This window comes from Micromonospora sp. CNB394, from assembly GCF_000374985.1.
In the GTDB taxonomy this organism is placed as follows: Bacteria; Actinomycetota; Actinomycetes; order Mycobacteriales; family Micromonosporaceae; genus Micromonospora; species Micromonospora marina.
Genome location: NZ_KB895845.1, coordinates 1 through 57,671, shown reverse-complemented (window position 1 = coordinate 57,671; position 57,671 = coordinate 1). Strand labels below are relative to the sequence as shown.

Here is a 57,671-nt window from a genome sequence, read left to right as displayed (position 1 = left end):
GCCGGCACGCACCGGCCCACACCACCGCGCTGGGCCGCGCGGTGCTGGCCCGACTCACCGTCCCCACCCCCTCCCGTCCCACGAACGCCCCGGGGAACAGCCACCACCTCGACGACCTCGTCCGTACCGCGAAGCGCGGTTACGCCGTCGACTGGCACCCGGACGGAGCGCCGGCCTGCTCCTGCGTCGCGGTGGCGGCCCCACCGAAACTCGGCCCGTACGACGCCATCGGCGTGTGCGTGGCGGGTAGCCGGCTGACCGAGGGACAGGCGAACCGGATCGCGGTAGCCATCAACTCGGCGATCACCGCAGCACTGACCGGCAGAGCGCCGACCGGTAACCGATTCGAAATCTCCCGTTGACGTTCCAGTCACAACCTTCTATGGTCACGCGGCACTAGTGCCGCATAGTTCACATATGCGAACTACCACCAGAAGGATCAAGTAATGCGACGAATCGGAATCCTCGCCCTACCCGTCCTACTCGCCGGTGTCAGCGCCGGCCTGCTCGCCACCCCGGCCCAAGCCGCCACGGCACTGCCGGTCACGGCGGTGACCGCCAGCTCGAACGACGGAAACGTGCCGGCGAACACCATCGACAACAACCTCGGCACCCGGTGGTCCGCCCAGGGTGACGGGTCCTGGATCCGTTTCGACCTCGGGTCGAGCGTCCAGGTGGGTTCGGTGGCGATCGCCTGGTACCAGGGCAACCAGCGCGCGAGCAGCTTCGCCGTGCAGACGTCGACCAACGCCAGCACGTGGACCACTGCCGTCAGCCAGCGCCAGAGCAGCGGCAGCACCCTTCAGCTCGAGACGTACGACTTCACCGACCGATCCGCGCGCTACGTACGGGTGCTCGGCTACGGCAACACCGTCAACACGTGGAACAGCATCACCGAAGTCAAGGTCTACGGAGCCGACGGCGGTAGCAGCCCGACCTGCGCCGTGCCGGCCGACGTGCTCAACCTGACCAACTGGAAGGTCACGCTGCCGACCGGCTCGTCCGGCAGCCCGACCGAGATCAAGCAGCCGGCCCTGGACAGCTACCAGGTGTCCCCCTACTTCGTGACCACGGACTCGTGCAAGGCGGTCCAGTTCCGCGCCCCGGTCAACGGCGTCACCACCAGCGGGTCGAGCTACCCCCGTTCCGAGCTGCGGGAGATGGCCAACAACGGCACGAGCAACGCGAGCTGGTCGTCGACCTCCGGCACCCACACGCTGATCGTGGACGAGATGTTCACCGCGCTGCCCTCCACCAAGCCGCACGTGGTCGGGGCCCAGATCCACGACGCCGACGATGACGTCACCGTGTTCCGGCTCGAGGGCACCAGCCTCTACATCACCAACGACAACGACACGCACTACAAGCTGGTGACCAGCAACTACCAGCTCGGCACCCGCTTCGAGGCCAAGTTCGTGGTCAGTGGCGGCCAGATCAAGGCGTACTACAACGGCGTCCTGCAGACCACCATCACGAAGAGCTTCTCCGGCGGCTACTTCAAGGCCGGCGGCTACACCCAGGCCAACTGCTCGAACTCGTCGCCCTGCTCCAGCTCCAACTACGGCGAGGTCAAGATCTACGGCCTCACCGTCACCCACTCCTGAGGCATTCTCCGCCCGGGGGTCCGACCCCCGGGCGGAGTCTCCGCTTCCCCCGCTTGGAGAGCCACATGAGCAGTACAAGAGTCAGCATGCGCGGCACCGTCCTGATCGCGACGCTCACCGGTAGCGCCCTCGTGGCGCTGCCCGCTCTCGCCGCCACCAGCCACCGTGTTTCATCGGCCGACATCCCCCGGTCCGGCCTGCAGGCGGCGGTTGCCGGTCCGTTGCCCATCTGCGCAGCCAGCGCCAGCAGCCACGACGGCAACGTGCCGGCGAACACCATCGACGGCGACCTCGGCACCCGGTGGTCCGCCGAGGGCACCGGCTCCTGGATCCGCTACGACCTGTGCTCGACAGTCACCGTCGGCGCCGTGAACATCGCCTGGTACCGGGGCGACCAGCGCCAGACGACTTTCTCGGTCCAGACCTCGACCAACGGCTCGACCTGGACGACAGTGGTGTCCACCCGGAAGAGCTCGGGATCGACGCTGCAACCGGAGACCTACGACATCACAGCCGTCGCCGCCCGGTACCTGAGAATTCTGGGGTACGGCAACAGCGCCAACGGTTGGACCTCGATCACGGAGACCGTCGTTCGCGCAGCGGGCGCCAGCCCCACCACGAGCCCGACGACGACCCCCACCACGTCCCCGGCCCCGAGCCCCACCACGTCTCCGGCCCCGAGCCCCACCACGCCGCCTCCCGGCGGCACCGTCGTGAACGTCTCCTCGACCGCGCAGCTCACCACCGCGATGGCGAACGCCGCCGCAGGACACACGATCGTGCTCGCCGACGGCAACTACTCGATCGGCAAACTCAACGCGGGGAACGGCACCGCTGCCGCACCCATCACGATCACGGCAGCCAATCAGGGCCGGGCCGTCATCACGGGCGGCCAGCTCGAGGTGCTCAACTCGTCGTACGTGACGTTCTCCGGGCTGAAGTGGACGAACGCCAACACGCTCAAGGTCACCAGCTCACACCACATCCGGCTGACCCGCAGCCACTTCCGACTGACCGAGTCGAGTTCGCTGAAGTGGATCATCATCCAGGGGGCCGGCAGCCATCACAACCGGATCGACCACAACCTGTTCGAGGAGAAGCACCAGCTCGGCAACTTCATCACCATCGACGGATCGTCCAGCCAGCAGTCCCAGTACGACCTCATCGACCACAACCACTTCCGCAACATCGGGCCGCGGGCCACGAACGAGATGGAGGCGATCCGGGTCGGCTGGAGCGCGATCTCCCAGTCGAACGGGTTCACCACCATCGAGCACAACCTGTTCGAGAACTGCGACGGCGACCCGGAGATCGTCTCCGTGAAGAGCAACGACAACACGGTGCGGTACAACACCTTCCGTACGTCGCAGGGGACGCTGTCGCTGCGCCACGGCAACCGCAGCCAGGTGTACGGGAACTTCTTCCTGGGCGGCGGCAAGGCCGGCACCGGCGGGGTCCGGGTCTACGGACAGGACCACAAGATCTACAACAACTACTTCGAGGGCCTGACCGGGACCGGGTACGACGCGGCGCTCCAGCTCGACGGCGGTGACGTGGACACGTCCGGTGCGCTCTCCTCGCACTGGCGGGTGTACCGGGCGATGGCTGTCAACAACACCTTCGTCAACAACGTCTCGAACATCGAGATCGGGGCGAACTACAGCCTCGCCCCGGTGGACAGCGTGGTGGCCGACAACATCGTGGTCGGCTCCACGGGCAAGCTCATCAACGAACTCAAGACACCGAACAACATGACCTACACCGGCAACATCGCGTGGCCGACGGGTGCTGCCGTCGTCGGCGTGCCCGGCAGCGCCACCATCGCCAACCCGCTGCTGGTGGCGCAGGGCGAGGTGACCCGGATCGGCGCGGGAAGCCCGGCTGTCGACGCGGCCGTCGGCGGCTACGCCTTCGTCACCGAGGACATGGACCGGCAGCCCCGAAGCGGCAGCGCCGACGTCGGTGCCGACGAGCGGTCGACCGCTCCGGTGACGAACAAGCCGTTGCTGCCGGCCGACGTCGGCGTCGGCGCCCCCTGACCGACCTGCGGAAGACCGGCCGCCACACCCGCGGGTGTGGCGGCCGGTCACCGTCGTGGTCCGGTCAGGGCCGCGCGGCGCGGCAGGTCTGCCGCTGCTCGCCCAGCCCCTCGATCCGCGCGCTCATCATGTCCCCCTCGGTCAGGTAGGGGAATCTGCCGGACATCGCAACGCCCTCGGGTGTACCGGTGTTCACCACGTCGCCCGGCTCCAGCGCCAGGTACTGACTCAGGTACCAGACCAGGTAATACACGTCGAAAACCATGTCCGAGGTGCTGGACGCCTGCCGTTGCTCGCCGTTGACCCGGCTGCTCAGCGCGAGGTTCTGCGGGTCGTCCACCTCGTCCGCGGTGACCAGCCACGGCCCCAACGGGTTGAACGACTCACAGCTCTTGCCCTTGGCCCATTGCCCGCCGCTGTCACTCATCTGGAACTCCCGCTCCGACAGGTCGTTGGAGACGGTGTACCCGGCGATGACGTCAGCGGCGTCGGCGGGTGAATCGAGGTAGTGGGCGCTGCGACCGATGACGACCGCGAGTTCGACCTCCCAGTCCGTCCTCGTCGCCCTCCTCGGAAGCACGATGTCGTCGTACGGGCCGACCACGGTATTGGTCGCCTTGAGGAAGACGACCGGCTCGGCGGGTGGCTCCACACCGGACTCGGCGGCGTGCCGGGCGTAGTTCAGCCCGATGCACGCCACCGTTCCCGGCCGGGCGATCGGCGCACCGACCCGCATGCCGGAGACGTCGATCTCCGGTAGCCCGCCGGCGTCCAGCGCGGCCCGTGCCCGCTGGATGCCGTCACCGGCCAGGAACGCGCCATCGATGTCCCCGGTCAGCCCGGCCAGATCAAGGTGACGGCCGTCCTCGGCGAGCAGGACCGGCCGTTCACCACCTCTCGGACCGACACGCATCAGCCTCATGCGTGAAGCCCCAGCGCCTGCGCTACGCCACCTGCGGAGCCGGCGACAACCTGCTCGCTGAGCCGGGGGCCGCTCAGACTGGTACTTCGTGGGTTCATGGCAGCTCCTGAACTTGAGGGGTGCGTGTGGTACATCGATACACTAACGGAAGCGCGGAGGTTTATGTTTCGTCACCAGGCTTGTGGTACTCGAGCGGCTCAACCTCGGCGACCACAGAAGGCGTCACGGTGATTCGATACACTGCGGTCCTGTCCCCCACGCACCGATGCCGCGGCCACCGCGCGGGCCGTCGGCATCGTTCGGCTGACCGCCCTTCTCGACCTCGGCGCGGCTCGGGTGCCGCTCCCGGGGTTCGGGCGGGGCCGGGCAACGGCCTGGGCCACCGGCGACGGCACCTCGGCAATCGCAACCGGCAGTTCCTGGTGATCGCGCTCAGGGACGTCGTGCACGCCAGCCTGGCGCACGCCTACCTGGTGCCGGCCGCCGGTTGGGTTCCGGATGCCGGACGGCTGCGTACGCTGGTGGCGGAGGCGCTGGGGAAACGCCGGACGGGCGGGAACCCGCACCGTACGCGCGGGCGCCCGCGAGCTGTCCCGGGTCCGCCGGGACTCGCCCTACCCCGTCCGCTGCGGGCCGACGACGCTCCAGCAGAGGCCGGCCGGGTCGCGCAACGTGACCTGGTGCGACGGGCCGGCCGGCGGCTCGACGTGGGCGCCCGCGGCCACCGCCCGCCGCAGCACCGACTCGGGGTCCGTCCGCTCGATGGTCAGCACCTCGTCACGGTTCGCGGCCACCGACAGGTCGCCCGCCTCCCACCACTCGCTCACGATCAGGCGATGACCGCCGACGGCCAGTTCGGCGTGCACGACATGCCCGTCGAGCAGGCACTCCCGTTGGATGGCCACGGCGTCGAAGACGTCCGTGTAGAAGGCGATCGCCTCGCTCGTGTCGCTGACCGTCAGGTGCGGTGCCGTCCGCTGGTCGTGTGCCCGCATGAGACTGCTGCGTCCCTTCGCTACTCGGCGATCCGGGTCCGGCCGGTCCAGCGGAAGACCACCGGCTCGACCGTCGTGACGGCGGCGCCCCGCTCGAAGTGCTCGTACCCGCCGTAGTACAGAATCTTGATCTTCTTCTCTGCCCTGGGCACCCGACGGCTGCGCAGATCGGCCGGCAGACCGACCGGGCCACCCTCCAGGACGACATCGATGACGCCAGCGGCGTCCCGGGCGACCGGATCAGCTTGCGAAACGTCCTTCATGGCACGACCTCCGTCGCATTCCGCACACGTCACGAGCCGCCGCAGGGGCGACGGCGGCTGTGTCCACACAGGCCCAACGACACCCGTTGCCGGGTGGACGGACGCTCCGCGGTCGAACGTCCTTGTCCGGTGAGCGGCCACCCGTTCAGCTCCGAACGTAGTGCAGATCACATTTCGTGAGCACCCCTTAGCGCACCCCTAGAATCGGTCCTGGGCAGCGACGATGCCCGGACCACCCGGTCGGGAGGCGGGCTTACTCCCAGCGGAAGAACCGCGTCGCCCCCAGGGCGGCGACGGCGGCCGTGACGGCCAGGGCGATCAGCTGCGGCAGCTCGGGGTCGGCCCCCGCCCACGCCGCGCCGATGGTGTCGACAGTCGCGCCGAGCGGCGAGTAGTCGGCCACGGCCGCCAGGGCACTCGGCATCCGGTCGCGGGGCAGCCAGGCGCCGGCCAGGAAGAGCAGCGGAAAGAACAGCGCGGGGCCGATCGACTGTGCCGCCCTGGCCGACGGCGCCAGCGCCGCGATCAGCAGGCCGACGGCGAACAGGCACGCGACCCCGAGGAGGAAGGCCAGCACGAACCCGGGCAGGTTGGCCGGCGCCGGCTGGTCCAGCAGGAACCGCACGGCGATCGAGGTGACCACCGCGCCGAGCACGCCCATCACGAGGTTGACCACGACCTGGGCGACCAGCAGCAGCGCGGGCCGCACCGGGGTGGTCGCCAGACGACGCAGGATCCGGCGCTCCCGGTAGATGCCCAGTGCCATCGGCAGGGTGAAGAGCGCGAGCATGCCGATGGTGAGAGCCAGCGCGAGCGACGGCAGGAACGTCTGCTCGGCGTGCTGGCCGGTGTCGGCGGCGGTACCGGCACGCTGCGGCAGGCCGAAGACGAGCATCAGGCCGATCGGCAGGGCGAAGACGAAGAACAACGACACGGGTTCCCGGAGGAACAGCTTCGTCTCGACGGCGATCAGCTTGGACAGGGCGCTCACGACGACCTCCCGTCGGTCGGGGACTGCGCGGCGGCCCGGCCGCCGCGGCCGGTCAGGGCGACGAAGGCGTCGTCGAGGGTGGGCTGCTCGACCCGCAGGTCCGTGTAGGTCGTCCCGCGCCCGTTGAGCACTGCCAGGACCGACTGGAGCACGTCCTTCGTGCCGGTCACCGTCACCTCCGCCCCGTAGCGGCTGACCCCGGTCACGTCGGGCGCGGCGAGCAGGAGGGCGTCCTCGACCGGCTCTGCCGGGCGGAAGTGCACCCGGTGCTCGCTGCCGACCCGGGCGAGCAGGCCAGCGGGGCTGTCGATGGCCACCATCCGCCCCTGGTCGATGATCGCGATCCGGTCACAGAGTCGTTGCGCCTCTTCCATGAAGTGGGTGACCAGCACGACGGTGACGCCGCGGTCGCGAATCCGCTCGACGAGATCCCAGGTGTCCCGGCGGCCCTGCGGGTCGAGGCCCGTGGTCAGCTCGTCGAGGATCGCGACCTCCGGCCTGCCCACCAGTGCCAGGGCCACCGACAGTCGCTGCTTCTGCCCGCCGGAGAGCTTCTGGAAGTACGTGTTGCGCTGCTCGGCCAGGCCGAGGTCGGTCAGCAGCTCGTCGATGTCGGCCCGGTTGCGGTAGAAGGACCGGTACAGGTCCAGCGCCTCCCGCACCCGCACCTTGTCCGGCAACTGGCTCTCCTGGAGCTGGGCGCCGACGCGCTGGCGCACCTCGGTGCGGTCGCGCACCGGGTCCAGCCCGAACACCCGGACGCTACCGCCGTCGGGGCGGCGCAACCCCTGCACGCACTCGACAGTGGTCGTCTTGCCGGCTCCGTTCGGGCCGAGGACGCCGAAGACCTCGCCCTGCTCGACAGTGAAGGAGACGTCGTCGACCGCGACCTTCTCGCCGTACCGCTTCTGCAGATGATCGACCTCGATGACCGGCATCCGGGATGGTCCTCCTTCACGTGCGGTTTGCCGCCGGGAAGGGCGGACCCCTCGGCTGATCGCGGCGTCGGTCCGCGGGAACGGGCCGGACCCGGGCCGACCGACGCCCGACATCATCCGCGCAACCGATGCGCGGATCAACTGATCAGGTGATGAATCGGGGGTGTCGGTGCGGGGAACGGCCCTCCACAGGGGTGCCGCCCCGCGACAGGGGTGTCGCCCGGTCACGCCGGGTATCCGGGCGTCCGTCCGGCCGGGCGGCGGCTCCGGGCGGCTTCCCGCCCACGGATCCGGTGTGGCTCGTCACCGCCGGGCCGGGCACAGCGGCAGCAGCTCGTCGAGCCGGGTCAGGACGACGTCCGGCCCGGCCGTGCGCAGCGTCTCTTCCTCGGACTCGCCCCACAGCGCGGCCACCGCCGTCACCCCGGCCGCCCGCGCACTGGCCAGGTCACTGGGCGCGTCGCCGACCATCAACGCCTCCACCGGGTGGGCCCCGAGCAGGTGCAGTGCCCGCCGCACGATGTCGGGCGCGGGCTTCGGACGGGGCACCTCGTCCGAGCCCACCACGTGGTCGACGAGCGGCAACAGGTCGAGCCGGCCGAGCAGGTCCCGGGCGCGTACGCCGCTGCGGCCGGTGGCCACGGCGAGCCCGATCCCCCGCCGACGCAGGGTGCGCAGCAGTTTCGCCGCGCCGTCGACCGGGCTGACCCGGTGTGCGAGGCGGTTGCTCTGCCGCACGAACGGCTCGGCGAGCGCCGCCGGCAGGCCCATCAGCTCCAGCACCTCCGGCAGGTACCGGCCCGGGTGACGGCAGTACTCCTCGACCGGGGCCATGCCGTCGCCGACCACCTCGGCGTAGGCGAGGGCGAACGCCTCTCTGGCCACGGCGAGACTGTCGACCAGCACCCCGTCGAGGTCGAACACCACCGCGCGGACACCGTCGGGTGCCGCCGCCCTCGCGTCCACCGATGTCACCTCCCGTCCGCACGACCCGCCCCGGCCGGTAGGGGTGGCCGGTTGCGGAAACCCCCGACTACGGTCAGGACCGTTCTCCCGGCCACCGGCGCGACGCACTCGCCCACCCGGATCCGGCGGCACCCCGCCACCCTACCGGCGTCGCGGCCCCCGGCAGGGCTCGGACCGGGCCGCTGAGAGGATCGCACCATGCCGCTGCTGGGCTGGCTGACGAAGAGCACCGACGAGCACCCGGACGCGATCCGGGTCGACGGCCGGGCGGCGTCCTGGGTGGAGCTTCGCCGCCTGGCCACGGCGCTGGCCGACGAGCTGCGCGGCGTCGACCGGGTGGCGATCGAGGCCACCGCCACCCTGGAGACGGTGGTCGGCGTGGTGGGCGCGCTGACGGCCGGGGCGGCGGTCGTGCCGATCCCGCCGGACGCCGGGCCGATGGAGCGCGAGCACATCCTGCGCGACTCGGGCGCGACGGCGCTGCTGGCCCCGGCCGGCGCCAAACCCACCGTCGGTGACGACCGCCGGCCCGTCGTGCCCGTCGACCTGACCCGGCGGTCGGACACCGTCCACCCCGAGCCGGATCCGGCCCGCACCGCGTTGATCCTCTACACCAGCGGCACCACCGGCGCCCCGAAGGGCGCCGTGATCTCCCGCCGCGCGATCGCCGCCTGCCTCGACGGGCTGGCCGACGCCTGGGCATGGACACCGGACGACCTGCTGGTGCACGGCCTGCCGCTGTTCCACGTGCACGGGCTGGTGCTCGGCGTGCTCGGACCACTGCGGCTGGGCAGCCGGCTGCACCACGTGGGCCGTCCCCGCCCCGACCGGTACGCCGCCGCGAACGGCACGATGTACTTCGGGGTGCCGACCGTGTGGTCCAGAATCGCCGCCGACCCGGACGCGGCCCGGGCGCTGCGTCCGGCGCGGCTGCTGGTCTCGGGCAGCGCGGCGCTGCCGGCAGCGGTCTTCGCCGACCTCGCCACCCTCACCGGTCACCGGATCGTCGAGCGGTACGGGATGACCGAGACCCTGATCACCGTGAGCGCCCGGACGGACCGCCCACGCCGGCCCGGCACCGTCGGGCTGGCGCTGCCCGGGGTCCGGACGCGGCTGGTCGACGACGACGGCGCCCCGCTCCCGGCCGACGGGGCGACGATGGGCGAGCTTCAGGTCACCGGCCCCACGCTGTTCGACGGCTACCTCAACCACCCGGACGCCGACGCGGCGAGCCGCACCCCGGACGGTTGGTTCCGCACCGGGGACGTCGCCACCGTCGACCCGGACGGCTGGCACCGGATCGTCGGCCGGGCGTCGACCGACCTGATCAAGAGCGGTGGCTACCGGATCGGCGCCGGGGAGGTGGAGGACGCCCTGCTGACGCACCCGGGGGTCCGTGAGGCGGCCGTGGTGGGAACCCCGCACCCCGACCTCGGCCAGCAGGTCACCGCGTACGTGGTGGGCGACGGGGTGGACGGGGCCGAACTCATCGACTTCGTGGCCCGGCACCTCTCGGCGCACAAGCGACCCCGCGAGGTGCGCCTGGTCGACGCCCTGCCCCGCAACGCCCTGGGCAAGGTGCAGAAGACGCGGCTGAGCGCGACCGGTTAGGACGCCACTGCCGGGATGCTGATCGCGGTGACCACCAGCCCCCGCTCGACCAGGAACCTGCCCGCGAACGCCCGCACCTCGGCCCCGCCGAGCACCGGACCGGGCACCAGCAGCCGGGCCTCGAACGTGCCGGCCGGGTCGAACACGATGTCCGCCTCGGAGAAGTCCAGCCACCGGCCGGTGAGCGGGAACCACGCCTTGTACACCGCCTCCTTGGCGCTGAACAGCAGGCGGTCCCAGCAGACGGCGGGGCGGACCGCGCCAAGCGTGGCGGTGCGCGACCGTTCGGCCGACAGGGCGATGGCGCCCAGCACCCCGTCGGGCAGCGGGGCGTGCGGCTCGGCGTCCACCCCGAGGCTGGCGAACCCTGTCGTGCGGCCGACCACCGCCGCCCGGTAGCCATCGCAGTGCGTCATGCTGCCGACCACGCCGGCCGGCCAGAGCGGGGCACCGCGCGCGCCGGAGACGATCGGCGCCGGGGCGAGGCCCAATTCGCCGAGGGCCAGCCGGGCGCAGTGCCGCACGGTGGCGAACTCCTGGCGGCGTTTCTCCACTGACCGTGCCACCAGCGCCTCTTCCTCGGGGAACAGGGTTACGCCGGCGGGATCGGTGAAGGACTCGGCCACCGCCACGGTGGAGGGCAGGATCTGCTCGATCACGTTGGCCGATGGTAGGCGCTGCGGCACCCGGTGCCGCAGCGGCCTCGGCGATAGGTGCACCATAGGGGTCGGGTACGGGTGCCGGCCCGCCCGGGACAGGTGCCACTCTGGGCGCCGGCCCGGTCCTGCGGGCGGGCACACCTGGTCTTGGGCGGATGGACGCGGGAGCGGATGGGCGCGGGAATGGCGATGCTTACTGGCAAAGTGGTGCGGTTCGACGAGGTGCGGGGCTACGGGTTCATCGCCCCGGACGACGGCAGCGACGACGTGTTCGTGCACGCGAACATGCTCGACGGCGACAAGTGGGCACTGACGCCCGGCGTCCCGGTCGAGTACGACGCGGTGGAGACCGAGCGCGGGCCCAAGGCCGTGCTGGTGCGGGTGGTCGGTGTCGCCCCCGGTGCGGATCGCGCCCCGACGGCCGGTGCCGGGCTGTCCGCCCGGGCCGGCGTCACGGTCGGCGGCGGGCGCAGCAGGGACAGCGGGCAGGTCACGGGCAGCGCGGAGGACGACGAGGGCCTGTGCGACGTCCTCTCCGAGCGGGCCTTCTCTGTGGAGGCGACCGAGGCGCTCTTGACCTCCGTGCCGGACCTGACCGGAGCGCAGGTCGTGGCGGTACGTACGAGGATGCTGGAGCTGGCCCGGCGGCACGGCTGGGTGGAGGGCTGACCGTGGCGGTGGCGGGTCACCGCCGCCCGCCGCCCGGTCGGCTCAGCCGCCGGCGATCAGCAGGGATTTCCTGATCCGTCCGAGGGCGCTGCGCGGCAGCTCGTCGACGAAGTGCACCCGCCGGGGGCGCTGGCCCGCCGAGAGGTACCGGCCGACGTGGTCGATGAGCACCTGCGCGGTCACCCCCTCGGCGACGACGTAGGCGGTGACCTGCTCGCCGAGCGCGTGGTGTGGCGTGCCGACGACGGAGGCGTCGCGAACGCCGGGGTGGCTCAGCAACACCTCCTCGATCTGCCTGGCGGGCATCCGCCGGCCCCGGCTGTGCACCACGTCGAACCCGCACCGCCCGATGATCCGGTACGTGCCGTCGGGGGTCACGCTGACCAGGTCCCCGGTGGCGTGCCAGCGACCGGCGGCGAGGCTCCGCCCGCCGACGTACCCGCTGAACAGCGTCGGCCCGCAGACGCTCAGCTCCCCCACCGACTCGCCGTCGGCCGGCACCGGCCGGTCCTCGCGGTCCAGCACGCGCGTCTCGACGCCGGGCAGAGGGGTGCCGACAGCGCCCGGAACCGTAGGGTCGCCGCCCAGCCCGGTCAGCGCGACGAGCGTCTCGGTGGTGCCGTAGGCCTGCACCGGCCGGTGCGAGGTGAGCAGCCGGAGCCGCTCGGCCACGGCGCGGGCCAGCGGGCCGTCCGCGGAGACGAGCATCCGCGCCGCGGACAGCGGCCGGGCCCGATGGCCGTCCAGCGCCATCCTCGCCCACTGGTCGGGCGAGGCCAGGTGCATGGAGCCGACCGGCCCGGTGCCGGTGTGGTCGAGGTGGACGAAACGGCTACCGGCCCGCAGTGCGCCGAGCAGGCCGACGACCAGACCGTACGCCCGGAACAGCGGGGTGCCCTGGACGACCACGTCCTCCTCGCTCCAGTGCCACGCACGGGCCAGTAGGTCGAGGTCGGCGGCGATGGCGCGGCGCGAGATGCGTACCCCTCGCGGCGGCCCTGATACGCCACCGGTGTAGAGGATGACGGCGTCGCTGCCCGGGGCGGGCTCGGGATGCCGCGTCGAGGCGTGTTCTCGCAGGTCGACCGGGATCGTGGGCAGACCGTCGGCCCCGGACAGGGCACGGCCGAGGATCACCGTCGCCCCGGACTGCCGCAGGATGCGGCTGCGTTCGCGTTCGTCGGCGCCGGGAGGCAGCGGTACGAGCGGCGCCCCCGCGAGGACGGCGCCGAGCATTCCGACCACCGCTTCCAGCGTCGGTGTGCCGTCGACCGCGACCGCCGTCGCGCCCCTGATCCGATCGGCGACCGCGGTGACGCAGCCCAGCAGGGCCTCGCTGGAGAGGGCTTCTCCGGCCACCGTGACCGCGTCGGCCCGATCCGCACCGGATCCCCGCAGCACCGGCAGCAGTGTCATCTCCGCTATCCCCTGCGCGGGGCCGCAACGAGTCGCGGCGGCAGCTGGGACATCACGACGACCACAGAACCTTCCAGGTCTCGGGCCTGTACGGCCCTATGTCCGGCTGTCCCGACGGTAAAGACCGGGTGCCCCGAAATTAGGGCCGGGCTATCGTCGGGCACAACCCCTAGCCACCGAGTCCGGATCCCCTGCCGGAGCCTACTGGCCAGCTAGGACCGGATCCCGTCCGTCCTGATCCAGCGGTCGGCCCGAGCACTCACGCCGGCTCGGCGAACAATGCGGCAACCGCATTCGTCCTCGGCGATCGAACATCGACCGGAAGTGTCTCTATTGATGCGCGGCAGCTCGCATTGAGAATTTATCGCCTTGACGTGTTCCGCATTAGATCAGCCGCCGGGCCGAATGAAATTCGGCGACCTCCGTGACCAACAGGCACTCGGATGCATAATTCTGTTTTTAACAACATAATCGCAGAATCTCCCAAACGTCCGAATCGTGGCTCGACGACGCACATCAAGCAACGACCGCCAGCACTATCGGACAGACATCGGTCGCAGTTCCGGCATCGACGCCTCACCCCGCAACAACCGAGCGCCTCCGGCAATTGCCGAGACAGCCGTCCAGACCCCACGGCCCCACGCCGGAGGCCGGGACGACACGTCCACGCCAGCTTCGGGCACCACTCCGCCCGCGCCGGATCGGCCCGGGCGGAGTCACGAATGCCGAGTTCAACCACGATGACACTCAGTTCGGCGTCTCCGCACGACGCAACCGCGGGCGGCGTCGACCCTCGGCAAGAGCGACCGGCGACACCCGGACACCCGGTTAGCACGAAAAAGCCCACACGCCAATCAGCAGGCGGGCCGGATAAGCGGAACCATCGGCCCATGGAAGCACTCTGTCACGGTACGGGGCCAGCCGGCGACTTTCCGTCGCCACCCCCGGCCGGGCCATCGAGGCGAGAAACCCATGTTTGCTCATCCTTTACACAGCTCGGCTTGCCGCCCATTTGCCCAACTGCCATACTCCCACCACCACAGAGGTCGATAGGAAGTGTCGACCCGAAGGAGCTGGGGAATTATCGCCGACACATACGGGAACACGGCTCGCAGCGGCCAACCGGTCACGTCGGTCGATGGCGCACTGACGAAGCTCGACGCCCGTCGATACTTGCCGATAGTGGAGTGGGTCAAGAATTGCCGGTCTCCAGATTGGTCGAGCTGTCGGGCCGCGCAGGGCAAGCGGCCCTCCCCCGGAGGGGGTGGTGATGGAGCTGACCGAGCGTTCAAGCCAGCTCGCCCTGCTGGAGCGCCGACTCGCAGACCTGCTCCGCGGCGGCGCCGCGCCGACTGACCGGCCGGTGACCGTGCTGACCGGCCCGGTCGGTTCCGGCAAGACCGCGCTCGCACAGACCTTCGCCCGGCGCGCCTGCGACGCCGGAGCACGGGTCGTCGGCGCGAGCGCCTCCCGCGCGGAGCGCAGCGTACCGCTGGAGGTCGTCCGGCAGCTCGTCCGCGCGGTGCCGTTGTGCGCCGCGGACGCCCCCGACATCCGAACCCGCCTCGCCAGTCTGCTGGACGCGGGCGCCCTCGCATGGAACGACGCCGATCCGGCGGACGCGGAGAACGCCCGGCTCACCGCCGCCATCGGGCGCGCCCTGCTCGAACTGGCCTCCCGGGGGCCGCTGGTCATCGTGGTGGACGACATCCATCACGCGGACGCGCCGTCGCTGCACTGCCTCGATTACGTGGCCCGGCGGCTCACCGGCCTACCCGTACTGATCGTCCTGACGGAGGCGCCACGCACCCGGCCGTGGCGGGCGGACGTGCGCGCCGAGATGCTGCAACCCGCGAGGCTGCACCGCATCCGCCTGCCGCTGCTCACCGCCGAGGGGACGTTCCAGCTCCTCGCCCAACGGCTCGACATCCCGCTCGCCCGCAGCATCGCCGAGGCGAGCCACCGGATCAGCGGCGGGAATCCGCTCCTGGTGCACGCGCTCGCCGATGACCAGGCGGCCGCGCCACGGTCCGCCGACGCCCCGGCGGTCGGCGAGTCGTTCCGGGAGGCCGTGCTGAGCTGCCTCTACCGCTGCGACCACCTGGTGCTCAACGCCGCCCGGGTGCTCGCCGTCACCGGCGAGCCGCTGCACGGCAGCCTGCTGCCGCACCTCCTCGACGCCCGGTCACACCCCGCGCTGGGCGCTGTCGACAAGTCGACCAGCGCGGGGCTGATCGACGAACAGGGGTTGCGCCATCCGGCGGTGACCCAGGCCGTGATCGACGGGATGACCGCCGAGGAACGCGTACGGCTGCATCTGGGAGCGGCCCGCCTGCTGCACGACGACGGCGCACCCCCGGCGCGGATCGCGCCGCACCTGGTGGGCATCGGCGAGCTGGCCGAGCCCTGGATGGCGCCGACCCTGCTGGACGCCGGCGAGCAGGCGCTTCTCGACGGCGAGGTGGAGACCGCCCTGCGGTACCTGCGCCGGGCGCACCGCAGTGGTGTCGGTGAGTGCCTGCGGGCGCGGATCCGCTCCGCGCTGGCGCGCGCCGAGTGGCGGCTCGACCCGCAGGCCACGATCCCGCACCTGGTCAGCGTCGCCACCGCCATCCGGGCCGGGCACCTCGGCAGCCAACAGGCCGCCGGTCCCATCCAGTACCTCCTCTGGCACGGTGAGATCGACAAGGCTGTCGACCTGGTCAGGCACCTGAGCGAGCGGGCGGATGCCGCCGATCCGCAGTCCATGGCCGAGCTGCTCATCATCACCGGCTGGATCTCGACGCTCTATCCCGGGGTCGTGGTCAACCGGCCCGCCCCGGCCGTGGCCGCGCGGGATCCGCTCACGCTGGCCCGGGTCAAGCACGGGCTCAACGGGGCCCTCCTGCTGTCCGGCGTACTGGCCCGGGGTGATGCCGGCGTGGTCGAGGAGGCCGAGCGGACGCTGTCGACCACCGGGCCGGATGACGAACCGCACATGTTCAGGGTCATCTGCGCCCTCATCGCCATGATCTACGCCGATCAGCTCGACCTGGCCGACGACTGGTGCGACCGGCTGGGCCGCCACCTCGCCACCCCGCACCACCCCACCCCCTCGGCCACGCTCACCGCCCTGCGGGCCGCCGTCGCCGGCCGGCTCGGCGACCTTCCCCGCGCCGGCAAGCTGGCCGACGAGGCACTGGGGCAGCTCTCACCGAAGGGCTGGGGGGTGGTGATCGGGATACCTCTCGCCGTCCGGATACGGGCCTTGACCCTTATGGACCAGCTCGACACGGCGGCCGCCTGCCTCCAGGTGCCGGTGCCGCCGGCGACCTTCGAGACCCCGCTCGGGCTGCACTATCTGCACGCCCGCGGGACGCACGCCCTCGCCGCGGGAAGCCCCGAGGCCGCGCTGGCCGACTTCCAGCTCTGCGGGCAACTCATGCAACGGTGGCAGTTGGACTTCTCGGGTCTCGTGCCGTGGCGCACCGAATCGGCTCGGGCACTGCTCCGGATGGGCCGCCGCCAGCAGGCGCGCAAGCTGGTGCGCGACGAGTTGGCCCGGCTGCGGCCCCTCCACGTCCGGTACCGGGCCGCGGCCCTGCGGGTTCTGGCCGCGACCGAGGAGGGACCGGAACGGATCCCGCACCTGCGCAGCGCCGTACGGCTGCTGCGGCAGTGCGGCGACCGGATGGAGCTGGCGCACAACCTCGCCGACCTCGGTCACGCCTACGAGCAGGCCGGCGACCGGCGGCAGGCGCGCGCCGCGATCCGGTCGGCCCGGTCGCTCGCGGAGGAGTGCGGCATCCCGACATTGTGGCCCAGCGCCCTGTCCGCCAGGGGCGGTGCCACCGGCAGCCGGGCGGCGGGTGCGGCGGTCGTGGTCCAGGGCCTGACGGACACCGAATCCAGGATGGCCATCCTGGCCGCCCAGGGTCACACCAATCGTGAGATCGCCGAGAAGCTCTTCCTGACGGTCAGCGCGATCGAGCAGCGGATGACGCGCATCTACCGGAAGCTGGACGTCAACTCGCGCAGCGAACTCGCCGGACGGCTGCGGTTCGACCGCCCCGGTACGACGGTGCTGGATCCGCTGACGCGGGGCACCGACCCGCCGGGCGGCCGTCCGTCCGCCCGGCGGCCACGCTGATCCCGGTCGGGGTTCCGCACGGAAGAGCCGTCGGGGGTCACGTGACCGCCTCCGTCACCCAGAGTCCGCCACCCATCACCGTGGGCACCGCCGGGAGTCGCGGTGTGACACCATCAAGCTGTACGCCCGACACCGGCCGTTCACTGACGTGTGGCCTCCCCCCTGACCGGTGGGCTCCGACACCCCCATCCCGGATCGCGCAACCCCTAAACGCCTTTCGGGGCCGCAGGTTTGTGTGCAGAACGGTGGGGTCTCACGCCCATTGTCGCACCATCATGCCGGTGCCAGACTCGCCTCATCACGCGGACCGTACGGCTAGCAGACCGGTCCGACGAAGGAGTTCAGGTCCACCCGGCGTGGCCGCCCGGCGCGCTCCACCCCTACCCGGCGAGACGCGGGCGAAAGGGGCGGCTGTCTCCGGCAGGGGTGGCGGTGTCGGGCCGTACCGGCGTTACCAGGCCCGCGCCGCGTACAAGGAGGGCTGACGCGCAGGTGCTGGTTCAGCAAGAGGAACAGATCACCCGTCTGCGGCGCGTGTTCCACGCCTGCGAGGAGCAGCAGCGCGGACACGTCGCGCTGGTCACCGGTGCCGTGGGCAGCGGCAAGACCAGCCTGCTGGAGTCGTTCGGCGAGTGGACGGCCGGCTCCCGCGGGCAGGTGATGAGCGCGACCGGCTCACGAGCGGAGCGCGGTCTCCACCTGGGAGTGGTCGGGCAGCTCTTCCACAGTGCACGGCTCGCCCCGGAGACCGCCGCCCACGTCGAGAAGCTGCTGCGCGACGCCACCTCCACGGTGCCGCTGCCCGAAGTCGGCGGCGAGGCGTCCGCCGGAGACCGGGCCTGGGCACCCCTGCTGCACGGCCTCTTCACCACCCTGGTCGACCTGACGGCCAAGGGGCCCCTGATCCTCCTCGTCGACGACGTGCACCACGCGGACCCGGCCTCGCTGCACTGCCTGCTCTACGTGACCCGGCGGCTGCGCCACGCCCGGATCATGGTCGTGCTCGCGGAGGCGTCGACGCTACGCCCGCCGCACCCGCTGTTCCGTGCCGAACTGCTCAGCCAGCCGCACTTCTCCCGGATCGGCCTGCCACCACTGACCGTCGACGCTGTCGCCCGGCTGATCGAGGACGCCGTCGAGGACGCCGACGCCCGCAGGACGGCGGAACACTACGTACGGATGACCGGGGGCAATCCCCTGCTCACCCGGGCGCTGCTCGACGAACGGGCCGGCGGCGAGGGCAGCGACCACGACGTTCCGTCCGTCGGTGACGCGTTCGACCAGGCCGTGCTCGGGTGCCTCTACCGCCACGAGCCCGGGGTGCGCCGGGTGGCCCAGGCGCTCGCCGTGCTCGACCGGCCCGCGTCGACCGAACTGCTCGGCCACCTCCTCGACGTGATGCCCGCGACCACGGTCCCGGCGGTGCGGGTGTTGCGTACCTCGGGTCTGATGGAGTGCGACCAGCTACGCCACTCGCGCATCCTGCACCCGATCCTCGCTGACATGTCGGCCGACGAGCGGCGCGGCCTGCACCAGCGGGCCGCCGAGGTGTTGCACGACCGCGGCGCCGAGGCGAGCGTGGTCGCCGAGCACCTCGTGGCCGCCGGTGCGACGGTGGCCGGCTGGCGGGTGCCGGTGCTCCAGGACGCCGCCGGCGACGCGCTCTCGTCCGGCCGGCCCGACGTGGCGGCTGCCTGCCTGCGGCTGCTCGCCGGCGCGCCGGTGGACGAGCGGCAACGCACCGCCACCACCGAGATGCTGGTGAATGCCCGCTGGCAGCTCAACCCGTTGACGGTGAACGGGCAGCTGACGGAGCTGGTGCAGACGGCGCGGGCCGCCGGCTGGTCCACCGATGCGAGCCTCTCCGCCGTGCCGTACCTGCTCTGGCAGGGCCGTGCCGACGAGGCTGCCGAGGCCGTCAGCGGCTTCTCGGCGGACGAGGAGCAGGCTCCGGACGCCCCGCCCGGCCGCCTGCGGATCATGCAGCTTCTGGTCTCCCTCTCCCACCCGGGCCACCTGGCGAGCGTACGGCAGAACCCGGCCGCCTGGAGCCGCGCTGCCAGCGCCCCGACCACCGTCAGCCCGCTCCTGCAGGCGGTCACGGTGCTCGGCACCGCGCTGACGCCGACCGCCGACAACGACACGGTGCCGACCGCCGAGCAGATCCTGCAGCGCCACCACACGGACGACGGCGCCCTCGGCCTGCTGACCGCGCCCCTGCTGGCGCTGCTCTGGGCCGGCCGGTCGGACCGGGCCGCGGTCTGGGGCGACATGCTGCTCGACCGGCCGGTGGTTCAGCACGCGCCGGGCTGGCGTGCGGTGATCCGGGCGATCCGGGCGGAGGCGGCCCTGCGCGTCGGCGATCTGCCCGGTGCCGAGCACCACGCCCGCGCGGCCCTTGCGGACATGCCCGCCCCCGCCTGGGGAGTGGCGATCGCCGGACCGCTGTCCACCCTGATCGCATCCGCGACGGAGTCGGGCCGGTTCGCCGAGGCCGACCGGTGGCTGGCCCACCCGACCCCGCCCGGCATGCTCCGCACCCCGTTGGGCGTGCACTACCTGGCCGCACGCGGCCGGCACCACCTGGCCGTACGCCGGCCGCACGCCGCCACCACCGACCTGCGGCGCTGCGGCGAGCTGATGCGCACGTGGGGGATCGACGCGGCCGGACTGGTGCCGTGGCGGCTGGAGCTGGCCCGGGTGCAGCTCAGCGTCGGCAACAAGACGCAGGCCATGCAGCTCCTGCAGGAGCAACTGCGGGTGCCGCACGGGGTCGACGACCGGACCCGGGGCCGTACGCTGCGCCTGCTCGCCACCACCGCCGCCCAGGACCACCGGCGCAAGCTGCTCTGCGAGGCGGTCAACCTGCTCCAGTCCAGCGGCGACCGGTTGGAGCTCGTCCGCGCCCTCGGCGACACCGGTCAGACGCTCCAGCGCGCCGGAGACTCCGCCCGCGCCCGGCTGCTCGTCCGCCGCGCCTACCAGCTCGCGCAGGACTGCGGGGCGTCGGTGCTGGCTCAGCGGCTGATCCGCCGGGAGCCGGGCAGTGGGCTGCCGGCGTACCCGGCCGCCGCCGAACTCCAGGAACCGGACGACGGGCTGAGCGACGCCGAGCGGCGCGTTGCCGCGCTGGCCGCACAGGGCCACACCAACCGCCAGATCTCCAGCAAGCTCTTCATCACGGTGAGCACTGTCGAGCAGCACCTGACCCGGGTCTACCGCAAGCTCGACGTGAAGCGCCGGACCGACCTGCCGTCCCGGCTCGCCGTGTACGCCGAGACGGTGGCCGACGAGACACAGAGCGCCACGTCCTGACGGCCGTCCCCAGGGGCCGGCCCCTTGCGACACACGAGGGCCCGAACCGCAGGAGCGATTCGGGCCCTCGGCGGACCGTATCCCGGGCGGTCAGTGGTCAGTCCATGGCGCGACGCATGAAGCCACGCATGCCGATCGCCGAGAACACCACGAAGACCCCGGTGAGGACGCACATGCACAGCCAGAGCGGCAGCGACTCGACCCCCGGCGGGCCGACGAGCGACCGGGTCGCCTCGCTGATGTAGGTCAGCGGGTTCAGCGAACAGATCACCTGATACCAGCGCAGCGAGTCCAGGCCGAGCAGCGGGAACTGGGTGGCACCGGTGAACATGATCGGCGTCATCACCACGGTGAACATGATCTGGATGTGCTGCGTGGGCACCAGGGTGCCGAAGGCGAGACCGACCGCCGCACCGACCAGCGCGCCGATCGCCAACACCCCGACCACCTTGAGCACCACCGCCCAGGGCCAGGTGACGCCGAGCATGAGCATGCCGACCGGGATCAGCACCACACCGGCGATCAGGCCACGGATACCCCCGAAAATGATCTTCTCCAGCGCCACCAGCGGGGTCGCCATGGGCGCCAGGAGGCGGTCCTCGATCTCCCGGGTGAAGGAGAAGTCCATCATCATCGGCAGCGCGGTGTTCTCCAGGCCGATCAGGAAGGCGTTCAGCGCGATGACGCCGGGCAGCAGCACGTTGGAGAAGTCGTCGCTGGCGTAGCCCAGGTCGCTGAGCACCTTGCCGAAGATCAGCAGCATGAACAGCGGCTGGATGAAGACCTGGAGCAGGAAGCCGACCAGCTCCCGGCCGGTGACGAACAGGTCCCGCGAGAGCACCGCGCGGAAGGTGGCAAGCTGGTCCAGCGCGCGCACCGGCGGCGGCGCCGCGGCCGGTGACGGCGCGGACGGGGGGGCGGGGGCGGTGACGCTCACCGAAGTTCCCTTCCGGTCAGGTGGATGAAGACATCTTCCAGGCTGGGCTGGCCGATGTTGAGGTCACGAACCTCGCAACCCAGGTCGGCGAGGATCTTCATCGCCATCGGGATGGCATTGGCCGGCTGACCGCTGGTGTAGACCCGGAAGGACAGGGGGGCGTCCGAGTCGGCGGGGGCATCCGGGACCGGAGCGGGCATCGGCATCGGCGGCATGCCGGGAAACGCCGGCGCGGCGACGGGCACCTTGGCGGTCATCTTGAAGTGTTCCACCTGCTCCACGTCGGGGATCGCATCGAGCGCGGCCCGCACCTCCTCGGCGGAGGCGCCGGGGGTCACCACGAGGGTCAGGGTGCTGCTGCCCGGCAGCGTACGGGTCAGCGCGGACGGCGTGTCCATGGTGAGCAGCTTGCCGTGGTCGACGATGCCGACCCGGTCGCAGAGCTTCTCCGCCTCGTCCATGTCGTGTGTGGTGACCACCACTGTCACGCCGTCCTGTTTCAGCTCGGCGATCCGGTCGTGCACGAAGAGCCGGGACTGCGGGTCGAGGCCCGCAGACGGCTCGTCGAGGAAGAGCACCCGGGGCGAGTGCATCAGCGCGCGGGCGATCATCGTCCGCTGGGCGAGGCCGCCCGACAGGAAGTCGGTGCGGTGGTTCGCGAAGTCCTTGAGCCCCATCTGGTCCAGCAACTCGTCCGCCCGCCGGATGCGCTGCGCCCGGGGCACCCGGTGGTAGGCCGCGTGGAACAGCAGGTTCTGCCGGACGGTCAGCGCCCGGTCCAGGTTCACCCGCTGCGGTACGACCGCCAGCAACTGCCGGGCGGCGGCGGGCGAGCCGATCACGTCTGCCCCGCACACGCGGGCCCGGCCCGAGGTGGCCCGCACCCGCGTGGTCAGCACCCCGATCGTCGTCGTCTTGCCCGCACCGTTCGGCCCGAGCAGGCCGAAGACCTCACCGGCGGCGACGGAGAAACTCAGCCCGTCCACCGCCGGTGGCATGTTGGGCTGGTACCGCTTGACCAGCTCCGTGACCACCACTGCCTCGTCCACGTCGTCATGCTCCGTCCTGGAACGTCGGTCCGATAGATGTATGTGCGCTGATAGGGGGCGCTAGGGGCATGCCAGGGGCGGAACCGGTCACAGGCCCCGCGCAGCCAGCCAACGCTGGACCGTGCCGGCGAGCTCCGGCCCCCGGTCGGCGACCATGCTGAAGTGGTCGCCAGCCGCGTCGACAGCCTCGTGCGGGTAGGGCCAGCGCGACCGCCAGCCGTCCGGTTCGCCGTCCCACTCCCCCAGCGGCTCGGTGGCCCGCACCAGCAGGGTCGCCGCCGCCATCTCGGTCGGCTGCCAGTCCAGGAACAGCGGCAGGTAGCCCGCCCACGCCGTCGTCCGCCAGTCGTCCATCGGCGTGTACGCGGTGTCCCGGTCGATCATCCCGTCGAGAAGCTGCGGCACCCACCCGCCGAGCACCTCGCTGTCGGCCGGGTAGGTGTCCATGAGCACCACCGCGTCCGGCGGGCGGCCCTGGCGTTCCATCTCCCCGGCGAGCAGGTTGGCCACCATCGCACCACCGGAGTGACCGGCCAGCACGAACGGGCCGGCGCCGACGGTGCGCAGCACCGTGTCGGCGTGCACCCGCAGCAGCGCGTCGAGGTCGGCGGGAAGCTCCTCGCCCACGCCGAACCCGGGGTTGGGCAGGGCCCACACGTCACGTACGCCCCGGAAGCCGGCGGCCAGCCGGGCGTACTCGTGCGCGCCGGAGAGCAGCGACATCGTGCAGCAGCACACCAACTGCGCCCGGGTCCCGCCCTCGGCGAGCCGGAGGATACCGGCCGGGCGGGTGAGCTGCGCCGGCTCGCGGAAGCTGGGGCGGAACTGGGCGAGCTTGACCAGCAGTTCGGCATACCCGGCCGGGTCCTCGCGCGCCTTCGGCTGGTTGAACAACCCGCCGAGCAGTCCGCCGCCGGCACTCTCCCCGGCAGGTCCGCCGGCGTCGTCCGCGCCGTCCCCGGCCGCCACCGCGCCGAGGAACCGGCCGAGCAGGTGAACGGCCAGCGCCGTAGGGGTGGGGTGGTCGAAGAGCAGGGTCGCCGACAGCTCCGCCCCGGTCTCCTGGCGCAGCGCGTCGCGTAGTTCCAGTGCGGTCAGCGAGTCGAAGCCGAGTTCCAGGAAGTCCCGGTCGGCCTCGACCGCGTTGGGCGAGGCGTGCCCGAGGACGGTGGCCACCCGTGCCCGGACCAGGTCCAGCAGGATCCGGTGCCGGTCGCCGGCCGGAACGCCGGCCAGCCGCTCGCGCAGCGCGCGGGCGGGATCGGTCGCGGCATCGCCGGCCTCCGGCTCCGCGCCGGCCGTCGCCTCGGGCACGCCGCGCAGCAGCGCGCTGGGCCGTACGACGGTGAAGGCCGGCACGAACGCGGGCCAGTCGAGGTCGGCCACGGCCAGGTGGTCGTCACCGCGGACCAGAGCCTGCCCCAGCGCGGACAGGGCCATGTCGGCGGGCAGCGGCCGGACCCCCCGGCGGCGCAACTGCGCCGCATCGGTGATCTCGTCCGCCCAGGGCACCCACGCGACGACGGTGGCCGGGCGGCCGGCGGCACGCCAGCCGGCGGCCAGCGCCGCCAGCCCGGCGCCCACGGCGGCGGCGACCGCCGCTCCCCCGCTGCCCCAGACGGCGGCCGTCGAGGTGAAGACGACGAACTCGTCGACCGGTAGGCCGGCGCAGGCCCGCCCGAGCAGTTCCACGGCGGCGGTGCGGGCGGCCACGGCGTCGACCAGGTCGTGCGGGTCCAGCACCGCCACCGGGTCGCCGGCCCCGTCGGAGTCGGCGACGTGCAGGACGGTGCGGATCTCGCTGCCGGTGGCGGCCAGCCGGTCCAGCACCTCGGGCAGCCCGTCCAGGTCGTCGACGGCGGTGACTGTGACGTCCGGGCCGGGCGGGGCGGCATCCGCCACCGGCCCCACGAGGACGAGGTGCGACGCGCCGCGCTCGGCGAGCCAGCGCAGCAGGTGCGGGGTACGCACCGGCGCGGACCCGTGCACCAGGACCGCGCCGCGGGGCCGCCAGTCCGTATCGGCTCCGCCGGCCGGGGCCCGGCGGAGCCGCCGGGCATACACCCCGCCGGTGCGTACCGCCACCTGGTCCTCGTCGCCGCCGGACGCGACGACCCGGGCGAGCGCGGCGAGCGCGACGTCGTCCGGCTCCGCCGGCAGGTCGACCAGCCCGCCCCACAGGCGCGGCTGCTCCAGCGCCAGCACCCGGCCCAGGCCCCAGAGGTACGCCCCGGCCACGCCGGGAGCGGCGTCGTGCGCGTCGACGGCGACCGCACCCCGGGTCACGGTCCACAGCGGCGTGCCGTTCCCCGCAGCGGCGAGGGCCCGCACCAGCGCGGCTGTCCCGGCGAGCGCGCCGGTTCCCGCGCCGGCCGCCGGTTCCTCCGCCGCCAGCAGCGAGACCACGACCGACCAGGTGCCGTCGGCGAGCGCGGCCCGGGCGACAGCGTCCAGGTCGTCTCCCACCGTGACCAGCGTCGGGTCCAGGCCCTCGGCGCGCAGCACGGTGAGCATCGCGGTGGCGTCGGTGCCGGCCCCGGCCACCAGCAGGCATCGGCCGGCCGGCGTGGCACGGGCGGAGGACAGGTCGACGCGTTCCCAGTCGGCGCGGTAGCGCAGCCCGTCCAGCTCCGATCCGCGACGCCGCCGGTCCCGGTAGGAGGCGAGGGCGGGCAGCACGTCGGCGAGCGCGTCCTGCCGGTCGGCGGGCAGGCCGAGCGCGGCGGCCAGCTCGGCCGGTCGTCCCTGCGCCACGGCCGCCCAGAACTCCTCGTCCGCTCCGGTCGCGGCGGGCGGAACGAGCTCCACTGTCGGCTGGTCCGGCCAGAAACGCTCGCGGTGGAAGGCGTAGGTGGGCAGTTCGACGCGCGCGGCGTCGCTGCCGCCGAAGGGAGCCGCCCAGTCGACCCCGGCACCGCGCAGGTCGACCGCGGCCAGCGCGGCGAGCAGCGTGGTCGCCTCCGGCTGGTCCCGGCGGGCGAGCGGCACGAAGGCCGCCGGTTCCATGTCGGGCAGGCACTCCCGGGCCAGCACGGTCAGGGCGCTGTCGGGGCCGAGTTCCACGAAGGTTCCGACGCCGCCGGCGGCGAGGGTGGCGACGCCCGCGTGGAAACGGACGGTGTCCCGGACGTGGTCGACCCAGTAGCCCGGGTCCGTGGCCTGGGCGGCGGTGAGCGGCTCGCCGGTGCGGTCGGAGACGATCGGAAGGCTCGGCGGGTGCCACGCGGCCTTCTCCGCGACGATCCGGAAGTCGGCCAGCATGGCGTCCATCCGGGCGGAGTGGAAGGCGTGGCTGACCCGCAGCCGACGGGACCGCCGGTCCTCGGCGGACAGCCGCCGCCCCACCGCGAGCACGGCCTCCTCGTCGCCGGAGAGCACCACCGACCGGGGGCCGTTCACGGCGGCCAGGGACACCCGCTCGTCGAGTAGCGGGACCACCTCCGCCTCGGACGCCTGCACCGCCAGCATCGCCCCGCCGGGCGGCAACTGTTGCATGAGCCGGGCCCGGGCGGCCACCAGGGTCGCCGCGTCGGCCAGCGACAGCACTCCGGCGACGTGTGCCGCGGCCAGCTCGCCGACCGAGTGGCCGAGCAGGAACTGCGGGCGTAGCCCCCAGGCGGTGACCAGCCGGTATGCGGCGACCTCGTAGGCGAACAGCGCCGGCTGGGTGAACTCGGTACGGTCCAGCAGATCCGCGCCGGGCGAGCCGGCCGCGGCGAAGACCACCTCCCGCAGCGGCCGGCTCAGGTGCCGGTTCAGCTCCCCGGCCACCTCGTCGAAGGCGGCGGCGAAGACCGGGAACCGGCGGCACAGCTCGGCGCCCATGCCGAGGCGCTGGGCGCCCTGCCCGGTGAAGAGGAACGCGACCTTGCCGGCCGGGCGGGCCACGCCTCGCACCACGCCGGGGGTGTCGCGCTCCTCGGCGACCGCGTGCAGGCCGGCCCGCAGCGCGTCGCGGTCACCGCCGATCACCGCTGCCCGGTACGGCAGGGCCGCCCGGGTGGTGACCAGCGAGTACGCCACGTCGGCGGGGGTCAGGTCGGGGTGATCGGCCAGATGCGCCAGCAGCCGCCGCGCCTGCCCGGCCAGGGCCGGTGCGGAGCGGGCCGAGACGATCCACGGTACCGGCGGGGCGGGCGTGCCGGCCGGCCGGACGTCGTCGGTGTCCGTCGCGGCGGCCTGCTCGATGACGACGTGTGCGTTGGTGCCGCTGATGCCGAACGCGGAGACCCCGGCCCGGCGTGGCTGCCCGGTCTCCGGCCATGGCTGCGCGCCGGTCAGCAGGGACACCGCCCCGGCCGACCAGTCGACGTGCGGGGTGGGCTCGTCCACGTGCAGCGTGGGCGGCAGCACCCCGTGCCGCATCGCCAGCACCATCTTCATCACCCCGGCCACACCCGCCGCCGCCTGCGTGTGCCCGATGTTCGACTTCACCGAGCCGAGCCACAACGGCCGGTCGGCGGACCGGCCCTGCCCATACGTCGCGATCAGCGCCTGCGCCTCGATCGGATCACCCAACGTGGTGCCCGTACCGTGCGCCTCGACGGCATCCACCTGGTCGGCACCCAGCCCCGCGTTCGCCAGAGCCTGCCGGATCACCCGGCGCTGCGACGGGCCGTTCGGAGCGGTCAGCCCGCTGCTCGCGCCGTCCTGGTTGACGGCGCTGCCGCGCAGCACGGCGAGGACCGGGTGGCCGTTGCGGCGGGCGTCGGAGAGCCGCTCGACGAGCAGCATGCCGGCCCCCTCGGACCAGCCGGTGCCGTCGGCGGCGGCGGCGAACGACTTGCACCGGCCGTCGGTGGACAGGCCCCGCTGCCGGGAGAACTCCACGAATACGGTCGGGGTGGCCATCACCGACACCCCGCCGACCAGCGCCATCGTGCACTCGCCCAGCCGCAGCGCCTGGCAGGCGAGGTGCAGCGCGACCAGCGACGAGCTGCACGCGGTGTCCACGGTGACCGCCGGGCCCTCCAGCCCGAGAGCGTACGAGATCCGGCCGCTCGCCACGGCTGCGGCGCTGCCGGTGCCGAGGTAGCCCTCGACGCCGCCGGTGACCCCGGTGAGCAGGGCCGCGTAGTCACCCTGGCTGCTGGTGGCCGCGTAGACGCCGGTGGGCGTGCCGCGCAGCCGGGTGGCGTCGATGCCGGCCCGCTCGAACGCCTCCCAGGCGGTCTCCAGCAGCAGCCGCTGCTGCGGGTCCATGGCGAGGGCCTCGCGGGGGCTGATGCCGAAGAACGCCGGGTCGAAGTCCCCGGCGGAGTAGAGGAACCCACCCTCGCGCACGTACGACGTACCCCGGCTGCCGGGGTCGGGGTCCGGATCGTAGAGCGCGCCCAGGTTCCAGCCCCGGTCGTCCGGGAACGCCGACATCGCGTCGCCGCCGGCGGCCACCAGGTCCCACAGTTGCTCGGGTGACCCGACACCGCCGGGGAACCGGCAGCTCATGCCGATGATCGCTACCGGTTCACCGAGCGCGGCGGTGAGCTGCTGGTTCTGCTGCTTGAGCTTCTGGTTGTCGAGCAGGGACGCACGCAGCGCGCCGACGACCTCGTCCAGGGAAACATTCATCGGGCGCTCCTCAGGGCCGGCCGGGTCACGAGTCGGAGCCTTCCAGGGCCATCCGGACCAGGCCGGCGACGTCGAGTTCGCGGATCTGGTTCTCGGGTGCGGGCGACGTGACCGGGACGGCGGACGCCACGGCCGGCGCGCCGGCACTCGTGCGGGCCAGCTCGAGCAGCGGGTCGAGCAGGCCCGCCTGCCGCAGCTCGTCGAGCGGGATCGCGGCGAGGGCCCGGCGCACGGACTCCTCGTCGCCGTCGCCGTCCCCCGCACCGTCCGCGAAGAGCTGCTCGTACAGGTGGCCGGCCAGGCCGTCCGGGGTCGGGTAGTCGAAGACGACTGTGGTAGGCAGGTCGTGCCCGGTCGCCGCGGCGAGCAGGTTGCGCAGTTCCACGGCAGTGAGCGAGTCGAAGCCGAGGTCCAGAAAACCCCGGTCGGTCTCGATCGCGTCAGCGGAGGTGTGGCCGAGCACCTTCGCCGCGTCGACCCGCACCATCTCCAGCAGGGCGGCCCGCCGCTCGTCGTCCGGCAGCGCCCGCAGCCCGGCGAGCAGGTCCCGGGCACCGGGCGCGACCGCCTCCGGCGCCTCGGCGGGGGCGGCAGCCAGCCCGCGTACGGCCGGCAGGTCGGCCAGCAGCGGACTGGGCCGCAGCGAGGTGAACAGCGGCTGGAAGGTGGCCCAGTCGACGTCGGCGACGGTGACACAGCTGTCGCCGACCGCCAGGGCGTGCCGCAGCCCGGCCATCGCCACGCCGGGCGGCATCACCCGGAGGCCGCGGCGACGCAGTTGCTCCGCCGCACCCTCGGTGTACATGCCCGATTCGGTCCACGGTCCCCAGGCGATGGAGGTGGCCGCCCGGCCCCGGCCGCGCCGCCGCTCGGCAAGCGCGTCCAGGTAGGCGTTACCGGCCGCGTACGCGCCCTGTCCGCCGCTGCCCCACACCGCCGAGATGGACGAGAAGAGCACGAACGCGTCCAGTTCGGCGTCGCCGAGCAGCTCGTCGAGGTGTTCGGCGCCGCAGACCTTCGGGGCGATGACGTACGCCAGGTCCTCCAGGGTGGTGTCGGCCAGCGGCACCACCTCGCTGACCCCCGCGGCGTGCACCACCGCGCGCAGCGGCGGCCCCTCCCGCCGGAGATCGGCCAGGAGGTCGGTCACGGCGGCGCGGTCGGCGGCGTCACAGCGGACCACCCGGCAGTCCACGCCGAGCCCGGCCAGCTCGGAGATCAGCTCGGCGGCGCCCGGGGTGCCGGTCCCCCGCCGGCTGGTCAGCACCACCCGTTGCGCGCCCTCGGCGGCCACCCAGCGGGCCACGTGCCCACCGAGCGCACCGGCGCCTCCGGTGATCAGCACCGTGTCCCGGGGCTGCCACGGCGTGGGCTCCCCGTCGGTGGTGGTGGCCGGTACGAGCCGCCGCACCAGCACCCCGGACTCGCGGACGGCGATCTGGTCCTCCACGCCGCCGGTGAGGATGCCGCCGAGACGCATCGCCGTCCACGGCTCCAGGTCAGTGGGCAGGTCGACCAGCCCGGCCCAGCGGGCGGGCTGCTCCAGCGCGGCCACCCGGCCCAGGCCCCACAGCATCGCCTGCCGCGGGTTGGCCGGGGCGTCGCCGTCGCCGAGGCCGACCGCGCCCTGGGTGACGCACCAGAGCCGGACCGAGGCGTCGAGGTCGACGAGCTGCTGGATCAGGTGCACGGTCGCGGCGAGGCCGCGCGGCAGCGCCGGGTGCTCGGCGTGCGGGGCGTCGTCCAGGCCGAGGAAGGACAGGATCGACAGCGGCCCGTCGCCCGCGCCGAACGCCTCGGTGAGCACGTCGGCGAACCCGCCGCACAGCTCCTCGGAGTCGGCGGCGGTGTCCACGGGCACGATGCTCACCTCGGCACCCAGGGCCCAGGTGCAGGACTGCAGGTCGGGGTCGTCCGCCCGGTCGGCGGGCAGCAGCACCAGCCACCGGCCGGGGTCCTGCTCCTGCGAGGTCTCCGCGACGGGCTCCCAGACCGCCCGATATCGGGTGCCGTCGACCAGGGCCTGCTCCCGGCCGCGCCGGCGCCACGCCGACAGGGCGGGCAGCACGGTGCCGAACGGCTGGTCGCGGTGCACGTCGAGGTCGCGGGCCAGCGACTCCAGGTCCTCGGCCTCGACCGCGGCCCAGAAGCGGCGCTCGACCTCGGTGGCCTCGTCGGCGGCCACGAGTGCGGCCCAGGGCGGCGGCTCCGGCCAGTAGCGCTGCCGGTCGAACGCGTAGGTGGGCAGCTCGACCCGCTGGGCGCCGGTACCGGCGTAGAGGGCGGACCAGTCCGGGGAGACGCCGTGGGTGTGCAGCGCGGCGAGCGCGCGCAGCAGGGTGGTCGGCTCGGCGCGGTCCCGGCGCAGGGCGGGCACCACCAGTGGGGCCCGACCGCCGGCCGGGGCCTCGGCCAGGACGGCCTGGGCGAGCGCGGTGAGCACCCCGTCCGGGCCGATCTCGACGTAGCCGGTGACGTTGCGCTCGCGCAGTGCCACGACGGCGTCGGCGAAGCGGACCGCCTCGCGGGCGTGGCGCACCCAGTAGCCGGGCGCGCCGATCTCCGCCGCGTCGACCGGCACGCCGGTGACGGTGGAGACCATCGGGATGCTCGGAGCCGCGTACCGCAGCCGTCCGGCGACGGCGGCGAGGTCGTCGAGCACCGGATCCATCAGCGGACTGTGGAACGCGTGGCTGACCGCCAGGCGCCGGACCCGGACACCCCGGGCGGCCCACTCGGCGGCCAGTTCCTCGACGGCGTCGCCGGCCCCGGACACCACGACCGCGGCGGGGCCGTTGACGGCCGCGACGGAGACCCGGTCGGCCCGCTCGCCGAGCGTGGCGGTCACCTCGGCCTCGGTGGCGGCGACGGCGAGCATCGCCCCCCCGGCCGGCAGCGCCTGCATCAGCCGGCCCCGGGCGGCGACCAGCTCGGCGGCGTCGGCCAGGGAGAGCACGTCGGCGGCGTGGGCGGCGGCGATCTCGCCGATCGAGTGCCCGGCGACGGCGTCGGGGCGGACCCCCCACGCCTCGAACAGCCGGAACAGCGCCACCTCCACGGCGAACAGCGCCGGCTGGGTGAACTCGGTGCGGTCCAGCGCCTCGGCCCCGGGCGTGCCGGGCTCGGCGAAGAGCAGTGGCTTGAGCGGGCGGGGCAGGTGCGCGTCGAGGGCGGCGCAGGCCTCGTCCAGGGCGGCGGCGAAGACGGGGAACGCCTCGGCCAGCTCGCGACCCATCCCGGCCCGCTGGGCGCCCTGCCCCGAGAACAGGTACGCCACCTTCGGCCGGGGCACCGCCACGCCGGTGACCACCAGCGGCGCGTCCTCGCCGGCACCGAGGGCGCGCAGCCCGGCGCCCAGCGCGATCCGGTCGGTGGCCAGCACGACGGCCCGGTGTTCCAGGGCGGCCCGGGCGACGGCCGACGACCAGCCGACGTCGACCGTACGTGGCTCCTCCAGCCCGGTGAGCTGCTCGGACCAACGCTGCGCCTGGGCGGCCAGCGCGAACCCCGAACGGCCGGACAGCAGCACCGGCACCACCGGCAGCCGCGCCGGGTCACCCGCCGGCTCCTCGACTTCGACCGGCTCCGGGGCCTGCTCCAGGATGGTGTGCGCGTTGGTGCCGCTGATACCGAACGAGGAGACGGCGGCACGGCGCGGGTGGTCGGTGACCGGCCACGGGCGGCCCTCGCCGAGCAGTTCGACCGCGCCGACGCTCCAGTCCACCTGGTCGGTCGGCTCGTCGACGTGCAGGGTCTGCGGCAGGTAGCCGTGCCGCAGCGCCAGCACCATCTTGATGATCCCGGCGACACCGGCGGCGGCCTGGGTGTGACCGATGTTCGACTTGATCGAGCCGAGCCAGAGCGGCTGCTCGGCGGGCCGCTCCCGGCCGTACGTGGCGAGCAGGGCCTGCGCCTCGATCGGGTCGCCGAGCTTCGTGCCGGTGCCGTGCGCCTCGACGGCGTCCACATCGGCCGGGGCGAGGCCGGCGTTGGCGAGCGCCTGCCTAATCACCCGCTGCTGCGACGGCCCGTTCGGGGCGGTGAGGCCGTTGGAAGCGCCGTCCTGGTTGACGGCGCTGCCCCGGATGACCGCGAGCACCGGGTGACCGTTGCGGCGGGCGTCGGAGAGCCGCTCGACGAGCAGCAGACCGAGGCCCTCGCCCCAGCCGGTGCCGTCGGCGGCGGAGGCGAACGCCTTGACCCGGCTGTCCGGGGCGAGGCCCCGCTGCCGGCTGAAGCCGACGAACACCCCGGGGGTGGACATGACGGTGACGCCGCCGACCAGGGCGAGGGAGCACTCCGAGCGGCGCAGCGCCTGGCAGGCCCAGTGCAGCGCGACCAGCGACGACGAGCAGGCGGTGTCGACCGAGACGGCGGGCCCCTCCAGCCCGAGGGTGTACGACACCCGGCCCGACAGGACGCTGCCGGCGTTGCCGGTCATCAGATGCCCCTCGGCGCCCTCGGCGCTGAACATCAGGTTGCGGTAGTCCTGGTAGTTGGTGCCGACGAATACGCCGGTGGCGCTGCCGCGCAGCGTGTGCGGGTCGATCCCGGCCCGCTCGACCGCCTCCCAGGACGCCTCCAGCAACAGCCGCTGCTGCGGGTCCATGGCGAGGGCCTCGCGGGGGCTGATGCCGAAGAAGCCGGCGTCGAAGTCGGTGGCGCCGGTGACGAAGCCGCCCTCGCGGGCGTAGCTGGTGCCCTCCTTTTCCGGGTCGGAGTCGAAGAGCCGGTCCAGGTCCCAGCCCCGGTCGGTGGGGAACTCCCCGATGGCGTCGCCGCCGGCGGCCAGGAGCTGCCACAGTTGCTCCGGGGTGTCCGCCCCGCCGGGCAGGCGGCAGCTCATCGCCACGATGGCGATCGGGTCGTCGTCCTCGGCCGCGGCGGCCGGGGCGGAGGTGGTCGCGTCAGGGACGATCCCGGTGAGCAGTTCGCCGAGGTGCGCGGCGAGCACCGTCGGGTTCGGATAGTCGAAGGCGAGCGTGGCGGGCAGCCGCAGGTCGGTGGCGGCGGCCAGGAAGTTGCGCATGTCGACTGCCGTCAGCGAATCCAGGCCGAGGTCGCGGAAGGGCTGGGTGGCCGGGATGTCGTCGGCGGCGCCGTAGCCGAGGGCCGTCGCCGCGCACTGCCGCACCAGCTCCAGCAGTGTCGCCGTGCGCTCCCCCGGCGCGAGCGCGGCGAGCCGCCGGGCGAGGGCCGATGGTAGGCCCGTCCCCTCCTCGGCGGCCTCCTGCCCGGCCGGCTGCGTCGCCTCCTGGGCCTCGGCGAGGTCGCCGATCAGCGGGCTGGGCCGCACCAGGGTGAACGCGGGGGCGAAACGGGACCAGTCGATGTCGGCGACGACCGTGGTGGGCTCGTCGCGGCGCAGTGCCCGGGCGAGGGCCTCGACGGCCAGTTCCGGATCCATGCCGATCATGCCGCCCCGACGCAGCCGTTCCTGGGCGCGTTCGTTCTCGGCGGGCAGGCCGGCCCCGCGCCAGGCGCCCCAGGCCACCGAGAGGGCTGGCAGTCCCTCGGCCCGGCGCCGCTCGGCGAGGGCGTCGAGGAAGGCGTTGGCCGCCCCGTACGCGCCCTGCCCGGCGTTGCCGGTGGTTCCGGCCACCGAGGAGAAGAGCACGAAGGCGTCCAGGTCGAGGTCGCGGGTCAGCTCGTCCAGGTGCAGCGCGGCGACGCACTTCGGCGCGGCGACGGTGTGCAGGCGCTGCGCGGTGACGGTGTCGACGATACCGTCGTCGAGGACGGCGGCGGTGTGCAGCACGGCGCTCAGCGGGGCGTCGGCGGGAACGGCGGCGAGCAGGTCGGCCACCTGTGCCCGGTCGGCGACGTCGCAGCGGGCCACTGTGACCCGTACGCCGAGGCCGGTCAGCTCCGCCTCCAGCTCGGCGGCGCCCGGGGCGTCCGGGCCGCGCCGGCTGGCCAGCAGGACGTGTGCGGCGCCGCAGCGGCCCGTCCAGCGGGCCAGATGCCCGCCCAGTCCGCCGGTGCCACCGGTGATCAGCACGGTGCCGCGCATCCGCCGGGTGTCGTCCGCGTCGCCGGAGTCGGCCGGCTCGGGTTCGGTGATCCGGGTGAGGCGGCGGACGAAGACGCCGGAGGCGCGGACGGCGAGCTGGTCCTCGCCCCGGCCGGACCGCTCCGCGCCGTCGTCGCCGAAGGCGTCCTCGCCACCGCTGGCGCCGAGCGCCGCGCAGAGCAGCGCGCCGGCCTGCGCGTCGAGCACGTCGGGCAGGTCGAGCAGGCCGCCCCAGCGGGCGGGGTGTTCCAGCGCGACGGCGCGGCCGAGCCCCCAGACGGAGGCGGCGGCGGGGCGCGGCGCCGGGTCGTCGGCGCAGGCCACGACGGCTCCCCGGGTGGCGCACCACAGAGGCGCCTCGACGCCGAGCAGCGCGAGCGCCTGCACCAGCAGGGCGGTGCCCGAGACGGCCAGCGAGGTGGCCGGGTGCTCCGGGTGCGCCCGCTCGTCCAGGCCCAGCAGCGAGAGCACGGCGACGGGTCCGTCCGGGCCGGTGAGCGCGGCGCTCAGCCGCTCGGCGAGCGCCGCCGGGTCGTGGGTGACGTCCAGCTCCACCGGGACGACGTCCGCGCCGAAGTTGCCGAGGGCCGACAGCACGTCGGTGACCAGCGGGTCGTCGCCCAGCGCCGCGGGCACCGGCACGAGCCAGGTGCCGGCGAGCCAGGTCAGCGGCAGGTCGGGCAGGGCCTGCCAGGTGACCCGGTAGCGCCAGCGGTCGATGTCCGGGGCGGCGTCGGCCGCGGTGCGGAAGAACGGCGGCGCGGGCCAGTACCGGTGGTGGTCGAAGGCGTACGTGGGCAGGTCGACGGTGGCCGTGGCGGGCAGCACCCTCGTCAGGTTGACGGGCAGGCCGACGGCGTACGCGGTGGCGAGGTTGGTCAGCAGCCGGGTCGCGTCGTCGTCACCACGACGCAGACTGCCGATGGTGTGCCCGCTCACACCGGCGTCGTCGAGGATCGCGGTGACCGGCATCGCCAGCACCGGATGCGGGCTGATCTCGACGAACGTGGTGTGCCCGGCGGCCACAGCCGTCCGCACGGCCGCGTCGAAGAGCACGGTCCGCCGCAGGTTGTCATACCAGTAGTCAGCGGTCATCACCGCCGGATCCACCCAGTCCCCGGTGAGAGTGGACACGAGCCGGGTATGACCAGCCTGCGGACTGACACCGGCCAGGTCCGCCCGAAGCTGCTCGGCGACCTCCTGCACCGCGGGCGAGTGCGACGCGTAGTCCACGGGGATCAGCCGGGCACGAACACCCTCGGCCCCACACGCCCGCACGAGGTCGGCGACGTGCTCCGGCGGACCCGACACCACGACGGTGGACGGGCCGTTGACCGCCGCGATCCCGACACCTGGAAACGCGGGCAGCCGCTCGGCCACCGCCTCGGCCGACAGGTCCACCGACGCCATCGTCCCGGTACCCCGCAGCACCGCCAGCGCACGCGACCGCAACGCCACCGTCTTCGCCGCGTCCTCCAGGCTCAGAATGCCCGCCACACACGCCGCACCGATCTCACCCTGCGAGTGACCGATCACCGCGTCCGGAACCACACCCGCCGCACGCCACACCGCCGCCAGAGCGACACCGACGGCCCACAGCACCGGCTGCACCACCTCGACCCGGTCCAGCCACGACTCGTCCTCGCCCGTGAGCACCGACACGAGATCCACATCGAGATGCGGCGCCAACGCCCGCCGGCACTCCGCCAGGCACTCGTCGAACACCGGCGTACGACCGACCAGCCCCGCCGCCATCCGCGCCGACTGCGCACCCTGACCCGGAAACACGAAGACCGGGCCCGCACCCGGGCTCGACGCCACTCCCGTGACCACGTTCCCCGCCGGCTGACCAGCAGCGAAGGCATCCAGCCCGGCAAGCAACCCCTCGACGGACGACCCGACGACAACGACGCGATGATCGAAGGCCGACCGGGTAGCCGCCAACGACCAACCCACCTCCACCGGATCGATCCCGCCCCGCTCACGCACGTGCCGCGCAAGCCGGCCAACCTGACCGGCCAACGCCGTCCCCGACCGCGCCGACACCGGCCAGACCACCACATCCGAAGCGACCAAGCCCGCCCCACGCCCACACGCACCCGACTCGACCAGTTCGGCCGACTGCTCGATGATCACGTGAGCGTTGGTGCCGGAGATGCCGAACGAGGAGACGGCGCCCCGGCGTACCCGGCCCGTCTCGGGCCACGGGCGTGCCTCCGTCACCAGTTCCACCGCGCCGGCCGTCCAGTCGACGTGCGGGGAGGGTGCGTCGACGTGCAGCGTCGCCGGCACGAGGCCGTGCCGGATGGCGAGCACCAGCTTGATCACGCCGGCCACGCCCGCTGCGGCCTGGGCATGGCCGATGTTCGACTTCACCGAGCCGAGCAGCAGTGGCGGGGCCTCGCCACGGTCCTGCCCGTACGTGGCGATGAGCGCCTGTGCCTCGATCGGGTCGCCCAGCCTGGTGCCGGTGCCGTGCGCCTCCACCACGTCGACGTCGGCGGTGGAGAGCCGGGCGGAGGTGAGGGCCTGGCTGATGACCCGCTGCTGGGCCGGCCCGTTGGGCGCGGTCAGCCCGTTCGACGCGCCGTCCTGGTTGACGGCGGTGCCGCGGACCACAGCCAGGACGCGGTGGCCGTTGCGGCGGGCGTCCGACAGCCGCTCGACCAGCAGCCAGCCGACCCCCTCGGAGAAACCGGCGCCGTCGGCGGCGGCGGCGAACGACCGGCAGCGCCCGTCGGTGGAGAGTGCGCGCTGCCGGCTCGATCCGATGTAGAGCCCCGGGGTGGCCATCACGGTCACCCCGCCGGCCAGCGCCAGGTCGCACTCCCCCGCCCGCAGCGCCTGCACGGCGAGGTGCAGCGCCACCAGCGACGACGAGCAGGCCGTGTCGATGGAGACGGCCGGTCCTTCGAGCCCGAGGGCGTACGACACCCGGCCCGACGCGACGGCCGCCGCGCCCCCGGTCATCGAGTGCCCCTCGTCGCCGTCGGGCGACATCATCAGCAGGGTGCCGTAGTCCTGCCCGTTGGTGCCGACGAACACCCCGGTCCGGCTGCCCCGCAGCGAGGCGGGATCGATGCCGGCGGCCTCTACCGCCTCCCAGGAGGTCTCCAGCAGCAGCCGCTGCTGGGGGTCCATGGTCAGCGCCTCGCGCGGCGAGATGCCGAAGAAGGCGGAGTCGAAGTCGCCGGCCCCGTCGACGAACCCGCCCTCCCGGGCGTACGAGGTGCCCGGGTGGTCGGGGTCGGGGTGGTAGAGACGCTCCAGATCCCAGCCCCGGTCGTCGGGGAAGGGCGCGACGGCGTCCCGGCCGTCCCGCAACAGCTCCCACAGGTCGTCGGGATTGCGCACCCCGCCCGGCAACCGGCAGCTCATCGCCACGATAGCCACCGGCTCCAGTTCCTGGGACTGGGCCTCGCTGAGTCGGCGGCGGGTGTCGTGGAGATCAGCCATGACCCGCTTGAGGTAGTCGCGGAGCTTGTCTTCGTTGGCCATCGGAGTGCCGCTTCCTCGAAAGAGACGGGAGAGAGCTGGAGCTGGGTCAGGAGATGCCGAGGTCCTTGTCCACCATCGCGAACAGTTCGTCGTCGGTGGCGTCGTCGAGGTGCCGGCCGACGTCGGCGCCACCGCTGTCCTGGCCGAGCCGGGAGAGCATCGCCTGCAGGCGTACGGTGGCCCGCACCCGGGCCGCCTCGTCCCGGGCGACCACGTCGAGGCCCTCGGCGATCCGGTCCAGATCGTGGAGGAGCGCGTTCGGGGTGACCACGTCCTCGTGGGCGACCTCGGCGTAGAGGTACTCCGCCAGCGTCGTCGGGGTCGGGTAGTCGAAGACCAGGGTGACCGGGAGGGCCACGGCGGTGGCCGCGCCGAGCCGGTTACGCAGCTCGACGGCGGTGACGGAGTCGAAGCCCAGCTCCCGGAACGCCCGATGCTCGTCCACGGAGTCGGCGGACGGGTAGTTGAGCACGGCGGCGACCTGGCCACGGACCAGGCCGAGCAGCACGGCGAACCGCTCGGCGGCGGGCAGCCCGGCGAGCCGCTCCTGCAACGACTCCGGGCCGTCGCCGGCCTGCACGCTGCCCATCTCCTCGGCGGCGGCGAGCCGCCGGACGTCCGGCAGGTCACTGATCAGCGGACCGGGCCGGGTGGCGGTGAACGCGACGGAGAACCGTTCCCAGGCGATGTCGGCGATGGTGAGGAACGCCTCGCCATGGTCCACGGCCTGGTGCAGCGCGGTGATCGCCGCCTCCGGGGTCATCTCGGGTACGCCGTGGCGGTGCAGCAGCTCGCCGAGCGGCCCGGCGGCCATACCGCCGCCGGCCCACGCCCCCCAGGCGACGGAGGTGGCGGTGAGGCCGAGGCCGCGACGGTGCTGCGCGAGCGCGTCGAGGAAGGCGTTGCTCGGGGCGTAGTTGCCGACGCCGGAGCTGGCCACGCTGCCGGCGAAGGACGAGAACATGACGAATGCGGACAGCTCGTGGTCGAGGGTCAGCTCGTGCAGGTTGTACGCGACGTCGACCTTGGCCTGCAGCACCCGCTCGATCTGCTCGGGCCGGATGTCGTTGATCATGGCGTCGTCGAGGACGGCGGAGGCGTGCACGACCGCGGTGAGCGGGTACTCGGCGGGGATCGCGTCGATCAGCTCGGCCAGGGCGTCGCGGTCGGAGGCGTCGCACTCGACCACTGTCGCCTGGGCGCCCAGCGCGGTGAGCTCGTCGACGAGCTGCTGCGCGCCGGGCGCGGCCATGCCCCGCCGGCTGACGACGACGATGTTCTCCACACCACTGCGGGCCAGCCAGCGGGCGGCGTGCCCACCGAGCGCGCCGGTGCCGCCGGTGACGAGCGCCGTGCCGTACGGCTGCCACGGGTTGGCGGGCTGACTGTCGCCGAGCGGGACGCGGGTGAGCCGGCGGGCGAGCAGGCCACTCGGGCGTACCGCGATCTGGTCCTCGTCCCCGGCGGTGGTGAGGGCCGCCACCAGCAGGTCGGCACAGCGGTCCTCCACGGCCTCGGGCAGGTCCACGAGGCCGCCCCAGCGCTGCGGGTGCTCCAGCGCGGCGACCCGGCCGAAGCCCCAGACCAGCGACTGCGCCGGGGAGCGCAACAGGTCGGCCATACCTACCGACGCGGCGCCGGAGGTGACGCTCCACATCGGCGCGCTCAGGCCGATGTCGCCGAGGGCCTGGAAGAGCGCGACGGTGGCGGCGAAGCCGCCGGGCACGGACGGGTACAGCGGGTGGGCCAGCTCGTCGAAGGCGAGCAGCGAGACCACGCCGGCGACGTCGGCGGTGGCGTCGCCGCCCGGTGCGCCGGCGAGCGCCTCCTGCAGCAACTTGCCGAACTGGTCGCGGTCGACGTCGGGCGTGGAGACGGCCACCGGCACCAGCGTCGCGCCGGCCGTCGCGATCGCCTCGACGCAGGCGTCCTGCCAGGGCTCGATGATGTCGCCGGTCGGCATGACCACGACCCAGGTGCCGTCCATGCCCCGGTTGGCGACGCCGGTCAGGGGCTTCCAGGTGTCCTGGTAGCGCCAACTGTCGATGTCGGCCTGCCGGCGCCGCTGCCGGCGCCAGGAGGTGAGCATCGGCAGGGCCGGCAGCAGCGCGTCGAGAACCTCGTGTGCCGGGGTCTCCTCGGTGGCGATGGTCTCGGCGAGGGCCGTGACGTCCCCGCTCTCGACGGCGGCCCAGAAGCCCGCGTCGCCCGGGTCGCCGCTCATGCCCGACAGCAGGCTCTCCAGGCCGGGCCCGCCGCTGCCGTCGAGCCAGAACCGCTGGTGGTCGAAGGCGTACGTGGGCAGCGGCGTGACCTCGGTCTCGGCGAGGACGTCCGCCAGGTCGACGGGCAGGCCGACGGCGTACGCGGTGGCGAGGTTGGTCAGCAGCCGGGTCGCGTCGTCGTCGCCCCGGCGCAGGCTGCCCAGGGTGTGCCCGCTCGCACCGGTGTCGTCGAGGATCGCGGTGACCGGCATCGCCAGCACCGGATGCGGGCTGACCTCGACGAACGTGGTGTGCCCGGCGGCGACCGCCGTCCGGACGGCGGCGTCGAACTGCACGGTCTGCCGCAGGTTGTCGTACCAGTGCTCCGCGCCCATGGTGAGCGGGTCCGCCCACTCGCCCGTGAGGGTGGAGACCAGCCGGGTGTGGCCGGTCTGCGGGGTGACGCCGGCCAGGTCCGCGCGGAGCTGCTCGGCCACCTGCTGCACGGCCTCGGAGTGCGACGCGTAGTCCACGGGGATCAGCCGGGCGCGGACGCCCTGCGCCTGGCACGCCTGCACGAGGTCGGCCACGGGCTGCGGCGGGCCGGACACCACGACGGTGGACGGCCCGTTGACGGCCGCGACACCGACACCCGGGAAGGCGGGCAGGCGCTCGGTGACCGCGTCGGCCGACAGGTCGATCGACGCCATCGTCCCGGTCCCCCGCAGCACCGTCAGCGCCCGCGACCGCAACGCCACTGCCTTCGCAGCGTCCTCCAGGCTCAGGATCCCGGCGACACAGGCCGCGCCGATCTCGCCCTGCGAGTGACCGATCACCGCGTCCGGGACGACGCCCGCCGCGCGCCACACGGCCGCCAGGGCGATGCCGACGGCCCACAGCACGGGCTGCACGACCTCGACCCGCTCCAGCCACGACTCGTCGTCACCGGTCAACACCGCGACGAGGTCCACGTCGAGATACGGCGCCAGGGCCCGCTGGCACTCGGCCAGCTTCGCGTCGAACACCGGCGTACGACCGACGAGCCCGGCCGCCATCCGCGCCGACTGCGCCCCCTGACCCGGGAACACGAAGACGGGACCTGCGCCGGGGCTGGTGACCGTACCGGTGACGAGGTTCCCGGCCGGCTGGCCGGCGGCGAGGGCGTCCAGCCCGGCCAGCAGCTCGTCGGCGGTCGACCCGACGACGGCGGCACGGTGGTCGAACGTCGAGCGGGTGGTGGCCAGTGACCAGCCGACCGCCGCCGGATCGATCTCGCCGCGCCTGCGCAGGAAGTCCGCGAGCCGGGCCGCCTGCCCGCCCAGGGCGGTCCTCGACCGGGCCGACACCGGCCAGAGGGTCACGTCCGGGGCGACCAGGCCCGGCCGGCGCGCGGGCTCGACCGCGCCGGTGCCGTCCGCCTGCCCGCCGTCGACGGTCGCCGCCTCGGCGACGCGCGGGCGGTACTCCTCCAGGATGACGTGGGCGTTGGTGCCGCTGACCCCGAAGGAGGAGACGCCGCCGCGGCGCGGCCGGTCCAGTTCCGGCCACGGCTTGGACTCGGTGAGCAGGGAGACCGCCCCGGCCGTCCAGTCCACGTGCGGGGACGGCTCGTCGATGTGCAGGGTCTCCGGCATCACCCCGCTACGCAGCGCCATCACCATCTTGACCAGCCCGGCGACGCCGGCGGCGCTCTGGGTGTGGCCGATGTTCGACTTCACCGAGCCGAGCCACAGCGGACGGTCGGCCGGGCGGTCCTGCCCGTACGTGGCGATGAGCGCCTGCGCCTCGATCGGGTCGCCGAGGGTGGTGCCGGTGCCGTGCGCCTCGACCATGTCGACGTCGGCGGAGCCGAGCCGGGCGTTGGCGAGGGCCTGGCGGATGACCCGCTGCTGAGAGGGTCCGTTGGGGGCGGTGAGCCCGTTGGAGGCGCCGTCCTGGTTGAGGGCGCTGCCCCGGATCACGGCGAGGACCGGGTGACCGTTGCGTTCGGCGTCGGCCAGCCGCTCCACGACGAGCACGCCGCCGCCCTCGCCCCAGCCGGTGCCGTCCGCGCCGGCCGCGAAGGCCCGGCACCGGCCGTCGACGGACATGCCGCGCTGCCGGGAGAAGACGACGAACACGCCGGGAGTGACCATGACGGTGACGCCACCGGCGATGGCCAGGTCGCACTCGCCGCGGCGCAGGGCGTTCACGGCGAGGTGCAGGGCCACCAGCGAGGAGGAGCAGGCGGTGTCCACGGTGACGGCCGGGCCGTTGAGGCCGAGGGTGAACGAGATCCGGCCGGACGCCACGCTCGTGGTGTTGCCGGTGCCGATGTACATGTCGACGCCCTCGGGCACGTTCGGCAGACCCATGCCGTAGTTCGAGGTGCTCAGCCCGACGAAGACACCCGTGGAGCTGCCGCGCAGCGACAGCGGGTCGATGCCGGCCCGCTCGACGGCCTCCCAGGACGTCTCCAGCAGCAGCCGCTGCTGCGGGTCCATGGCGAGGGCCTCGCGCGGCGAGATCCCGAACAGGGACGGGTCGAAGTCACCGGCGCCGTCGAGGAACCCGCCGATGCGGGTGTAGCTCTTGCCCGGCTTGTTCGGGTCGGGGTCGTAGAGCGCCTCCAGGTCCCAGCCCCGGTCGTCCGGGAACTCGGTGAGCGCGTCCCGGCCGTCGGCGACAAGCTCCCACAGGTCCTCCGGCGACCGCACGCCACCCGGGAAGCGGCAGCTCATCGAGACGATGGCCAGGGGTTCCTGGTCGCGGGCCTCGACGGTCTGCAGCTTGCGCCTGGTGTCGTGCAGGTCGGCTGTCACCCGCTTCAGGAAGTACCGCAGCTTGTCGTCACTCATCGGTTGGCCCCTGCCTCGATCCGAAGGTTGGTCATCTCAGGAGATTCCAAACTCTTTGCTGATGAAGTCGAAGATCTCGTCGTCGCTGGCCGAGTCGAGGTCTGGCCGGTCCGGTTCGACGGCGGGCCCGGCCGCCAGGTCGGACGCCTTGGCGAGCAGGTCCTGCATCCGGGCGGTGAACCGGGCGCGGGCCGCCGGGTCGAGCGGGATGGCGGTGAGCAGGCTCTCCACCGTGTCGATGCCCTGAAAGAGCGGCTGGGTGGAGGGCGCCGCGTCGGCCGCGATCTCGCTTGTCAGCTTCTCGGCGAGCGCCGTCGGCGTCGGGTAGTCGAAGACGAGCGTCGCCGGCAGCCGCAGGCCGGACAGGCTGTTGAGCCGGTTGCGCAGGTCGACGGCGGTGAGCGAGTCGAAGCCCAGGTCGGTGAAGAGCCGGCTCGGGTCGACCGCGTCGGCACCGGCGTGGCCGAGGACGGCGGCGATGTTCGCGCGTACCACGTCGAGCACCACCTTGAGCCGTTCCGGGGCGGCCAGTCCGGCGAGCCGCCGGCCGAGTTGCACCCCGCCGGAGCGGGCGCCGGTGGCGTCCATGGAGCGTCGCAGCGGCACCCGGACCAGGGCCCGCAGCATGGGGGCGAGGGTGCCGGTCTCCGCCTGCCCGCGCAGCGTCCCGACGTCCAGGCGCATCGGCAGGACGGCTGTCGCGTCGAGCCGCCACGCGGCGTCGAAGAGATTCAGCGCCTGCTCGGTGGACAGGCCGGTGGCGCCCTGCTCGGCCATCCGCCGCACGTCGTCGTCGCCGAGGTGGCCCGTCATGCCACTGGCCTGCGCCCACAGGCCCCAGGCGAGCGAGATGCCGGCGAGCCCGCGCGCCCGGCGGTGCGCTGCGAGAGCGTCGAGGAAGGCGTTCGACGCCGCGTAGTTCGACTGGCCGGCGCTGCCGAGCGTGGCCGCCGCCGACGAGAACAGGACGAAGGCCGCGAGGTTCGCGTCGGCCGTGAGGCGGTGCAGGTGCCAGGCGGCGTCGATCTTCGGCACGGCGACCGCGTCCACCCGTTCGGGGGTCATCGACTCCAGCACGCCGTCGTCGAGGACGCCGGCGGCGTGCACCACGGCGGTGAGCGGGTGCGCCGCCGGCACCCCGGCCAGCAGCGCCGACAGGGCCTCGGGGTCGGCGGCGTCGCAGGCCGCGACGGTCACCTCCGTACCGGTGCCGGCGAGTTCGCTGACCAGGTCGCCGATCCCCTCGGCCGCCGCGCCGCGCCGCCCGGCCAGCAGCAGGTGCCGTACGCCGTGGCTGGTGGCGAGGTGGCGGGCCAGGATGCGGCCCAGCACGCCCGTGCCGCCGGTGATCAGCACGGTGCCGGCCGGGTCGATCCCACCGGGCAGCGGCTCCACACCGGCCGGAACCCGGCCGAGCCGTGGTGTGCGGACCTGCCCGTCGCGCACGGCGAGCTGCGGCTCGCCGGAGGCGATGGCGGCGGCCAGCGCGGCGGCGCTGTCCGGGGCGTCGTCGAGGTCGACGAGCTGGCACCGGCCCGGGTGCTCGAGCTGGGCGGCACGCAGCAGGCCCCAGACCGGGGCCTGGCGCAGGTTCACCGGCTCCTGCTCCCCCGCCGCGACCGCGTCCCGGGTGACGAGCACCAGCCGCGAGTCGGCGAACCGGTCGTCGGCGAGCCAGGTCCGCAACGCGGCGAGCGTACGGTGCGTGGTGGCGCGCGCCTGCGCGGCGACCTCCGGGTCCGACGGGTTCCCGGCGTCGCCGACCGGGACGATCACCAGCTCGGGCGTCGGCTCACCCCCGGCGAGCAGGTCGCCGAGGGTGTCGAGCCCGACGTCGGTACGCACCCGGGCGCCGGCCGCCTCGCAGGCCGCGCTGAGCACCAGGTCGTCGCCGAGCGCCACCCAGCGGATGGCCGCCGGCACGGGGCCGGTGGGCACCGGGAGCACAGGCCAGTCCACCTGGAACAGCGACTCGTGCCGGCCGGAGCGGGCCGCGCCGAGGGAGTCCCCGGAGACACGGCGCATGATCAGCGAGTCGACGTGCAGCACCGGGGCGCCGGTGGCGTCGGCCACCTGGAAGGAGACGCCGACCTCGCCGGCCGCGGCGACGCGCACGCGCAGGGCGGTGGCCCCGGCGGCGAGCAGGGAGACCCCGGTCCAGGCGAACGGCAGACGGGGCGCGCCGGCGTCGGCGCCGTCGCCCATCCGGCCGAGGAAGCCGCCGATCGACATGGCCTGCAGCGCGCCGTCCAGCAGCGCCGGGTGCACGCCGAAGCGGCCGGCCTCGGCGTGGTGGCCGGCGGGCAGCTCGACCTCGGCGAAGACCTGGTCGTCGCGGGTCCACGCGGCGCGCAGGCCCCGGAACGCCGGCCCGTACCCGAAGACGGTCGCCTCGATGCCGGAGTAGAAGTCGTCGGACTCCACGCGCGTCGCGCCGGGCGGCGGCCACACCCCCAGGTCGAAGGCGGGCGCGGCGTCGGCGGGCTGCGGGCCGAGCAGGCCGGTGGCGTGGCAGGTCCAGGCGACGTCGGCGAGGATCTCGTCGGAGCCGTCCCGGTAGGGCCGGGAGTAGAGCTGGACGGTGCGCCGCCCGTCGTCGTCGCGGTCGCCGACCGTCAGCTGCACCTGGAGCGCGCCGAGTTCGGGCAGGACGAGCGGGGCGAGCAGCGTCAGCTCCTCCACCGTCGGGCAGCCAGCCTGCGCACCGGCGTACGTGGCGAGCTCCACGAAGGCGGTGCCGGGCAGCAGGATGTTGTCCATCACCCGGTGCTCGCCGAGCCACGGGTGGGTACGCACCGACAGCCGCCCGGTGAAGACCATCCGTTCGCTGTCGGGGAACGTCAGCGTGGCGCTGAGCAGCGGATGCCCGGCGTCCTGGAGACCGGCGGAGCTGACGTCCTGGGCCCGGTGCGCCGGCGGCTCGACCCAGTACCGCTGGTGGTCGAAGGCGTACGTGGGCAGGGCAACAGGGTCGGTCTCGGCCAGGACGGCCGTCAGGTCGACGGGCAAACCGATCGTGTGGGCGGTCGCGAGGTTCGTCAACAGCCGCGTCGGATCGTCGTCACCACGACGCAGGCTGCCCAGGATGTGCCCGGTGACACCGACGTCGTCCAGGATCGCCGTGACCGGCATCGTCAACACCGGATGCGGACTGATCTCCACGAACGTCGTGTGCCCCGCCTCGACCGCCACCCGCACGGCGGCGTCGAACTGCACGGTCTGCCGCAGGTTGTCGTACCAGTAGCCGGCGTCCATCGAGGACGGTTCGACCCAGTCCCCCGTCAACGTCGAGACGAGCCGAGTGTGCCCCGGCTGCGGGCTCACGTCGGCCAGATCGGCGCGCAACCGCTCGGCCACCTCCTGCACCGCCGCCGAATGCGACGCGTAGTCCACCGGGATCAACCGCGCCCGCACCCCGTCGGCCTGGCAGGCCGCCACCAGGTCGGCGACCGGCTGCGGCGGACCCGACACCACCACGGTCGACGGACCGTTCACCGCCGCGACGCCCACCCCGGGGAAGCCCGGCAGCCGCTCCGTCACCGCGTCCGCGCGGAGGTCGACCGACGCCATCGTCCCGGTGCCCCGCAGCGCGGTCAGGGCCCGGGAGCGCAACGCCACCGCCTTCGCCGCGTCCTCCAGGCTGAGGATCCCCGCCACACACGCCGCGCCGATCTCACCCTGCGAGTGACCGACCACCGCAGCCGGAACCACACCCGCGTGCTGCCACACGGCGGCGAGGGCGACGCCGACGGCCCACAGCACCGGCTGCACGACCTCCACCCGCGCCAACCACGACTCGTCGTCACCGGTGAGCACCGCCACGAGGTCCACGTCCAGATACGGCGCCAACGCCCGCTGACACTCCGCCAACCGCGCGTCGAAGACCGGCGTACGACCCACCAGACCCGCAGCCATCCGCGCCGACTGCGCACCCTGACCCGGGAACACGAACACCGGGCCCGCACCGTGCGACGACGACGTCGCCGCGACCACATTGCCGGCCGGCGACCCCGACGCCAGAGCGTCCAGCCCCGCCAGCAACTCCTCCATACCCGACCCGACCACAGCCGCCCGCTGGTCGAACACCGACCGGGTCGTCGTCAGGGACCAGCCCACCGCCGCCGCATCGACCTCGCCGTGCTCGCGTACGTGCCGGGCCAGCCGGGCCGCCTGGCCGGTCAGGGCTTCCCTCGACCGCCCCGACAGCGGCCATGCCACGACGCCGGAATCCACGAGGCCGGGCCGAGTGTCCACGCGTGCGGCGTCGACCGGCTCGTCACCCTGCTCGATGATCACGTGGGCGTTCGTGCCGGAGATGCCGAACGACGACACCGCCGCCCGGCGCGGCCGGTCCACCGCCGGCCACGGCCGCGACTCCGTGGCCAGCTCGACGGCGCCGGAGGTCCAGTCGATGTGCGGGGACGGCTCGTCCACGTGCAGCGTCGCCGGGACGAGGCCGTGCCGGATGGCCTGCACCATCTTGATCACACCGGCCACCCCGGCGGCGGCCTGGGCGTGACCGATGTTCGACTTGATCGAGCCGAGCAGCAGCGGCCGGTCGGCGGGCCGCTCCCGCCCGTACGTGGCCAGCAGGGCCTGCGCCTCGATCGGGTCGCCGAGCGTGGTGCCGGTGCCGTGCGCCTCGACCACGTCCACGTCGGCGGTGGAGAGCCGCGCCGACGCCAGCGCCTGCCGGATCACCCGCTGCTGTGCGGGGCCGTTCGGGGCGGTCAGCCCGTTCGAGGCGCCGTCCTGGTTGATCGCCGAGCCGCGCACCACCGCGTACACGGTGCGGCCCTGCCGGCGCGCGTCGGAGAGCCGCTGTACGAGCAGCATGCCTACGCCCTCGGACCAGCCGGTGCCGTCGGCGGACGCGGCGAACGACTTGCACCGGCCGTCGGCGGCCAGGCCGCGCTGCCGGGAGAACTCGACGAAGGCGGTCGGGGTGGCCATCACCATCACGCCACCGGCGAGGGCCATGTCGCACTCGCCCCGCCGCAGCGCCTGGCCGGCCCAGTGCAGGGCCACCAGCGACGAGGAGCAGGCCGTGTCCAGCGACACCGCCGGCCCTTCCAGCCCGAACGTGTACGCCACCCGGCCGGAGATGACGCTGCTGGTCATCCCGGTCAGCATGTAGCCCTCGGCGGCCTCCGGCGAGTATGCGAGCAGCGAGCCGTAGTCCTGGCCGCTGGTGCCGACGAAGACGCCGGTGCTGCTGCCCCGCGCGTCGGCCGGGTCGATGCCGGCGGACTCGAAGGACTCCCAGGTGGTCTCCAGCAGCAGCCGCTGCTGCGGGTCCATGGCCAGGGCCTCGCGGGGCGAGATGCCGAAGAAGCCGGGGTCGAACCGGTCCACGCCGCTGAGGAAGCCGCCGCCGCGGGCGTAGAAGGTGCCGGGGGCGTCCGGGTCGGGGCTGTAGAGGCTGTCGAGGTCCCAGCCACGGTCGGTCGGCAGGTCGCTGACCGCGTCGACGCCGTCGACCACCAGCCGCCACAGGTCGTCGGGCGACCACACGCCGCCGGGCAGCCGGCAGGCCATGCCGATGATCGCGAGGGGCTCGTCGTCGCCGACCGGCACGGTGGTCGTCGCGGGGCGCACGGTGACCGGGGTGCCGGCGATCTCCGTACCCAGGAAGCCCGCCAGGTCGTGCGGGGTCGGGTAGTCGAAGACGAGGGTGGCCGGCAGCCGCATCCCGAAGGCGTTGTTGAGCCGGTTGCGCATCTCGACGGCGGTCAGCGAGTCGAAGCCGAACTCGCTGAACGCCCGCCGCGGCTCGATGGCCGCCGGGTCGGGGTAACCGAGCACGGCGGCGGCCTGCCCACGGACGATCTCGACCAGCGCGGCGGCCCGCTCGGCGTCGCCGAGCCCGGCGAGCTGCTGCACCAGCGACGCGCCGGTGGTGGCCGCGGTGGCGCGCGCGGGCGTGCGGATCAGCGCCCGGTACAGCGGCGGGATGCTCCCGCCGGCGAACTGCATCTTCATGGCGGCGAGGTCCAGCCGGGCCGGGACGAGCGCGGCGTCGGTGGTGCGGCAGGCCGCGTCGAAGAGCGCAAGCCCTTCCTCGGCCTCCATGGCGGCGACGCCGGAGCGGGAGATCCGGTTGAGGTGGACGTCGTCCAGCTCGGTGGTCATGCCGCTGCGGTCGGCCCAGAGGCCCCAGGCGAGGGTGAGCGCGGCGAGGCCGCGCGCCTGGCGGTGGTGGGCCAGCCCGTCGAGGAACGCGTTGGCGGCGGCGTAGTTGCCCTGGCCGGGGCCGCCTGCGGTGGCGGCCAGCGAGGAGTACGAGACGAACGCCTTCAGGCCGAGGCCGGCGGTCAGCTCGTGCAGGTGCCACGCGGCGTCGACCTTGGGCCGCAGCACGCCGTCCATCCGCTCGGGGGTGAGCGAGGAGATGACGCCGTCGTCGCGGACGCCGGCGGCGTGGACGACGGCGGTGAGGGGGTGCTCCGCCGGGATGCCGGCCAGCAACTCGGCCACTGCGGCGCGGTCGGCGACGTCGCAGGCGGCGACGGTGATGCCCACGCCGAGCGCCTCCAACTCGGCGCAGAGTTCCGCGACGCCCCCGGCGGCGCGGCCGCGCCGGCTGGTGAGGATGAGGTGCCGGACGCCGTACGTGCCGACCAGGTGCCGGCTCATCAGCTGGCCGAGGGTGCCGGTGGCGCCGGTGATCAGGACGGTGCCGTCGGAGTCGAACGGGGCGGCCGGCGGCTCGGCCGGGGCGGGAACCCGGGTGAGCCGGGCACCGGCGGCGACGCCCGCGCGGATCACGACCTGCGGTTCGTCGGTCGCGACGGCCGGGACGAGCGCGGCGGCGCAGCCGGCCACGTCGTCGACGTCGACAAGTACGAACCGGTCGGGGTTCTCCGACTGGGCGGAGCGGAGCAGACCGATCACGGCGGCACCGGCCAGGTCGGTCAGGTCGGTGTCCCGGTCGGTGGCGACCGCGCCCGAGGTCAGCACCACCAGTCGGGACACCGCGTAGCGCTCCTCGGCGAGGAACTGCTGGAGCACGGCAAGCACCCGGTGGGTCGCCTCGGCGACAGCGCGCGGCACGTCCGCCGACGCGGGCGGGTCGAGCAACGGAAGGACCAGCACGCGGGGCGCGTCCGTACCGTCGTCCATCGCCGTGGCCAGGGCCGTCAGGTCGGGGTACGCCGCCACGGCCGTGCCGGTGGCCGCGACCGCGTCGGTGAGCGCCGCGGCGTCGCCGATGACCGCCCAGTCGACTGTGGACGGCCCGGCCGGCAGCGCGAGCGGCGCCCACTCGACCCGGAAGAGCGACTCGGTGCCGCCGCCGGAGGCGGTGCGGAGCTGGTCGGCGGAGACCGGCCGCAGGACCAGGGAGCCGACGGAGATGACGGGCGCGCCGGTGACGTCGGTGAGCAGCAGCGAGATGCTGTCGGGGCCGGTGTGCGAGACCCGGACGCGGGCCGCCGCGGCCCCGGCGCCGTGCAGGGCGACGTCGTTCCAGGAGAACGGCAGCCGGCCGTACCCCGGGGGCATGCCCGCCCCTGAAGGCGCTCCGGCCGGCGTGGTCAGGCCGAGGGTGTGCAGCGCCGCGTCGAGCAGGGCCGGGTGCAGGCCGTACCCGCCGGCCTCGGCGGCGGGAGCCTCGGGGAGCACCAGCTCGGCGAAGAGGTCGTCGCCGCGCCGCCACGCGGAGCGCAGGGCGATGAAGGACGGGCCGTAGTCGTAGCCCTGGGCGGCGAGGTTCAGGTAGAGGTCGTCGGTGCCGACCTCGGTGGCGCCCGGCGGCGGCCAGGTGGTCAGGTCGGACCAGCCGGCGGGGCCGCTCGGCGTGGCGGGGCCGCTGGCCAGCACGCCGCTGGCGTTGCGGGTCCAGGTCCGCTCGCCCGTGCCCTCGGCCGGCTCGCCGTCCTGGGCGGAGTGCAGCGACACGGACCGGCAGCCGGTCTCGTCGGCCGGGCCGATCCAGAGCTGGATGTCGACGCCCCCGGTCTCCGGCAGGATCAGCGGCGACTCCAGGGTGAGTTCGCGGACGTGGTCCGCGCCGACGTGCGCGCCGGCCTGGAGGGCGAGTTCGACGAAGCCAGTGCCGGGCAGCAGCACGGTGTCGAAGACGACGTGGTCACAGATCCACGGGTGGGTACGCCGGGCCAGCCGGCCGGTGAACAGGAATCCCTCGGCGTGCGCGACGCCGACGGCGGCCCCGAGCAGGGGGTGTTGGGCGGGGCGCAGGCCGACGGCGGTGACGTCGCCGGTCCACCCGGCACCGGCCTCGGGCCAGTAGCGCTGGTGCTGGAACGCGTACGTGGGCAGGTCCACCCGCCGCGCGCCGGTGTCGACGAACCACTGCGCCCAGGTCACCGGCACGCCGTGCACGTGCAACTCGGCCAGCCCGGCCAACAGCCCCTGCACCTCGGGCCGATCCCCACGCTGCGCGGCAACGGCCAGCACGGCGTCGTCGGCGGGCAGGATGTCGCCGACCATCGCGGTCAGCACGCTACGCGGGCCGACCTCCAGGAACGTGTCCGCCCCGGCGGCGCGCAGCGCGGCGACCCCGTCAGCGAACCGCACCGCCTCGCGCACGTGCCGCACCCAGTACTCCGGCGTGCGGATCTCATCGCCGGCCAGGGCACCGGTCACGTTCGACACGACCGGCAGCACCGGCGCGGCGAACTCCAACCCGTCGAGAACGGCCCGGAAATCAGCGAGCATCGGCTCCATCAACGGACTGTGGAACGCGTGGCTGACCGCGAGCCGACGCGTACGCACACCCCGGTCCTTCCAGACCCGCTCCACCTCGTCGAGGGCCTCAACGGCACCGGAGACCACAACAGCCTGCGGACCATTGACCGCCGCGATCCCCACACCGGCCAACCCGTCCAGCGCCGCCGCCACATCGGCCTCGGCCGCCGCGACCGCCAGCATCCCGCCACCGGTCGGCAACGCCTGCATCAACCGGCCCCGCGCCGCCACCAACGCACAGGCATGCTCCAGCGACAACACCCCGGCCACGTGCGCAGCCGTCACCTCACCGACCGAGTGCCCACCCACGAAATCCGGCGTGACCCCGAAGGACTCGACAAGCCGGAACAACGCCACCTCGACGGCGAACAGCCCGGCCTGGGTGAACACCGTCCGGTCCAGCAGCTCGGCGTCAGCCGAACCCCCGGCGGCGAAGAGCACCTCACGCAAAGGGCGCGGCAAAGCCCCGTCCAGGTGCCCGCACGCCTCGTCGAGGGCGGCGGCGAAGACAGGGAACTCGGCATACAACTCCCGACCCATGCCGGCACGCTGCGCACCCTGACCGGAGAACAGCACCGCCAGCGAACCTCGCCCAGCCGCCTGCCCGACGAGCAACGCGCCCGACGGCCGCCCGGCAGCCAGGGCACGCAACCCGGCCAGCAACTCCTCACGGCCGGTCGCGGAAACCACGGCCCGATGCTCCAGGGTGGAGCGTGAGGTGACCGACGAGAAGGCCACGTCCAGGGGCCGCAGGGTCTCGTCGGCGGCGATCCGGGCCGCCCAGCGGCCCGCCTGCGCGGCGAGGCCGGCCGCGTCCCGGGCCGACACCGGCACCGGCACGACCGGCCGCTCGACCAGCAACGCGGCGGCGGCCGACGGGGACTGCTGGGGCGCCGGAGCCTGCTCCAGGATGGTGTGGGCGTTCGTGCCGGACACCCCGAACGAGGAGACGGCCGAGCGGCGCGGCCGGCTCACCGCCGGCCACGGCGTCGCCTCGGTCACCAGCGACACCTCGCCGGCCGACCAGTCGACCTCGGGCGTCGGCTCGTCCACGTGCAGGGTGGGCGGGACGACGCCGTGCCGCATCGCCATGACCATCTTGATCACACCGGCGACACCGGCGGCTGCCTGGGCGTGACCGATGTTCGACTTGACCGACCCGAGCAGCAGCGGCGCCGAGTCCCCCCGGTCCTGCCCGTACGTGGCAAGCAGCGCCTGCGCCTCGATCGGATCGCCGAGCCGGGTGCCGGTGCCGTGCGCCTCCACCACGTCCACGCCGCCGGTGGCGAGGCCGGCGTTGGCCAGCGCCTGCTGGATCACCCGCTGCTGTGACGGCCCGTTCGGGGCGCTCAGGCCGTTGGAGGCGCCGTCGGAGTTGACGGCGCTGCCTCGCACCACGGCGAGGATGGGGTGGCCGTTGCGCTGCGCGTCCGACAGCCGCTCCAGCACCAGGACGCCGACGCCCTCGGACCAGCCGGTCCCGTCGGCGGCGGCGGCGAACGCCTTGCAGCGGCCGTCGGCGGCGAGGCCGCGCTGCCGGGAGAACTCGACGAAGGCGGCCGGGGTGCACATGGCGGTGACCCCGGCGACGATCGCCAGGGTGCACTCCCGCTGCCGCAGCGCCTGCCCCGCCAGGTGCAGGGCGACCAGCGAGGACGAGCAGGCGGTGTCGATGGTGACCGCCGGGCCCTCCAGCCCGAAGGTGTAGGCGATCCGGCCGGAGACCACGCTGCCGGCGTTGCCGGTCATCAGGTGCCCTTCCAGGCCCTGCGCGGCACCCATCAGCACGGTGCCGTAGTCCTGGCCGGTGCTGCCGGCGAAGACGCCGGTGCGGCTGCCGCGCAGCGAGTGCGGGTCGATGCCGGCCCGCTCCAGGGCCTCCCACGATGTCTCCAGCAGCCAGCGTTGCTGCGGATCCATCGCCAGCGCCTCGCGGGGGGAGATCGCGAAGAAGCCCGGGTCGAAGTCGGCCAGGTCGTGGACGAAGCCGCCCTGCCTCGTGTACGACGTGCCGCTCTGTTCGGGGTCGCTGTCGTAGAGCGACCCGAGGTCCCAGCCGCGGTCCTCGGGGAAGTCGGTGACCACGTCCCGGCCGGAAGCGACCACCTCCCACAGGTCCTCGGGAGAGCGCACCCCGCCGGGGAATCGGCAGCTCATGGAGACGATGGCGACCGGTTCCTGTTCACCGGCCTCCACCTCGCGCAGGCGCTGGCGCACCTGGTGCAGGTCAGCGGTGACCCGCTTGAGGTAGTCGAGAAGCTTCGCCTCGTCAGCCATGGACCGCGCACTCCTTGTGTTGACCCGTCGTCGCAGCAGCGATCACGTCAGGACATCCCCAGCTCGCGGTCGATGAAGTCGAAGACCTCGTCCGGCGTCGCGTCCTGGAGCTTCTCGGCGACGGCTTCGCCGTCCGCCGGGGCGTCGGCCTCGTTGAGGGAGGCCAGCAGCGCCCGCAGCCGTTCGGTGATCCGAACTCGGGCGCTGCGGTCCGGTGCCGAGCCGGAGAGTGCCGCTTCCAACCTGTCCAGCTCGCCGAAGACCGGTGCGACCCCGGCCACGCCGCCGTCGACGATCGCGGCCCGCACGTATTCGGCCAGCCCGGCGGCGGTCGGGTAGTCGAAGACCACGGTGGCGGGCAGCCGCACGCCGGTCGCCGCGGTGAGCCGGTTACGCAGCTCCACGGCGGTCAGCGAGTCGAAGCCGAGTTCGCGGAACGCCCGGTCCGGCTCGACGGCGTCCATCGACGCGTGCCCGAGCACCGCGGCGGCCTGCCCGCGTACCAGCTCCAGCAGGGTCTTGCGTCGTTCGGCGTCGGTCTGCCCGGCGAGCAGTGCGGTCAGGGACTCCGCGGAGACGCCGGTGTCCTGTGCCCGCTCGGCGACGGCCCGCCGTGCCTCGGCCACGCCCGCGATGAGCGGGCTGGGCCGCACGGCCACGAAGCCGGGCACGTAGCGGGCCCAGTCGATGTCGGTCACCATCGTCGCCGGCTCGCCCCGCGCGACGCATTGGGCGAGCGCCGTGAGCGCGGGCCCGGTGTCGAGGCGGGCCACGCCGGTACGCCGGCGGCGCTCCTCGACGGCCTGGTCGGTGGCGGCCATCCCGCCGGCCGTCCAGGGGCCCCAGGCGACCGAGGTGGCCGGCAGGCCCTGACGGTGCCGCTGCTCGGCGAGCGCGTCGAGGTAGGCGTTGGCGGCGGCGTAGCTGCCCTGACCGGCGGCGCCGAGCTGGCCGGCCATCGCGGAGAACAGCACGAACGCGCGCAGTTCCCGCCCGAGGGTGAGCTCGTGCAGGTGCAGGGCGCCGAGCACCTTGGGTCGCAGGACGGTGGCGAGCCGGTCGGCGGTGAGCCCGTCGAGCACCCCGTCCTCCAGCACGCCGGCGGCGTGCACGACGCTGGTCAGCGGCGCGTCGGCGGGCACCTCGTCGAGCAGCTTGGCCAGCGCGGCCCGGTCGGCCACGTCGCAGGCCGCGACGGTCACCCGGGTGCCCGCCCCGGTCAGCTCACGGACGAGTGCCGTGGCGCCGGGGGCGTCCGCGCCGCGGCGGCTGACGAGCATCAGGTGTTCGGCTCCCCGGGCGGCCAGCCAGCGGGCCACCTCCGCGCCGAGCGCGCCGGTGCCGCCGGTGACCAGCGTCGTGCCCGGGTAGCCGGCCTCGTCGGTGGGTGCCTCCCCGCCGGGCGAGCGCACCAGCCGGCGGACGAGGACGGTGGCGCCGTCAACGGCGAGCTGGTCCTCGCCGTCGAGACCGGCGAGGGCGGCGCAGAGCAGGTCCCAGCCGTGGTCGTCCAGGGTGGCCGGGACGTCGACCAGGCCGCCCCACCGCTCGGGGTGTTCGAGGGCCACCACCCGGCCGAGGCCCCAGAGCAGCGACTGCTCCGGGCGGCCGGCGGTGCCGCCCCGGGTGGTGCCGGCGGCGCCCCGGGTGACGCACCACAACGGTGCGGCGACGTCGAGGTCGCCGAGCGCCTGGATCAGCGCGAGCGACCGGGCGAGGAACGGCGGCACCGGCTGGGTGTCGTCGACCGGGCCGTCCGCGAGGGCGAGCAGGGACAGCACCCCGTCGACCGGGGCGGGCCCCCCGTCGGCGGTCCGGGTGACACCGCCCAGGTGCGCGGTGAGGGCGGCCCGGCCGGTCAGGTTCTCCGGCAGCGACACCAGCCGGACATCGGCGCCCCGGCGCGACAGCTCGGCGACGGCGGCCTCGCCCTCCTCCGGGTGCCGCGCGTCGGCGATCACCCACCAGGCGCCGGGGAGGAAGCTGACGGGCGTCCCGGTGTACGGCTGCCAGACGCTGCGGTAGCGCAGGTCGTCCAGGCTGGACCGGTTGCGCTGCCGGCGTCGCCAGGAGGCGAGCACGGGCAGGGCCCCGCCCAGCCGTTCCACGGATTCCGTCGCGTCCTGCTCGGTGAGTTCCGCGAGCGCGGTCAGGTCCTCGCGCTCGACGGCCGCCCAGAACGCGGAGTCGACGCCGTCCGGGGTCTCCTCGGCGCCGTCCTGCCGGGTCGCCGCGGTGGGCCAGTAGCGGCTGCGGTCGAAGGCGTAGGTGGGCAGTGCGACGGTGTCGGTCTCGGCCAGGACGGCCGTCAGGTCGACAGGCAGACCGATCGTGTGGGCGGTCGCGAGGTTCGTCAGCAGCCGCGTCGGATCGTCGTCACCACGACGCAGGCTGCCCAGGATGTGCCCGGTGACACCGGCGTCATCAAGGATCGCCGTCACCGGCATCGTCAACACCGGATGCGGAGAGATCTCCACGAACGTCGTGTGACCCGCCTCGACCGCCACCCGCACAGCCGCGTCGAACCGCACCGTCTGCCGCAGGTTGTCGTACCAGTAGTCCGCCGTCATCGAGAACGGGTCCACCCAGTCCCCGGTCACCGTCGACACCATCCGGACATGGCCGGGCCGCGGCGTCACGTCGGCCAGATCGGCGCGCAACCGCTCCGCCACCTCCCGCACCGCCGCCGAATGCGACGCATAGTCCACCGGAATCAACCGCGCCCGCACCCCGTCGGCCTGACACGCCGCCACCAGATCGGCAACCGGCTGCGGCGGACCCGACACCACCACAGTCGACGGACCGTTCACCGCCGCGACGCCCACCCCGGGGAAGCCCGGCAGCCGCTCCGTCACCGCGTCCGCGCGGAGGTCGACCGACGCCATCGTCCCGGTGCCCCGCAGCGCGGTCAGGGCCCGGGAGCGCAACGCCACCGCCTTCGCCGCGTCCTCCAGGCTGAGGATCCCCGCCACACACGCCGCGCCGATCTCACCCTGCGAGTGACCGACCACCGCAGCCGGAACCACACCCGCGTGCTGCCACACGGCGGCGAGGGCGACGCCGACGGCCCACAGCACCGGCTGCACGACCTCCACCCGCGCCAACCACGACTCGTCGTCACCGGTGAGCACCGACACGAGGTCCACGTCCAGATACGGCGCCAACGCCCCCTGACACTCCGCCAACCGCGCGTCGAAGACCGGCGTACGACCCACCAGACCCGCAGCCATCCGCGCCGACTGCGCACCCTGACCCGGGAACACGAACACCGGGCCCGCACCGTGCGACGACGACGTCGCCGCGACCACATTGCCGGCCGGCGACCCCGACGCCAGAGCGTCCAGCCCCGCCAGCAACTCCTCCATACCCGACCCGACCACAGCCGCCCGCTGATCGAACACCGACCGGGTCACGGCCAAAGACCAACCCACCGCCGCCGCATCGACCTCGCCGTGCTCGCGCACGTGCCGGGCCAGCCGGGCCGCCTGACCGGCCAGGGCGCCCTTCGACCGCCCCGACACCGCCCAGACGACGACGTCGGAGGCCACGAGCCCCGCGCTCCGGCCGGCGGCGGTCTCGGGTTCCGCGGTCTCGGTGGGCAGGTCCTCGGGCAGTTCGATGATGACGTGGGCGTTGGTGCCGGAGATGCCGAACGACGACACCGCCGCCCGGCGCGCCCGGTCCACGGCCGGCCACGGACGCGACTCGATCGCCAGCTCGACGGCCCCGGAGGTCCAGTCGATGTGCGGGGACGGCTCGTCCACGTGCAGCGTCGCCGGTACCACGCCCTCCCGCATCGCCAGCACCATCTTGATCACACCGGCCACCCCGGCGGCGGCCTGCGTGTGACCGATGTTCGACTTGACCGAACCGAGCAGCAGCGGCTCCTCACGCTCCTGCCCGTACGTGGCCAGCAGGGCCTGCGCCTCGATCGGGTCACCGAGCGTCGTGCCCGTGCCGTGCGCCTCGACCACGTCGACATCCGCGCTGCCCAACCGGGCGTCCGCGAGGGCCTGCCGGATCACCCGCTGCTGCGACGGACCGTTCGGGGCGGTCAACCCG

Annotated in this window: 21 protein-coding genes and 1 pseudogene (1 of these 22 running past the window's edge); 7 read left to right on the top strand and 15 right to left on the bottom strand. The window is 73.7% G+C overall.

Annotated elements, in window-relative coordinates:
* The 3 genes from C569_RS0121050 to C569_RS0121040 all read left to right on the top strand — a co-directional run.
* Nucleotides 1–362 carry the final stretch of an IclR family transcriptional regulator gene (locus tag C569_RS0121050; protein WP_018787746.1) on the top strand. Its footprint begins 400 nt before the window's first position, so 362 of the gene's 762 nt are visible here — the last part of the coding sequence; the start codon falls outside the window, past its left edge; the stop codon is at nucleotides 360–362.
* A gap of 84 nt (nucleotides 363–446) precedes the next feature.
* Nucleotides 447–1,604 (top strand): polysaccharide lyase family 7 protein, encoded by a 1,158-nt coding sequence (locus C569_RS0121045; protein WP_018787745.1) that lies wholly within the window; start codon nucleotides 447–449, stop codon nucleotides 1,602–1,604.
* A 65-nt stretch (nucleotides 1,605–1,669) separates the two neighbouring features.
* Nucleotides 1,670–3,643: a chondroitinase-B domain-containing protein gene (locus C569_RS0121040; RefSeq protein WP_081635988.1), complete on the top strand. Its 1,974-nt coding sequence runs from the start codon at nucleotides 1,670–1,672 to the stop codon at nucleotides 3,641–3,643.
* Between the two features lie 64 nt (nucleotides 3,644–3,707).
* Here the strand turns inward: C569_RS0121040 and C569_RS0121035 are convergent, their stop codons facing one another.
* The 6 genes from C569_RS0121035 to C569_RS0121005 all read right to left on the bottom strand — a co-directional run bounded on the left by C569_RS0121035 (nucleotide 3,708) and on the right by C569_RS0121005 (nucleotide 8,718).
* Nucleotides 3,708–4,565 carry a fumarylacetoacetate hydrolase family protein gene (locus C569_RS0121035; protein WP_026268445.1) on the bottom strand — a complete coding sequence of 286 codons (858 nt, stop codon included), beginning with the start codon at nucleotides 4,563–4,565 and terminating at the stop codon, nucleotides 3,708–3,710.
* 614 nt (nucleotides 4,566–5,179) lie between these two features.
* Complete coding sequence (locus C569_RS0121030; RefSeq protein WP_018787742.1) at nucleotides 5,180–5,560, bottom strand: glyoxalase/bleomycin resistance/extradiol dioxygenase family protein; 381 nt, start codon at nucleotides 5,558–5,560, stop codon at nucleotides 5,180–5,182.
* 20 nt (nucleotides 5,561–5,580) lie between these two features.
* Nucleotides 5,581–5,823 (bottom strand): DUF5988 family protein, encoded by a 243-nt coding sequence (locus C569_RS0121025; protein WP_018787741.1) that lies wholly within the window; start codon nucleotides 5,821–5,823, stop codon nucleotides 5,581–5,583.
* Nucleotides 5,824–6,076: 253 nt separating this feature from the next.
* The gene (locus C569_RS0121015; protein ID WP_018787740.1) at nucleotides 6,077–6,814 is read right to left on the bottom strand and encodes an ABC transporter permease; all 738 of its coding nucleotides are present in this window, start codon (nucleotides 6,812–6,814) and stop codon (nucleotides 6,077–6,079) included.
* Entirely contained in the window at nucleotides 6,811–7,752 is a 942-nt protein-coding gene (locus tag C569_RS0121010; protein WP_018787739.1) for an ABC transporter ATP-binding protein, read from the bottom strand. The genes C569_RS0121015 and C569_RS0121010 overlap by 4 nt, the downstream gene beginning before the upstream one ends.
* 303 nt (nucleotides 7,753–8,055) lie before the next feature.
* The gene (locus tag C569_RS0121005) at nucleotides 8,056–8,718 is read right to left on the bottom strand and encodes an HAD-IA family hydrolase (protein ID WP_026268444.1); all 663 of its coding nucleotides are present in this window, start codon (nucleotides 8,716–8,718) and stop codon (nucleotides 8,056–8,058) included.
* Between the two features lie 198 nt (nucleotides 8,719–8,916).
* Between C569_RS0121005 and C569_RS0121000 the strand changes: the two genes are divergently transcribed.
* Nucleotides 8,917–10,329 carry an acyl-CoA synthetase gene (locus C569_RS0121000; protein ID WP_018787737.1) on the top strand — a complete coding sequence of 471 codons (1,413 nt, stop codon included), beginning with the start codon at nucleotides 8,917–8,919 and terminating at the stop codon, nucleotides 10,327–10,329.
* Here the strand turns inward: C569_RS0121000 and C569_RS0120995 are convergent.
* Nucleotides 10,326–10,988 (bottom strand): 4'-phosphopantetheinyl transferase, encoded by a 663-nt coding sequence (locus C569_RS0120995; protein WP_026268443.1) that lies wholly within the window; start codon nucleotides 10,986–10,988, stop codon nucleotides 10,326–10,328. The two genes, C569_RS0121000 and C569_RS0120995, sit on opposite strands and share 4 nt — an antisense overlap.
* 171 nt (nucleotides 10,989–11,159) lie before the next feature.
* Between C569_RS0120995 and C569_RS0120990 the strand changes: the two genes are divergently transcribed.
* Nucleotides 11,160–11,657 (top strand): cold shock domain-containing protein, encoded by a 498-nt coding sequence (locus C569_RS0120990; RefSeq protein WP_036346446.1) that lies wholly within the window; start codon nucleotides 11,160–11,162, stop codon nucleotides 11,655–11,657.
* Nucleotides 11,658–11,699: 42 nt separating this feature from the next.
* On the opposite strand, the gene C569_RS0120985 is transcribed toward C569_RS0120990, so the two are convergent.
* Nucleotides 11,700–13,073, bottom strand: a complete 1,374-nt coding sequence (locus tag C569_RS0120985; RefSeq protein ID WP_018787734.1) for an AMP-binding protein — start codon at nucleotides 13,071–13,073, stop codon at nucleotides 11,700–11,702.
* 1,270 nt (nucleotides 13,074–14,343) lie between these two features.
* Here C569_RS0120985 and C569_RS0120980 point away from each other — a divergent pair.
* Together C569_RS0120980 and C569_RS34895 are read left to right on the top strand one after the other, a co-directional pair.
* Complete coding sequence (locus tag C569_RS0120980) at nucleotides 14,344–17,202, top strand: AAA family ATPase (protein WP_036346456.1); 2,859 nt, start codon at nucleotides 14,344–14,346, stop codon at nucleotides 17,200–17,202.
* 492 nt (nucleotides 17,203–17,694) lie between these two features.
* Nucleotides 17,695–20,517 (top strand): LuxR family transcriptional regulator, encoded by a 2,823-nt coding sequence (locus tag C569_RS34895; RefSeq protein ID WP_018787732.1) that lies wholly within the window; start codon nucleotides 17,695–17,697, stop codon nucleotides 20,515–20,517.
* A gap of 97 nt (nucleotides 20,518–20,614) precedes the next feature.
* On the opposite strand, the gene C569_RS0120970 is transcribed toward C569_RS34895, so the two are convergent.
* The 7 genes and pseudogenes from C569_RS0120970 to C569_RS0120940 all read right to left on the bottom strand — a co-directional run.
* Nucleotides 20,615–21,454, bottom strand: a complete 840-nt coding sequence (locus C569_RS0120970) for an ABC transporter permease (RefSeq protein ID WP_018787731.1) — start codon at nucleotides 21,452–21,454, stop codon at nucleotides 20,615–20,617.
* Complete coding sequence (locus C569_RS0120965; RefSeq protein ID WP_018787730.1) at nucleotides 21,451–22,503, bottom strand: ABC transporter ATP-binding protein; 1,053 nt, start codon at nucleotides 22,501–22,503, stop codon at nucleotides 21,451–21,453. Before C569_RS0120965 ends, C569_RS0120970 begins: the two co-directional genes overlap by 4 nt.
* An 87-nt stretch (nucleotides 22,504–22,590) precedes the next feature.
* Nucleotides 22,591–28,071 (bottom strand): annotated as a pseudogene (locus tag C569_RS0120960) (type I polyketide synthase); the annotation flags it as partial.
* Between the two features lie 25 nt (nucleotides 28,072–28,096).
* Entirely contained in the window at nucleotides 28,097–37,582 is a 9,486-nt protein-coding gene (locus C569_RS0120955) for a type I polyketide synthase (protein WP_018787728.1), read from the bottom strand.
* A gap of 46 nt (nucleotides 37,583–37,628) precedes the next feature.
* On the bottom strand, nucleotides 37,629–42,587 hold the full coding sequence (locus C569_RS0120950) for a type I polyketide synthase (RefSeq protein ID WP_369753856.1): 4,959 nt from the start codon (nucleotides 42,585–42,587) through the stop codon (nucleotides 37,629–37,631).
* Between the two features lie 72 nt (nucleotides 42,588–42,659).
* The gene (locus C569_RS0120945; protein ID WP_018787726.1) at nucleotides 42,660–53,609 is read right to left on the bottom strand and encodes a type I polyketide synthase; all 10,950 of its coding nucleotides are present in this window, start codon (nucleotides 53,607–53,609) and stop codon (nucleotides 42,660–42,662) included.
* A 47-nt stretch (nucleotides 53,610–53,656) separates the two neighbouring features.
* On the bottom strand, nucleotides 53,657–57,671 hold a 4,015-nt coding region (locus C569_RS0120940; RefSeq protein WP_018787725.1), incomplete at its 5' end, for an SDR family NAD(P)-dependent oxidoreductase.

Excerpts from the sequence above, each read along its gene's own strand:
- C569_RS0121045 (WP_018787745.1), top strand. The coding sequence starts at position 447 with ATGCGACGAATCGGAATCCTCGCCCTACCCGTCCTACTCGCCGGTGTC.
- C569_RS0121040 (WP_081635988.1), top strand. The coding sequence starts at position 1,670 with ATGAGCAGTACAAGAGTCAGCATGCGCGGCACCGTCCTGATCGCGACG.
- C569_RS0121035 (WP_026268445.1), bottom strand. The coding sequence starts at position 4,565 with ATGAGGCTGATGCGTGTCGGTCCGAGAGGTGGTGAACGGCCGGTCCTG.
- C569_RS0121030 (WP_018787742.1), bottom strand. The coding sequence starts at position 5,560 with ATGCGGGCACACGACCAGCGGACGGCACCGCACCTGACGGTCAGCGAC.
- C569_RS0121025 (WP_018787741.1), bottom strand. The coding sequence starts at position 5,823 with ATGAAGGACGTTTCGCAAGCTGATCCGGTCGCCCGGGACGCCGCTGGC.
- C569_RS0121010 (WP_018787739.1), bottom strand. The coding sequence starts at position 7,752 with ATGCCGGTCATCGAGGTCGATCATCTGCAGAAGCGGTACGGCGAGAAG.
- C569_RS0121000 (WP_018787737.1), top strand. The coding sequence starts at position 8,917 with ATGCCGCTGCTGGGCTGGCTGACGAAGAGCACCGACGAGCACCCGGAC.
- C569_RS0120990 (WP_036346446.1), top strand. The coding sequence starts at position 11,160 with ATGGGCGCGGGAATGGCGATGCTTACTGGCAAAGTGGTGCGGTTCGAC.
- C569_RS0120985 (WP_018787734.1), bottom strand. The coding sequence starts at position 13,073 with ATGACACTGCTGCCGGTGCTGCGGGGATCCGGTGCGGATCGGGCCGAC.
- C569_RS0120980 (WP_036346456.1), top strand. The coding sequence starts at position 14,344 with ATGGAGCTGACCGAGCGTTCAAGCCAGCTCGCCCTGCTGGAGCGCCGA.
- C569_RS0120955 (WP_018787728.1), bottom strand. The coding sequence starts at position 37,582 with ATGGCCAACGAAGACAAGCTCCGCGACTACCTCAAGCGGGTCATGGCT.
- C569_RS0120945 (WP_018787726.1), bottom strand. The coding sequence starts at position 53,609 with ATGGCTGACGAGGCGAAGCTTCTCGACTACCTCAAGCGGGTCACCGCT.